Below are 56501 nucleotides of genomic sequence, written 5' to 3'. Positions count from 1 at the left end.
CCTCGTGTGGATCGAGCACGTCGGCGCCCGCGGGTTCGCCTCGCTGGCCAAGAAGGCACCGACTCCGGTGATCCAGGAGATCTACCGCTACTTCCACGCCGAGGAACAGAAGCACGCCAACGCGGAACTGGCGCTGATGAAGCGCTGGGGCATGCTCGACGAGCACGGTTCGATGCCCGAGCCGAACATCAACGTCAAGCTCGCCATCAAGGTCCTCGACGACTTCGGCGACACGCTGCCGCTGACGGCGCTCGCCACGCTCATCCCGCTGCTCGAATGCGCGCTGGACGGCGCGCTGGTGAAGTTCCTGCTGGACGAGGTCTCCGATCCGGTGTGCCACCAGGTGTTCCGGCATATCAACTCCGACGAGGCCCGGCATATCACGGCCGATTTCGAGGTGCTGGAACTGATCGGCGCCGGATCCACGACCAAACTGCTCACCGAATCGATCGGCTCGCTCAAACCGCAGATCGTCCTCGGCCTGATCGTGGTGTTCGTGCCGCTGATCAACAAGATGCGGGACAACATCGTCGCGATGGGCCTGCCGGAGAAGAAGCTGTACAACGCCGTGAAACGGTTCTCCACCATCGGCGGCCGCGGCGAGTTCACGAAACGCATCCCGGCGTACCACGTGCTCAAGGCGCAGGCGGCGATGATCGTCGACCGTTCGCACGTCTATCACCGGCTGCTCGCCGACCCGATGGTGAAGGCGACCCGGCTGATTCCCGCGCGGCTGCTGGGAAAGCCGCAGTCGTGGACCGAGGAGATCACCCACGAACCGGTCGCGTCATGACGCTCGGCGCATTCCGGGGCGAGGTGTTGCGCGGCACCGAGTGGTTCGGGCACGACTTCTCCGGGCAACGGGTGGCCGTGCTCGCGCCCGGCCGCGAGGCAGCGCAGATCGTGCCCGAGGTGGTGGCCACCGCGCGGTCGGTGAAGGTGTTCCAAGAGGAGCCGGACTGGGTGGTGCCGATGCCGGTCCCCGGCCCGACCGTCCTCGGCGTCGCAGTCGCCCGGGTTTTCCTGCGCTGGCAGGTGAAAGATCCCTGGATCCGCAGGCTCCTGACGCCCGATCGACGCTTCGGCTCGCGGCGGACTGCGCCGGGCCTCGGCTACTACGGCGCGCTTCGGCGGCCCGGCTGCAAGCTCATCACCTGGCCGGTTTACGCCTTCGCTCCCGACGGAATCCGCACCGCCGAAGGTATCGAGCACCAGGCCGACGTGGTGGTGCTCGGGCCCAGCTCACTGTTCGCCAAGGAAGGACTTCCCGCATGACGCCGGACCACGAGATCGCGATCATCGGTGGGGGATTCTCCGGTATCGGGGCCGCGATCCTGCTGCACCAGGCCGGTTTCGAAGACTTCCTGATGCTGGAGGAGGGCGACGGCGTCGGCGGCGCGTGGCACTGGAACACCTATCCCGGTGTCGCCGTCGACATCCCGTCGTTCAGCTACCAGTTCTCGTTCGAGCAGATCTCCGGCTGGTCGCGGGTCTACGCGCCCGGCCGCGAGCTGAAGGCGTACGCCGACTACTGCGTCGACAAGTACGACATCCGCCGCCGCACCCGCCTCGGCACCAAGGTCGTCTCGGCGACCTTCGACGACGAGACGCACTTGTGGCGCCTCGAAACCGCCGAAGGGTGGTCGATGACGGCGCGGTTCGTCGTCGGCGCCACCGGCGTGCTCACCCAGCCGAAGCCACCGGACATCGAGGGCATCGACGCTTTCCGCGGCACGGTGATGCACACCGCGCGCTGGGACCACGGCGTCGACCTGCGGGGTAAACGCGTCGCCGTCGTCGGCACCGGGGCTTCGGCCGTACAGGTGATCCCGTCCATCGCGCCGGAGGCCGCGCATCTGACGGTGTTCCAGCGCACGCCGATCTGGTGCCTGCCCAAACCCGACGCCGCGTTGCCCCGGACGGCGCGGCTCGCGCTGCGGCGGCTGCCGGGCGCGAAACTGGTGTCCAGGCTGGCCAGCCAGGCCCTCGTCGAGGTGACCTTCCCGCTGGCCGCGCATTTCCACAACCTGCTGCCGACCGCGGGCGCCGGCGAGCGGATCGGGCGCGCGCATCTGCGCCGCGCGGTCAAGGATCCCGAAACCCGCGAGAAGCTGACCCCGCGCTACGCCTTGGGCTGCAAGCGGCCGAGCTTCTCGAACGAATATCTCCAGACGTTCAACCGGGACGACGTCACGCTGGAGACCACCGGCATCGACGCGGTCACCGAATCCGGCGTGCGCACCGCCGACGGCACCGAGCATCCGGTCGACGTCCTGGTGCTGGCGACCGGGTTCAAGGTGTTCGAGAAGGGCAACATGCCCGCCTTCACCGTGCGCGGTTCGGGCGGCGCGGATCTGGAGAAGTTCTGGGAGGAGAACCGGTTCCAGGCCTACCAGGGCGTCAGCGTCCCCGGTTTCCCGAACCTGTTCACCATTCTCGGGCCCTACGGCTACAACGGTTCCTCGTACTTCAACCTCATCGAGACGCAGACCGCGCACATCATCCGCTGCCTGCGCAACGCGAGGAAGACCGGCGCCACGCGCGTGGAGGTCACGAGCGAGGCCAACGACCGCTACTTCCGGAGCATGCTGGACCGGCGCAAGCACCAGGTCTTCTTCCAGGACAGCTGTTCACTGGCCAACAGCTACTACTTCGACGCGAACGGGGACGTGCCCTTCCGCGCCTCGCCGACGCTGGAAACCATGGTGACGAGCCGGTTCTTCGACCTCGACGACTACGCCTTCGCGGACGGCCGGTGAACACTGGCTGAAGTCCGCCGTCCCCGGCCGTGACGGGCCTTAGGTTCGATTCCCCGAACCTGGAGGCTGGTCTTGGAAGGCTTTCCCTGGGACGTCCTGCTCGCGGTGGCCGGGATCGCCGTCCCGGCCGTCGCTTTCCTGTGGGAGTTCGCGCTCGTCGGCCGCAAACGGCTCGGCTACCGCGTGCAGATGGACACCCCGACGGCGTCCGGGCGCGGGTTCGCGCCGACCGCCGACGCGCTGGCGCAGTTGCAGCACGAGAACGGCGAGCGGCTCGTCGACCCGTCGTTCGTGCTGCTGCGCATCGAGAACAACGGCACCACCGACATCGACACCGACGACTACGCGGTCAACGAGAACGACCGCGTCGGCGTCCGCGTGAAGTTCCCCGGCCGCACCGTGGCGGGCATGGTGGTGACCGAACTCAGCTCGCCGCATCTGCACGAATGCTTCGGCGACGACTCCGGTTTCGGCGCACGTGACGAGAATCCCGAGCGGCCGGCGGGTGTGATCGACCTGCCGAGGGTGCCGCTGAACCGCGGCGCGCACTACAAGATCCTCGCCGTGCTCGACCGGATCCCCAACGGATCGCCCGACGATTTCGACGATCCCCAGGTCGTCGGCGAGATCAAGGGCGGCAGCCTCCGCGAGACCAAAAGCCGCACCGGGCCGACGAGTTCGGTGATCGCGCTCATCCTGTTCCTCGTGGTGATCAGCATCTTCCAGCTGACCCGCTCCCTGTTCTTCGACGAGAAGCCGCCGCCGCTGGACTGCGCGTCCGGGAAGCTCACGATCACCGGATCGACGGCGTTCGCGCCGGTGCTGAAGGAAGCGACGGCTTCGTACGCGAAGACGTGCCCGGGTGCGTCGTTCGTCTTCGACACCCGGGGGAGCGCGGAAGGGCTCGGCAGCCTGAACCAGGCCGGGAGCGAAGGCGTGCTGGCGTTCTCCGACGGCGCCAAGGGCGAGGGCTTCCCGCAACTGCTGCCGCGTCCGGTCGCGTTCTCGCTGTTCACGCTCGTGATCAACAAAGAGGCCGGGGTCCAGGACCTCAAGCTCGCGCAGATCCGCGACGTCTACGACGGCAAGATCGCGAACTGGCGGGAGATCGGCGGCAAGGACCGGCCGGTCCGGCTCGTCGACCGGCATTCGGACTCCGGCACGCGGCGGACGTTCGAGGGGCGGATCCTGGCGGGCAAGCGGGAGCCCGGCGACAACTCCGACGACTGCCTCAAACCGGCGCCGGGTGCCCAGCCGGGAGTGGTGCGGTGCGCGAAGCCGTCCACGAACGACGTCCTCGACGCGGTGTCGCGCGTGCCGGGCGCGCTCGGCTACAGCGAACTGGGCGCCGCCACGAAACGCGAGGACGTGCTGCCGGTGCGGATCGACGGCCACCAGGCGACGCTGGAGGGCGCGATCCACGCGGCGTACCCGTTCTGGGAGACCGAGTACGCGTACACGTTCGGCGAGCCGAAGGCCGACTCGCTCGTCGCGAGCTTCCTGCGGTACCTGACGAATCAGGTCGGCAAGGACATCGTGCGGTCGCACGGGCATCGGCCGTGCGCCGAGCTGGCGAATCCGGTGCTGTGCCGTCCGGGCGCGTGAAAGCCCCCTTCCCTCGGCTCAGCCGAGGGAAGGGGGCCTTCACGCGCGAAACAGGTCAGGCAGGCGGCTTCAGCGTGACGACGGTGGCGCTGGTCTCGCCACGCGGCGTCCGGTACGTGATCTCGTCGCCCTCCTTCGCGCCGACGAGCGCGAGGCCGAGCGGGCTGTCCGAGGTGACCGTGGAGGCGTCCGCGTCCTCGCCGGGGATCGTGACGATGTGGAGCTCGTCCTCGTCGCCGTCGGCGAACCTGAGGGTGACGGTGGTGCCGTCGGGGAGCAGGCCCTTGCTGTTACGACCGCCGTGCTCGAGTTTCGCCGCGACGTCGGCGATGCGCCGGTCGAGATAGGCGGCGGCCTCCGCGCGGTCCAGCACCTCGGCCTGGTCGGCGGCGTCGCCGGTTCGTTCCTGCTCGCCGACGAGCGGCGCCATCGCGTCGCGCTGCGCACGCAGATCGGCGAGTTCCTTCTCCAGCTGCCGTCGTGCGGCCGGGCTGAACCCGTTGTCCCCTGAGGTCACCATGCCGGGCATTGTCCGCTACGGATCGACGGCTAGCCACCTAGATTTTTCACCCGCTGTGATCGGACAGGACACTTGCCCTAAGCTTCAGGGCTCATGTCCTGACTACTTGGTGTAAGGAACTTCGTGACCGCCGTTCCCGGCCGCAGCGCGCGGCTCTCCCCCAATCAGCTGCAGAAACAGGAACAGATCGTCGAAGCGGCGCGTGTCGTGCTCGCCAGGGACGGGCTCGCGGGCTGCACCGTGCGGGCGATCGCGGACGCCGGACCGCTCACGAAGAGTGCGATTCATTACTACTTCGCGGACATCGACGTCTTGATCGACCGGGCGATGGCGGCGCACATCACAACGTTCACCGCCGATTTGCGCAAAATATCGGCGAAACACGATCACCCGGATGAGCGGCTCTTCGCCGCGCTGGAGGCCTTCCTCGCCGAGTTCTCCGGCCGTCCGAACGCGGCCTTCCTCTGGTTCGAGTACTGGATCGCCGCGGGCCGCGCGCAGCACCCTCAGGCCATCGACGTGATGTTGACGTCGATCACCGAACTGCTCGCGGAGCTGCTCGCCCCGCTCGACGTCGAAGACCCACGGGCGCGAGCGCGGGCCTTACTGTCCTATCTGCTCGGTGCGATCGTCCAGCAGCGTGTCCGGCGGCGGCCGTTCGCCGCACTGCGTGGTGACATCGAAGCGCTCTGTTTCGCGAACTACGGCTAGAAATACGCATTAGATCCGTACCGTTACGGATTGTTCCCCCTTCCGGCTCCGGCCATGGTGAGGTTCCCTTCCCTTGCCTGAGAGCTAGGAGACGACGATGCGCATAAGACGGTGCATGGCCGTGGCGATCGCGGCCGTCGCGGCGTTCACCATCCCGGTCGCCGCGAGCCCGGCGACCGCGGACCAGCAGGCCGAGGACGCGCAGGTCCAGATCTACGAGGTCTTCGGCACCGGGACTTCCCAGCAGCGCACCCAGATCTCCCGGCTGGGCGTCGACGTCCTCGGCTCCGCGGGCGGCACGACCACGTTCATCGGCGAGGCGCGCGACGCGGCGAAGATCCGCTCGCTCGGCTACCGCGTCGAGCAGCGCGGCGTGGTCGACCGGTCGGAGAAGGTCGGTACCAACGCGATCAACGACTTCCCGCCGTCGGACTCCGGCTTCCACAACTACGCCGAAGTGACGACGGAACTGCGCAACGCCCAGTCGAACTACGGGTCGATCGCGAGGCTGAGCAGCGTCGGCAACTCGTATCAGGGCCGGGCGCTGAACATGCTGAAGATCAGCGACAACGTCGGCACGGACGAGAACGAGCCGGAGGTGATGTTCACCTGCAACCAGCACGCGCGTGAGCACCTCACCACCGAGATGTGCCTGCGGATCGTGAACCGGTTCACCCAGGGCTACGCCTCGGACCCGGCGATCAAGCGCTTCGTCGACAGCACCGAGATCTACGTGATCCCGAACGTCAACCCCGACGGCTCGGAGTACGACATCTCCGGCGGCAGCTACAAGTACTGGCGCAAGAACCGCCAGGGCAACGGCACCGACCCCAACCGCAACTGGGGTTACAACTGGGGCTGCTGCGGCGGTTCGTCGGGCTCGACCACCAGCGAGACCTACCGCGGCCCGTCGGCGTTCTCCGCCCCGGAGACCCGCGCGGTGTCCAATTTCGTCAACTCGCGCAAGATCGGCGGCGTCCAGCAGATCAAGGCGAGCATCGACTTCCACACCTACTCGGAGCTCGTGCTGTGGCCGTTCGGCTTCACCTACAACGACACCGCACCCGGCATGACGGCGGCCGAGGCGCAGCGGTTCCAGACGCTGGGACGGCAGCTGGCGGCGACCAACGGCTACACGCCGCAGCAGTCGAGCGACCTGTACATCACCGACGGGACGATCGACGACTGGATGTGGGGCACCCACAAGATCCTGAGCTTCACCTTCGAGATGTACCCACGGGGTTCGAACCCCGGCTTCTACCCGCCCGACGAGGTGATCGTCCGGGAGACCACGCGTAACGACAAGGCCGTGGACCTCCTGCTGAACACCGCCATCGGCTGACCCATTTAGCGCGTGAAGGCCCCCTTCCCTCGGCTCAGCCGCGTGAAGGGGGCCTTCACGCGCTTGGGCGCATAGGGTGCGGGGCATGCCGATGTTCGAATTCGAGGGGCTGCGTCCCCAGGTGGATCCCGAAGCGTGGATCGCCCCCACCGCCACCCTGATCGGCGACGTCGTCGTCGAGAAGGGCGCCTCCGTCTGGTACGGCGCCGTGCTGCGCGCCGACTTCGGGAAGATCATCGTCCGCGAGGGCGCCAACGTGCAGGACAACTCGGTCATCCACGTCAACGGTGGCGTGACCGAGGTCGGCAAGAACGCCACCGTCGGGCACCAGTGCCTCGTGCACGACTGCACGGTCGGCGAGCAGGCGCTGATCGGGAACGGCTCGACCGTGCTCGACAAGGCGCAGATCGGCGCGAAAGCACTGGTCGCCGCCGGCGCCACGGTGACACCCGGCATGGTCATCCCGCCGGAGACGGTCGCCATGGGCAGCCCGGCGAAGAAGCACGTCCCGCTCGACGGCACCGCCCGCGGCTGGGTCGAGCACAACGCGGTGATCTACCAGGAGCTGGCGCGCCGTCACGCGGAGACCGTCAAACCGATCGATTGACTCTCCAGTAACTGGAGATCATAGCTTCGGCGCATGGCACCGAAGTCGAAGAAGAAAACACATCAAGCGACCCTTGAGCTGACCGCCGGCAACGCGCCGGTGGTCGACCTCGGGAAGACGCTCGGGCAGACCGGCGTGAACCTCGTCGAGGTCAAAAAGGCCTACGACGCGGCGACGGCGGCGCAGCGGGGCGACATCGTCCCGGTGGTCGTGTCGGTGTTCGAGGACCGGTCCTTCGAGCTTCGGCTGAAGACCCCGCCCGCGTCGTTCCTCATCAAGAAAGCCTTGGGCGGCAAGGGATCCGGCCGTCCAGGACATGAGGTCGCCGGGAAGCTGACCCGGGAGCAGCTGCGCGAGATCGCCGAGCGGAAACTGCCGGACCTCAACACCGGCGACGTCGAAGCGGCCATGCGCACGATCGCGGGCACCGCTCGCTCGATGGGCGTCGCGATCGAAGAACCGTGATGCGCAAGCACGTGATCGTCCCGCCTTTCCGCGACCTCGACCCGGCTCTCGAGGTCGCGGAAAGGCTGCTGGCCCAAGGGAATCCGTGGCTCGCGGGGGTCGTCGCGGCGCTGCCGGACGAACCCGCCGCCGCCGACCGGCTCAACCGGATCCTCGCCGGGAACGGTGCCGCGCCGCGGCTGGTCGAGTCCGGAACGGGGTGGCGGCTGGTGCACGTGACGGCGCGGCCCGGCTGCGGTGACCTGGTCGCGGGAGCCTCCGGGCTGGCGGAACTCGTCGTGTTCGGCGGCTGGCGGCGGATCAAACGCTGTGCCGTCTGCGCACAGGCGTTCTGCGACCGCACGGCCGGATGCAGCCGCCGGTGGTGCGCCGGACATCGTCCGCACGCCGGGCCTCGCGCCGTGCTCTAGGCTTGTCCGCACCAGCGACTGGCGCCATTTGAGGTGGAGCACCACCGGGAAGCGACGACAAGGCCGGTACCGCGCGCCTGGGTCCGGCCGTCTCCGGCAGGAGTACGTCCGATGACACACCAGCCCGAACTTTCCGCGCTCGCCGCCGCCGACCCGCAGATCGCGGGGCTCGTGGAGGACGAGGCGAAACGCCAGCACGACAAGATCCGCCTGATCGCGTCCGAGAACTACGTTTCCCAGGCCGTACTCGAAGCGACCGGCACCGTCCTCACCAACAAGTACTCCGAGGGCTACGCGGGCAAGCGGTACTACGAGGGCCAGCAGCTCATCGACCAGGTCGAGACCCTCGCCATCGAACGCGCGAAGGCCGTCTTCGGCGTCGACCACGCGAACGTCCAGCCGTACTCCGGCTCCCCGGCGAACCTCGCGGTGTACCTCGCTTTCGCGCAGCCGGGCGACACCGTGCTCGGGATGGCGCTGCCGGACGGCGGCCACCTCACCCACGGCTGGAGCGTGTCCGCGACCGGCAAGTGGTTCACCCCGGTCCGCTACGGCGTCCGCAAGGAGACCGGCCGTGTCGACCTCGACCAGGTCCGCGAACTCGCGCTGAAGCACCGGCCGAAGCTGATCTTCGCGGGCGGCACCGCGATCCCGCGCACCATCGACTTCCCGGCGTTCGCGGAGATCGCCCGCGAGGTCGACGCCGTGCTGGTCGCCGACATCGCGCATATCGCCGGGCTGGTCGCCGGCGGCGCGCATCCGTCGCCGGTCGGGCACGCGCAGGTCATCACCACGACCACGCACAAGACGCTGCGCGGCCCGCGCGGCGCGATGATCCTTTCCGACGCCGACCACGCGAAGGCCGTCGACAAGGCGGTGTTCCCCGGCCTGCAGGGCGGCCCGCACAACCACACGACCGCCGCGATCGCCGTCGCGCTCGGCGAGGCGCAGAGGCCGGAGTTCTCCGCGTACGCGCACCGCATCGTCGCCAACGCGCGGGCGCTGGCGGAGGCGCTGGTGGAGCGGGGCTACGACCTCGTGTCCGGCGGCACCGACAACCATCTGCTGCTGATCGACCTGACGAACAAGAACGTGCCGGGTAAACCCGCCGCGCAGGCGCTCGACCGCGCCGGGATCGAACTGAACTACAACACCGTGCCGTTCGACCCGCGCAAGCCGTTCGACCCGTCCGGCATCCGGCTCGGCACCTCCGCGATCACCACCCGCGGGCTCGAGCCGGAGCACCAGGTCAAGGTGGCGGAGTGGATCGATCGCACGATCACCGCGGCGGCGGGCGAGGAACAGTCCGCTTTGGACACCATCGCCGCCGAGATCCGCGAGTTCCTGGCGCCGTTCCCGATCCCGGGCTACTCGGCGTAGACCGGTCTCGTGAGTGGTCTATTGAGGAGCAAGTCAAAGTCCGGTTTCGCGGTAGTCGTGAGTGGTAAAGAGGGTTAGAACGACCATCGCCACTCACGACCCCCGGGCAATACTGCGCGAAGTGCCCAAATCGGACGAGTCGATCTCGAAGAGTCACGCCACCTTGCCTTGCTCTCCGTAATCGCCCTTACCGCTCACGAGGCGCAGCACCGGCGATGTCACGTGACTGGACGGACGACACGCGTGATCCGGCGGACGACACGCGTGACTGGACGGACGAGACGCGAAGGGGCCCTTCACCGCATGCGATGCGGTGAAGGGCCCCTTCGGTGCTTAAGCGACTAGTGAGCCGCCGGACCGTCGATGGCCTCCTTGGCCAGCCGGTCGGTCTCACGGTCGAGCGAACGCTTGATCTCGGCCTCGGCCTCGGAACGCCCGACCCAGGTCGAACCCTCGACGCTCTTGCCCGGCTCCAGGTCCTTGTACACCTCGAAGAAGTGCTGGATCTCGAGCTTGTGGAACTCGTTCAGGTGGTGGATGTCGCGCAGGTGCTCGAGCCGCGGGTCGTTCGTCGGGACCGCGAGGACCTTGTCGTCCGGGCCCTTCTCGTCGGTCATCCGGAACATGCCGATCGCGCGGCAGCGGATCAGGCAACCCGGGAAGGTCGGCTCCTGGACGAGCACCAGCACGTCGAGCGGGTCGCCGTCCTGGCCGAGGGTGTCGTCGATGAACCCGTAGTCGGCGGGGTACTGGGTGGCGGTGAACAGCGTCCGGTCGAGTTTGATCCGACCGGTCTTGTGGTCCACCTCGTACTTGTTGCGCTCCCCCTTGGGGATTTCGATAGTGACGTCGAATTCCACGCCGGCCTCGCTGCTCTCGTCTTTGGTACGCCCCGCCGTCGCGGACGGCTCACCGAAATCATCGTCTTGTCTTCACTAGTGTGGACCACGGGGGCTCGGGCGGTCGCATCGATGTGGTCGTATGTGAGCTTGGCCCCTTCCCCGGACGGTGGATGAAGGAGTGTTGCGTGCCGGAAAACGATGTCCCGATGTGGCCGTCGGACGACAAGGACACCTCATCCACCGAGCCCAAGGGCACCAAGGGGGAGAGTGAGGCCACCGTCTGGCTGCCGATGACGGGTCTGGCGAACGGCAAGACCGAAGAGCTCGCCGTGCCGAAGGTCACACCCGAAAGTGGCTCGTGGTTCCAGCCCGTCGTCGAGGTGGAGGAGGAGCCGGACGTCCCGGAGACCCCGACGCCGCAGTGGTCCGCCTTCGAGCCCGTGACGCCGGTCGAGCCTGAAGAGCCCGAAGCGCCGAAGACGGTCTTCGTCCAGCCCGTCCAACCGCAGCAAACGGACAAACCGGACTGGGAGCAGTTCGACCGGGGCGCCGCGACGCCGACGCGGGATCACGAGCTCGCGAGACCCGAGCCGCGGCAGGAACCCCCGCAGCGGCAGCCGCGCCGTCCCGAGCCGAGCCGGGTCGAGCCGCCGTCGCCCGCGCCGGTCCCGTCCGCGACCATGCACGCGCGCCCGGTCCGCATCGAGCCCGCCGAGGAGCGCTTCGACTCCGAGGCGACCGTCGGGATCCAGCAGCCCGAGCCACCTACTCAGGAGCCCCCGGCCGCCGAGGCCGAATCCGCGCCGAAGCCGAAGCGCAAGGCCCTGCTGATCACGACGCTGGTCGTGGTCCTGCTGCTCGCCGGGATGGGCGGCGCCGCCGCGATGCCGAAGGTGTCGAACCGGCTCGGCCTGCCCTGGGCGCCGAACGCGCCGAAGGGCGAGATCCCCAAGCCCGCCGGTGTCACCCGCGTCCTGCACGGGCCGGACATCAACGGCGCCGGGCCGACGAAGGACGGTCTCGCGGCCGCGCTGGCCGGCCCCGCCGGTGCGCCGGACCTGGGCACGCTCACCGGCACCGTCGTGGACGCGGCGACCGGCGAAGTCCTGTGGGACAAGAATTCCGGCACTCCGCTGACTCCGGCGTCGACCACGAAGATCCTCGTCGTCGCGGCCGCTCTGCTGTCGATGGAGCACGGGACGCAGTTCTCGACGAAGATCGTCCAGGGCGCCGAGCCGGGCACGGTCGTCCTCGTCGCGGGTGGCGACCCGTCGCTGACCGCGTTGCCGCTGGGCACCGATTCGCCGCTGTACCCGGGCGCGGCGCATGTCGACGACCTCGTCGCCCAGGTCAAGAAGGCCGTGGGCGGCAAGATCTCCAAGGTCCAGCTGGACATCAGCCTGTTCAAGGGGCCGACGGCGGCGAAGGGCTGGGACCCGGAGGACACCGCCGCCGGGAACACCTACATGGCGCCGGTCCTCCCCGTGATGGCCGACGGCGGCCGCACCGACCCGAAGAACGACCACTCGCCCCGCGTCGCGAATCCGGCGGCCGCGCTGACCCAGAAGATCGCGGGGAAGCTCGAAGCCCAAGCCGGCGGTACGACGACGGCGCCGAAGGACGCGAAGGTGCTCGGCGAGGTCAAGTCGCAGCCGCTGACCGAGTTCGCCAACTCGCTGCTGCAGCTCTCGGACAACCTGATGGCCGACGTCCTCGCCCGCCAGCTCGCGCTCGCGAAGGGCGTCGAGCCGTCGTTCACCGGCGGCGCGGCCGCGACGATGGACGTGCTCAAGCAGGCCGGATTCGACCTCGCCGGGGTCCAGATCAACGACGGAAGCGGGCTGTCCGGCCAGAACAAGATCCCGGCCAAGGTGCTCAGCGAGATCCTCGCGGTCGCGGCGGCGCCGGACGGCAAGGACCCGAGGACGCCCAAGCTGCGGCCGCTGCTGGCGGGCCTCCCCGTCGCGGGCGGCAGCGGGACGCTGGAGAAGCGCTACGGCGACCCGGCGTCGTCGGCGGGCCGGGGTTGGGTGCGCGGCAAGACCGGGACGCTGTCCGGCGTGAACACCCTGGCGGGCGTGGTGCTGGACACCGACGGCCGGATGCTGGTGTTCGCGCTGATGTCGTCCGGTTCGGACCAGAACAAGGGCAGGGCGGCGCTCGACGTCGTCGCCGCGACCCTGCACAAATGCGGCTGCAGATGATTCCGGTGAACCCGCGACCGCGGAGCCTTCGGCGGGCGGGTTCACGTCGTAGTCGGTCGGCCTTCGCTTGTTCGCACCTGCTCCGCCGGCCAGCCCGGTGAGCGACCGGAATCGGAGCGTGAGGAACTCGGGACGGAAACCGGTCTTCCAGCGGGTAGCGTCATAAGAGTGACTGAGGAAACGCCGACCAAGACACGTTCGATGGTCGACTGGTCCCTGGCCGCCTCGACGGGCGCCCTCCTGGTGCGTGGCGGTCCGGTGGTCGACCGCGAAGAGGCCGAAGAAGCCGTCGCCGAGCTACGTGACCTGACGGGCGAGGCCGAGGGGCACGTCCGCGAGCTGACCGGGCTGGGCCTCGACCTGCCGCTTTTGCCCGCCGAAGTCGTCGACAGGCCCGGCTGGGTCCGTTCCGCCGCGGCCGGGCTCGACGCGCTCACCGGTCGCGCGCTGCCGGAAGCGCAGGGCGGCCCGCTGGCGCCCGTGCTGGCCGGTGGCGCCGGTGTCCAGACCGGACTCGTGCTCGCCTTCCTGGCGTCCCGCGTGCTCGGGCAGTACGACCCGTTCGGCGGGCCGGACCGCGCCGGGCGGCTGGTGCTCGTCGCGCCGAACGTCGTCGCCGCCCAGCGCGCGATGGACGTGCCGGGGCACGACTTCCGGCTGTGGGTCTGCCTGCACGAATGCACCCACCGGCTGCAGTTCACCGCGGTCACCTGGCTGCGCGACTACTTCGCCGACGAGGTCGAGCGCCTGATCGGCGGGCTCGCCGGCCGGGACGCGGACGGGCTGAGCGATCTGGTCGGCCGCCTGCCGGACACCATCAAGCAGATCGGCAAGGGCAAGGCGGGCGGCGCCGGTCTCGCCGAACTCCTGCAGTCGCCGGGCGAACGCGCGGTGTTCGACCGGCTGCTCGCCCTTTCCACCCTGCTGGAGGGGCACGCCGACTTCGTGATGGACGCCGTGGGGCCGCAGGTGGTGCCGAGCGTCGAGCTGATCCGTTCGCGGTTCACCGCCCGGCGCAAGGGCGGCGGCCTGATCGACCGCGTGCTGCGCAGCCTGCTCGGCGTGGACGCGAAGCTGCGCCAGTACGAACAGGGCGCGAAGTTCACCAAGCACGTCGTCGACGCCGTCGGTATGGACGGCTTCAACGCCGTGTGGACGTCGCCGAACACGCTGCCGACCAGGGCCGAGATCGGCGATCCGGCGGCCTGGGTGCGGCGCCTGCACGGGTGAGCGGACCCGATCCGGCGATCGCGGCCGTGCGGACGGCCGTACGGGAGTTCCTCGCGTCGGCAAACCCGCGTGACGAGGTGTACGTCGCGGTCTCCGGCGGCGCGGACTCCCTGGCGCTGACCGAAGCCGCCGCGTTCACCGGCGGGCGCGCGGGGCTGAAGGTGCGCGCGCTCGTCGTCGACCACGGCCTCCAGGACGGTTCCGCCGAAACCGCCGCCCGCGCCGCGGACACGGCACGAGAACTGGGCGCCGACACCGCCGAAGTCCTGAAGGTGCGCGTCGAGGGCGCGGGCGGGCCGGAAGCCGCCGCCCGCCGGGCCCGCTACGGCGCCTTGCGCTCGGCGCTGCCGGACGGGCACGGCCTCGTCCTGCTCGGCCACACCCTCGACGACCAGGCCGAAACCGTCCTGCTCGGCCTCGGCCGGGGTTCCGGCCCGCGCTCGCTCGCCGGGATGCGGCCGCTCGACCCGCCATGGGGACGGCCGCTGCTCGGCGTCACCCGCGCCACCACGCGGCGGGCCTGCGCGGCGCTCGGCGTCGACCCGTGGCAGGACCCGCACAACGCGGACCCGCGGTTTACCCGTGTCCGGTTACGGACGGAAGTACTGCCCCTTCTGGAGGAGGTGCTGTCCGGCGGCGTCGCGGCCTCGCTCGCCCGCACGGCGGCGCAACTACGCGAGGACACCGAGGCGTTGGACACACTCGCCGCCGACGTCCACCTGCGGGCTTTCACCGGCGAAGGACTCGACGTCGCCGTGCTCGCCACCGAACCGCCCGCGCTGCGGCGACGCGTCCTCCGCAGGTGGCTGCTGGACTCCGGGGTCCGCGAGCTCACCGACGCCCATCTGCGTTCGGTCGACGCGCTCGTGGGGAACTGGCGGGGTCAGGGCGGGGTCTGGCTACCCGGCGACTTGGTGGCGAAGCGGGCGCATGGCAGGCTCTTGCTCGAAACACCCCAGTCCACCACCTAGAGGGGAACGTCCTGTGTACGAAGGCGAGATCGCCTCCGTGCTCGTCACCGAGCAGCAGATCAACGACAAGATCGCCGAGCTGGCCGCACAGGTCGCCGCGGACTACCCGGCCGACGGCCCCGGCTCCGGGCAGGGAGACCTCCTGCTCGTCGGCGTGCTCAAGGGCGCGGTGATGTTCATGACCGACTTCGCCAGGGCTCTCCCTCTTCCCTCCCAGCTCGAGTTCATGGCGGTCTCCTCCTACGGCTCGGCGACGTCGTCGTCCGGCGTGGTGCGGATCCTCAAGGACCTCGACCGCGACATCGCCGGCCGCGACGTGCTCATCGTCGAGGACATCGTCGACTCCGGGCTGACCCTGTCCTGGCTGCTGAAGAACCTCGCGAGCCGGAACCCGGCGTCGCTGGAGGTCGTCTCGCTCCTGCGCAAGCCGGAGGCGGTCAAGGTCGATGTACCGGTCAAGTACATCGGGTTCGACATCCCTAACGAATTCGTAGTCGGATACGGCCTGGACTACGCGGAGCGTTACCGGGACCTGCCCTACATCGGCACCCTGGATCCGCACGTTTACACGTCCTGAGAACCGCTTGCCCGTTCGTGGGGAAATGCGGAACCCTGAGCGCGGAGAACGCGTCATAGGCTGCGATCAAGTGCGTTAACCTATGCGAAGACCTTTGCCACGAAGCCGTCGTGGCCTGGCCCGGGGGAAACGGAGAGAGCTCAGATGGGGAACAGCAGCCTGGCGGACGCGAACGCGTTCAAGAACGCCGCGGCTCAGGGGCAGGTCGGGATCGACCCGGACGCGGCCCAGACCGCACTGAACAAGATCCGCACCGGCAAGGACGCCGTCGAAGCGCTGCTCCACAGCGCCGGCGACCTCGGACAGGCGCCGAAGCTGGGCAACAACCCGGTCGGCAACGCGATCGCGGCGAAGGTCGCGAACCGGGCCGACGGCGGCGGCGACTCCTACACCGCCGCCCTCCAGAACCTTTACCAGCAGTACGAGGCGGCCGAGTCCGGCATCGTCACCGCGATGGCCCGTTACCACGAGATCGACCAGGCCGCGGCCGAGCCGTTCCGGAACGTCTGAGGGGGAGTCAGAAAGCCATGCCACCGAAGCACAGCGCCGACTCTTACGGCGAGAGCAGCACCAGCAGCACCCCGGTCCAGCTCGGCGACAACTCGGAAGCCGCGAACATCGTGTCGTCCGCGCGAGGCCGTTCCGACGGCTTCGACATCGGCGCCGACCGCGCCATCACGAACCCGCCGAACTGGGAGAGCGCCCCGAGCAGCCAGGACCTGTGGAACCAGGCCAACCTCGGCAACGACCCCAGCACCGCGACCGCGATCAGCCAGTCCTGGGGCTCGCACGGCAGCAAGCTGAGCCAGGCGTCGAACGACCTCTACAACGCGATCTCCGAACTGGGCTCCGCCTGGATCGGCCAGGGCGCGGCCGCCGCGCAGGGTTCGCTGGTCGCCATCGCGAACTCGGGTTCGCAGGCCTCCGAGGCCGCGCACACGATGTCGGACAGGCTGCAGAAGCAGGCCGACGCCGCCACCAAGGTCAAGCTCATGCCGAAGCCGACCGACTACAGCCCCGAGAAGGCCATGGGCCAGGCGCTGGCAGCGGGCCCGGTCGGCATGATCACCGACCAGAAGCCCCTCGCCGACCAGGACAAGGAAGTGCGGGCGGAGCAGGCCAGGTTCCTCGAGGCCTACACCAAGGAGATGAGCGAGGTCGACAGCTCGACCCCGAGCTTCGGCCCCGAATCCCTCGGCATGAAGCCGACCGCCACGCACAACAGCGCTTCGTTCAGCGGTGTCGGCAACATCGCCGGCGGCGGCCTCAACTCCGGCGCCGTCTCCGGCACCCCCGTCCTCGCCGGCACGCACGGCTACGGCGGCGCGCAGGGCAGCGGCGCGGCTCCGATCCACGCAGGTCCGGACTCGGGTGTGTTCTCGCAGGCCGGCTACAACCCCGCCGCGGGCAACCTGCCGGCCTCCGGTGTCGCGCCGGGTGCCGGCGTCGCCTCCGGCGCTGGTGCCCCGATGACCCCGCACGCCCCGGCGAGCGGCGGCAACGGACTCGGCCAGGCCCTCACCGCGGCCGGTCTCGGCGGCGCTCTCGGCTACGCGGGCGCCAAGACACTCGGACAGGGCAACAAGTCCGGCGCCAAGGACACCGACAGCACCGACGCCGCGGCCACCGAGAAGGGCGGGCCCGCGCAGAGCGCGGCGTCCCAGGCCGTGCCGCAGCAGGGCATCGTGTCCTCCAGCGGCACCATCGGTGGTGGCGCCACCCCGCCGATGCAGGGCATGGGCGGCGGCATGGGCATGGGCGCCCACGGCGCGCAGGCCGAGCAGGAAGAGGAGCACACGCACGCGTCGTTCCTCATCGAGCCGGACCCGGACGACGCCTTCGGCGCCAACGAGGCTACCCCGCCGCCGGTCATCGGCGCCTGGACCGAAGACGACGAACGCTAGAACGGTTTTCACCGGGCGCGCGGCCGATCGGCCGCGCGCCCGCTGACTTGTTTGGGGGCGGATGATGGCGAACGGTGAACTGCTCACCCCGGTCGAGCTGGACTTCCTCTGGGAGAGCGCGAACGCCGGAGAGCTGCCGTACCCGCTACGGCTCCGCTCGCACGGGGCGACCATGGACGAGCGAGGCGCCCTGCGCACGCAGACGCTCCAGTCGCTGAACCAGCGCCGCCTCGCCGACGAGCGCGGACGCCCCGAGCCGCATATCGAGGACTACTTCGGTGTTCTCGCGAGGCCGGACCTGAGCCTGGACTGCGTCCAGCTCAACAATCCCAACACCGAACCGCTGCTCGCGGTCGCGTCCGTGCTCGGCGGCCAAGGCCTGCTGACGGTGCAGGACCCGCGCGGTTTCCACTTCCACCCCATCGCCCCGGACGGCCTCGCGAGCGCGATCGTCTCCCTCCTGCCGCCGGGGACCCGTGGCACGGAGAAGTCGATCACCCTCCCGCTGGACGGGCTCGTCGGCGCTTCGGGGGCGGACTTCCTCCAGCGTCGCCAGCCGCAGATCGACGGCACGGCGACGTCCGACGAAGATCGCAAGGCCCTGTCGCGGCTTCAAGCCCAGCCGCGGCTTCGCGGTGGCCAGTTCGGCGCGAACGCGCGCAGCAAGCACGGCACGCGGAGCCGGTCTTCGGTGCTGAGCTGGTTCGACACGCAGTCCGGCCGGTACTTCACCCAGGCCACCCGCGGTGCCGACGGACGGGACTGGATCACCATCGCGCCCGCGGATCCGGCGACGTTGCGGCACCGGCTCACGGAGATGCTGGGGAAGATCGCTTCCGAAGCGTCTCTCGCGCGCTGACCCGTCCCCTCACGCCCGTGCCATGAAAGGTCCTTTCCTTGCAAAATTTGCAAGGAAAGGACCTTTCATGGCGTTCGCGCCGGGCACTTACCGCATCCGGACGACGACTGTCGTACCCCTTCGCTATCGTGAACCCGCTGGGCGTCCCGAGGCCCAGAAGCCGAGGTGCCGGGAGGGCACGGAGCAATGCACCAGGAACATTTCACGCCGATGGCGTTCGACTTCCTCTGGGAGTCCGCCGAGCTCGGCGACCTGCCGTACCCGCTGCGCGTCCGGTCGCACGGCGCGACCGAGCTCGAGCGGCGGGCCCTGCGCCAACGCGTCGACAACGAACTCCAGGCCCGCGGCATCCGCGACGGCCGGGGTCGGCTGGACCGCAAGATCGAGGACTGGCTGTACCTCCTCGCCCGCGGTTCGCTGACCATCGACGCGCTGCACATCCCCGATTTCCAGGCCCCGACGATCGCCGTGCTCGGCGCCACCGACGGCCGCGACGCGGTGATCGCGATCCAGGACCAGTCCGGGATCTGGCTGCGTGAGGCACCCGCCGACGGGCTCCCGACCGCGGTCGTCGACCTGCTGCCCCCGGGGCAGCGCGGTTCGGAGGCGTCCATCACGCTGCCGATCGACGACGCCCGCCGCACCGAGCCGATCCGCGCCGCCATCAACGCGACGAAGCAGTCCGAAGAGCCCGAAGCGGCGAAGACCCGTCGCAAGGACAAGCCGCGCGTCTCGCTCAGCGAACGCATCACCGCGGACCCGCGCGAGGCGTTCGGCAAGCTCACCGGCCAGCCGAGGCTCCGCGGCGGTCAGCTCGCAGCGAACAGCCGGTCCCACGTCGGCGCCAAACAGCGGTCCCGCGTCCTCGGCTGGTTCGACACCGCCAGCGGCCGCTATCTCAGCACGTCACAGGCCGGTCCGGACGGCCGCGAATGGGTCACCGTCTCACCCGCGGACGTCAAGACACTCCGGATGAGGCTGGGTGAAATGGCCGCCGGTGTGGCGGTCGACACACGCTGAGACCCGGCTCCGGGAACCCTCGCGAGGCGTCCGCCGTTTACGTCCGAGAGGCTCACCACCCTCATCCGTCCAGGCGGGCGGTATCCTGAGGGGCGGGTGTCGGAGCACCATGGGTCGTCAAGATCGTGATGGCGGGTATCACAGGAGCCGCCCAACCAGGAAGGGTCGAGGCCACCAGGGCCGAGTCGTATGAACCGGAAGAGCGTGCTCAGGAACCCAGTGCTCTGGATTCTCGCGGCGGTACTGGCGTTTCTCGCATACAACACGATCTTCGACAGTGATCGTGGCTACACCCAGGTGCCGATCTCGATCGCGAACCAGCAGATCACCGCGAACAACGTCAAGGAAGCCTCGCAAGAGGACAAGGAGCAGCAGATCAAGCTGCTGCTGAACAAGAAGATCGAGGTCGACGGCCAGCAGGTCGACCAGATCATCGCGCAGTACCCGGCGAACGTCGCGGGCACCATCTACGGCCAGCTCATCGGCCTCAAGAGCGGTGACAACCCGGTCAAGTTCACCACCAAGGTCACCCAGCAGAACGTCCTCACCCAGATCCTGATCTTCGCCATCCCCTTGGCGCTGGTGCTGGGCCTGCTGATGTGGATGATGAACAACGCGCAGGGCGGCGGGAACCGCGTCCTCAACTTCGGCAAGTCGAAGGCCAAACAGCTCAACAAGGACATGCCCAAGACGACCTTCGGGGACGTCGCGGGCGCCGACGAGGCCGTCGAAGAGCTGTACGAGATCAAGGACTTCCTGCAGAACCCGGCGCGCTACCAGGCGCTCGGCGCGAAGATCCCCAAGGGCGTGCTGCTCTACGGGCCGCCCGGTACCGGTAAGACGCTGCTCGCGCGAGCCGTCGCCGGCGAGGCGGGCGTGCCGTTCTACACGATCTCCGGTTCCGACTTCGTCGAGATGTTCGTCGGTGTCGGCGCCTCGCGAGTCCGCGACCTGTTCGAGCAGGCCAAGCAGAACGCGCCCTGCATCATCTTCGTCGACGAGATCGACGCGGTCGGCCGCCAGCGCGGTGCCGGCCTCGGCGGCGGCCACGACGAACGCGAGCAGACGCTGAACCAGCTCCTCGTCGAGATGGACGGCTTCGACGCGCGCGGCGGCATCATCCTGATCGCCGCGACCAACCGCCCCGACATCCTCGACCCGGCGCTCCTGCGCCCCGGCCGCTTCGACCGCCAGATCCCGGTGTCCGCGCCGGACATGCGCGGCCGCAAGGCGATCCTCGAGGTGCACGCCAAGGGCAAGCCGATCGCGCAGGGCACCGACCTGAGCAGCCTCGCCAAGCGGACCGTCGGCATGTCCGGCGCGGACCTGGCGAACGTGCTCAACGAGGCCGCGCTGCTCACCGCCCGCCAAAACGGGCACGTGATCACCGACGCCGCGCTGGAGGAGTCCGTCGACCGCGTCGTCGGCGGCCCCGCCCGCAAGAGCCGGATCATCTCCGAGAAGGAGAAGAAGATCACGGCCTACCACGAGGGCGGGCACGCGCTCGCCGCGTGGGCGATGCCGGACATCGAGCCGGTCTACAAGCTGACGATCCTGCCGCGTGGGCGCACCGGCGGGCACGCCCTGCTCGTCCCGGAGGACGACAAGGAGTTGATGACCCGCTCGGAGATGATCGGGCGCCTGGTCTTCGCCATGGGCGGCCGGACCGCGGAGGAGCTCGTCTTCCACGAGCCCACCACTGGTGCCTCCTCCGACATCGAGCAGGCGACGAAGATCGCCCGCGCGATGGTCACCGAGTACGGCATGAGTGCCCGGCTCGGCGCGGTCAAGTACGGCCAGGAACAGGGCGACCCGTTCCTCGGCCGCTCGGCCGGCCGCCAGGCGGACTACTCGCTCGAGGTCGCGCACGAGATCGACGAGGAGGTGCGCAAGCTCATCGAGACCGCGCACACCGAGGCGTGGCACGTGCTGAGCACCTACCGCGACGTGCTGGACGAGCTGGTCATCGAGCTCCTCGAAAAGGAGACGCTGACCCGCAAGGACCTCGAGCGGATCTTCGCGACCGTCGAGAAGCGCCCGCACATCACCATCTTCAACGAGTTCGGCGACCGGAAGCCGTCCGACAAGCCGCCGATCAAGACCCCCGGCGAGCTGGCCATGGAGCGCGGCGAGCCGTGGCCCCCGCCGGAGGAGAAGAAGGAGCAGCCGGTGCTGCAGCCGGCGCCGACCCCGGTCGGCACCGCGCAGGGCGGCGGCGACCTTCCCGGCGGCCCGCCGTACACGCAGCCGGCCCCGCCCCCGGACCCGAACGCCAACCCGTACGCCCCTCCGCCGCCGGGCGCCTACCCCAACGGCGGTCGCCCCAACGGCGGGCCGAACGGCACCGGTCACTGGCCCCAGGCATATGGTGGGCAGCAGCCGGGCGGACCGGCAGGCGGTTACCAGGGTGGGCCCGTAGGCGGCCCGCCGAACTACGGGGCTCCTCCCGGATGGACCCCGGCGACCCAGCCGGGCGGCCAGCCGAACCAGCCCTGGCGTCCCGCCGAAGACCGCCCGCGTGACGGCTGGTTCGCTGACCAGCCCGGCGGTCAGCAGGACGAAGGACAGCAACGGCGTGACGACGGACAGGACGACACCAAGCGATAACGGCGACCGCCCGGTCTTCGACCAGGACCGGGCCGAGAAAGCCGTACGCGAACTCCTGCTCGCCTGTGGTGAGGACCCGGACCGGGACGGTCTCTTGGAGACCCCGGCCCGGGTCGCTCGCGCTTACCGGGAAATGTTCGCCGGTCTCTACACCGAACCGGACCACGTCCTGGACCGCACGTTCGACGAGGCCCACGAAGAACTCGTGCTGGTGACCGACATCCCGATGTTCAGCACCTGTGTGCCGAGCAAGCAGACGGTGAACGCGGTCGGAGGCCGTAAGCAGGCGGCCGAGGTCGAAGTCGGTGACAAGCTGTGGACTCTGTCGGGTGGCAAGGTCGAGGAGACCACGGTCACCGAGATCAGCTCGCACCAGACTCGTGAGCTTGTCGAGGTCACGACCGCAGGCGGAAGTTTCAAGGTCACTCCTGACCATCCTTTGGCGACGCCCAAGGGCTGGGTGGAGGCCAAGGACGTCGAGGGTTCCTTCATCGAGTGGACCCACGCGCGCAAGCTTTGCCGGGATCGCTGGAAGCCGAAGTTCGGCTACGACTTCGGCTATGTCATCGGTGCGACCTGCTCGGACGGAACCGTCGCCGAGCGCTACGTCTCGCTGGTGGTGAACGACCGCGACTTCGCGAAAAAGTACGCCGAGTCGCTCTATCGTGCCTTCGGGATCGAGGCGAAACTCGAACCGGTCACGCGACCGTCGGGCTACCTTGAGCGCGATGTTCCGGGATTTCGGGTGCGAGTCGTCTCGTCGTTCCTCGCGGATCTGATGCGGCAGTACGTCGGTGGCGATGCCCACCATCAACGGCAGCGCTTTCCGATGGTCGTGCTCAACGATTTGAGCACCTTCAACGGTTTCCTCGACGGATATGTGGACGGGGACGGCTTCCGCCACAAGAAGATCGCGGGCCGGACCGTCGTCAGCGCGAATGTACCCTTCCTGGAGGATCTGGCCACGGTCATCGGGGCTCGTTTCACTCCCAAAAGTGGCGGGATCGCCTCGCACCTATATATCGCCGACAGCTGGTTCCGGCGCCACGGCTTCCCTCAAGACGACTACTCAACGGACCTGATCGAGTCGGAGTACGTCGAGGTGGAGTCCGTCCGCCCCGTGAAGGCCACAGGAACCAAGCCCTACACGGTGTACAGCTTCAAATGCGAGCCCCACCCGACGTTCCTGATCGCCGGGCACCTGACGCATAACTGTGAACATCATTTGGTGCCCTTCCACGGTGTTGCCCACGTCGGCTATATCCCGAACGGCCACGGCAAGGTCACCGGCCTGTCCAAACTGGCCCGTCTCGTCGACCTCTACGCCAAGCGCCCGCAGGTCCAGGAGCGGCTCACCTCCCAGGTCGCCGACGCGCTCATGCGCAAACTCGAGCCCCGCGGCGCGATCGTCGTCGTCGAGGCCGAACATCTCTGCATGGCCATGCGCGGTATCCGCAAACCCGGCGCCAGGACGACGACGTCCGCCGTGCGCGGGCTGCTGCAGTCTTCGGCGTCCTCGCGGGCGGAGGCGCTGGACCTGATCAAGGGCCGTCGATGACCGCCCTGCCCCGGCCCGGCCGGTGTGCGGTGATGGGCATCCTGAACGTCACCCCCGATTCCTTTTCGGACGGTGGCCGCTACCTCGGCGTCGAGCAGGCACTGGAGCACGCGCACGAGATGTGGGCGCGCGGCGCGGATCTGATCGACGTCGGCGGGGAGTCGACGCGGCCGGGAGCGTCCCGGGTGGACGCCGAGACCGAGATTTCCCGGATCATGCCGGTGATCCGCACGCTCGCCGCCGACGGCGTCGCGATGTCCGTGGACACCACCCGTGCCGAGGTCGCTCTCGCCGCGGTAGAGGCCGGGGCTTCCGTCATCAACGACGTCTCCGGTGGGCTGGCCGATCCGAACATGGCGAAGGTCGCCGCCGAGACCGGTGTCCCGTATGTGCTGATGCACTGGCGCGGGCACAGCAAGGACATGAACGCGCTGGCGTCCTATGAGGACGTCGTCGCGGACGTGCGTGCCGAGCTGCTGTCCCGAGTGGACGAAGCACTCGCCGCGGGCGTCGACCGCGGCGCGATCGTGCTCGACCCCGGGCTGGGTTTCGCGAAGAACGCCGAGCACGACTGGGCGCTGTTGAACGGCCTGGATTCCTTTCTGTCTCTGGGTTTCCCGGTCCTCGTCGGCGCGTCGCGCAAACGGTTCCTCGGGCGCCTGTTGTCCGGAAAGGACGGAAAGCCCGCCCCGCCGGACGGCCGCGAGAACGCGACCGCGGCCGTGTCCGCGCTCGCCGCGGCGGCCGGAGCCTGGGGTGTGCGGGTGCACGAGGTCGGCGCGAGCATCGACGCCGTGACCGTCGCGGCGGCTTGGCGGAAGGGGAGTCCTGTTGTCTGACCGGATCACGTTGACCGGATTGAGGGTCTTCGGCAGGCACGGGGTCTTCGACCACGAGAAGCGGGACGGGCAGGAGTTCGTCGTCGACATCGTGGTGTGGCTGGACCTCGGCCCGGCCGCCGCGTCCGACGACCTGACCAAGACGCTGCACTACGGCGAACTGGCGGAGCTCGCCGCCGGGATCGTGGCGGGCGAGCCGTACGACCTCATCGAGAGTGTCGCCGGGAAGATCGCCGGCGAGGTGCTGCGCGACGAGCGGCTGACCGCCGTCGAGGTGACGGTGCACAAGCCGTCCGCCCCGATCCCGCTGAATTTCGACGACGTCGCCGTGACGGTGCGGCGGGAGCGATGAGCCGCGCGCTGCTCTCGCTCGGCTCCAACCTGGGTGACCGGCTCGCGTACCTCCGGTCCGCCGTCGACGCGGTCCGGCCCTCGGTCGTCGCGGTGTCGTCGGTTTACGAGACCAAGGCGTGGGGCGTCGAGGACCAGCCGGACTTCCTCAACGCCGTCGTCCTGGTCGACGACCCGGCGCGCGATCACTGGGATTGGCTGCGCACCGGGCAGGCCGCCGAGCAGGCGGCGGAGCGCGTGCGCGAACTCCGGTGGGGTCCGCGCACGCTGGATGTCGACATAGTGACCGTGGACGGGGTGCGCTCCGACGACCCCCAGTTGGTGCTGCCGCATCCCGGCACGCCGGAGCGCGCGAGCGTGCTGATCCCCTGGCTGGAGATCGAGCCCGACGCGGTGCTTCCCGGCCACGGTCCCGTCGCCGGCCTCCTCGCCGCCCGCCCCGCCTCGGACCGCGACTCCGTCCGCCTCACGCATTTCGTCCTCTGAATGCGGTAGTTCGTGATGCGAACCACCGCATCCAGAGGACTAAACGCCCCCCGAGGTTGCGAAAGCCACTTTCGCAACCTTCAACGTTGCGAAAGTGGCTTTCGCAACGCGCCCTCGCGACCCAGTCGACCGCCGCATCCAGAGGACGAAACGCGGGGCGGGTAGCGGGTGGTAGCAAAGGTCCCTTGCTAACCCAGCGCGGAGCGCAGGGCGGCGATGATCCACTCCGCCTGCCGCATCTGCGACGGGAACGACGGCCAGCCGTTCATCTTCCCCATCAGCAGCCAGTACCGCTCGGCCCGCGGGTCGGAGCTGATCGCCATCCCGTCGGCGAGCCGCTTCCGCCAGGCGGGGTCGTGCGGGTCACGGCCGTTGCGCGAAGACTGCGTGAAGATCGTCTCCGCCAGTTCCCGGCCTTCGGGCGAGTCCGGTGCGAGGCCGGCTTCGAGCGCTTCGGTCGCCTTCGCGCTCCACGCCATCCACAGCTCCTGCTGCTTCGCCCCGAAGTCCGCCCCGTCCTGCTTCCGGAGCTGCGAGTGCCACTCGCTCATCCGGCGGACGGACGTGCGGAACTCCTCGTCCTGCACGAGTTCGGCGAACTCGATCCACGCCTCCAGCTGCTCGGGCGTCGGGTCGGCGGGCAGTTCCGGTTTCGCCGAGACCATCCGCTCGTAGAACTCCGGATCCAGCTCGAGCCCTTCGACCATGTCCGCCCAGAACTCGTCGAGCAAACGTTTGCGGTCTTCGTCCGACATCGACGCGAGTTTGTTCATCAGTTCGACCTCCTCCAGTGGTGAGTCCCGTTTGGCCACCGCTCGCAGGACCGCGCGGCGCAGCTCCAGCCGCCGGATCTGCTCGTCCAGGGCGGCGACGTGCTGGACCGCGAGGTCCCCGATGGTCGCTTCCCTGGTCAGTGCCCGCTCCACGTCAGCGAGGCCCAGCCCGAGTTCCCGCAGTGTCCGGACCAGCTCCAGGCGCGCCATCGCGGTGGCGTCGTAGAGGCGGTAGCCCGAATCGGTGCGGTCGGTCGGGGGCAGGAGCCCTTCGTCGGAGTAGAAGCGGATGGTCTTCACCGGCAGGCCGGTCCGTTTGGCCAGCTCCCCGATGGTGAAAACCGCTGCGGTGCCCATATGCTTCATCGTCGACTCTCCAGTTGGTGGAGAGTCAAGCCTGCCAGGTAGCGTTGGACCATGCACTTCACCCGGCCACGCGAGCTGGCGGTGGCCGGCCTCCTGGGATTGGTCCTGGCCTATCTGCTCTTCCAGGTCGCCTACGGATCCATCCCCGCGCTTCCGCTCTTCGCCGGAATCACGTTGCTCGTCCTCGCGCTCTGCGAGGTCGTGCTCGCCTTCATCATCCGTGCGCGGATCAAGAGCAACCGCGTGCTCGCCGCGATCTCCGTCGCCCGATCGGTGGCCCTCGCGAAGGCCTCTTCGCTCGCCGGATCCGTCATGACGGGGGTGTGGCTGGCGGCTTTCGCGTATCTTTTTCCGCGACGTGACGAACTCCTCGCGGCGAGCGGTGATCTCCGCTCGGCGACGGTCGGGATCGTCAGCTCGGTGGCGCTGGTAGCTGCGGCTTTATGGCTCGAACACTGCTGCCGGACCCCCGAGGGCGGCGATCGGGAGCGCGATCCCGAGCCGACCGGTTAACGCTCGAGAGCCACCGCTCGAAGTACCGACTAGGTCTCGTTCGGATTACTAGAAGGTACGGTGTTGGGCATGACCGGGGTGGGTGACGACTCGCGCGGCCGCCTTGCGGGTAGGCCGTGGCTTGTCGTCGGCTTGGTTCTCGCCGTCGGCGCGACTCTCGCATTGGTGCTTTCCGACGACCTCCGCTACTTGCGTTTGGGGATCGTCGCGGCGCTGTGGGCCGCCTTGATCGGTGCGTTCCTCGCGGTCCGCTACCGCAAGCACGTGTCGCAGAGCGAGGACGCCGTCGCCGAGGCACAGGCCGTCTACGAGCTGGAGCTGGAACGCGAGATCGCCGCCCGCCGCGAGTTCGAGCTGGAGATCGAGGCGGAGACCAGGCAGGCCGCCGAGAGCCGCTCTCACGACGAGCTCGAAGCGCTCAGAGCCGAGGTGAGCGCCCTGCGTGAAAGCCTCCAGTCGCTCTTCGGCGGCGAGGTGCTCCTCGAACGCGTCGCGCTCACCGCGCAGGCCACCCGGATGCGGTCCCTCGACAACAAGCAGCTGATGAGCGCGGGGTCCGAGAACGGCAACGGCAAACCCCAGCTCATGGCGGCCAAGAGCACCACGATCGATGTCGACGAGCGTGAACGCGAGCGCGAACGCCCGACCGAGATGATCGACCGCGTCCTCGAACCCGCTTCCGCGCGGGCGGGCACGCCGCCCGCCGCCCGCCGCAAACCGGCGAACGGCCAGGTCAACGGCACCAACGGGTACGGGCAGAGCAATCAGGTCCAGCGGCCGAAGCCGGTCGACGAGTCGACTCGCCGCAGTATGCGCAAGGCGGATGCCCGCGCCTCGAAAGCGGCCGAGGCGCTCGCCGCCGAAGCCGCTCGCCGCGAGCGGATGGAGATGTCGAACCCCGGCATGTCGCCCGCCGAAGTCTCCCGGCCGATGCCGAGGGTCGAGGCCCAGCGCAAGACCCCGCCGCCGGTGACGCCCGCCGAGGTGTCCCGCCCGTCGATGCCCGGGGTGTCGCGTGCCGAGGTCTCGCAGCCGTCGATGCCCACCATCGCCCGGCAGCCCCAGCGGCCGGAGTCCCCGCGCAACGAACCGCCCCGCCGCCCGCAGCAGTCTTCGCTGCAGCAGCGGCTCGACGCCGGCACCGTGCAGCGTCCTCCCGCGACGCGGCCCGAGGAGCAGACCCGGAAGCAGACGCCGCCGGTGAAGCCCCCGGCGCAGGCGAAGCCGGTGAAGAAGGTCGAGCCGGACCGTCCCCGGCCGAACCGCGAGCTCGGCCTGACCCGCCCCGGGATGAAGCCCGTCGAGCGGCCGCGTCCGGCCGGTGGCACGCCGCCGCCCGCGAACAAGCCCGCCACGCCGGAACCGATGGAGGCCACCGGCGAGTGGAAGCCGTCGTGGACGCAGGAGCGCCCGGTCTCCGACCTGAGCGCCGCGTTCCCCCGGAAGGACGACTTCCAGGACCGGCTGCGGCCCACGCCGCCTGCCAAGCCCCAGCCCGCGGCCGCCCAGTCGCGTCCGGAACCGCGCCCCGAGCCGAGGCCGGAGCCGCGTCGCGACCCGGAGCCGCCGACCCCGCCGTCGATCCCGGCCGTGTCCGAGACGCCTCGCCGGGCCGAGCCCGTGCGGCAGCCGGAGCCCGAACCGATGCGCCGTCCGGCGGCCGAGGCGCCGTCGCGGCACGGATCCCCGGCCGCGGAGGAGCCGCCCGCGGTCAACCCGACGTTGCCCGAAGAGATCCGGCTGGCGCAGAACGGTGGCGGCGGACGCCGTCGCCGGGCCGCCGAGGACTCCTCGGTCTCGATCACCCCGGCCCCGAACGTCCCGGAGCCCACCGGCGGCGGCCGTCGCCGTCGTCCGGACGGGGAGCCCCCGGCCTGGCAGAGCACCGAGTCCACCGGCGGCCGTCATGGCGGCAGGCGGGCGAAGCCGGACGACGAGGCGCCGTCCCGGAACGGGTCGTCGCACAGCCGTCCGGAGACCTCCGACGCGGGCTCCCACGCCTCCGGCCGATCGGTGATGGACCTGCTCGCCGCCAACGGCGCGAACGAATCCACTCCGCGGCGCAGGCGGCGCGCGGAGGACTGAGCGCGTACCGACGGTAGGGTGACCCGCTGTGAGCGAGCCTTCCTCCCCGGCGCCCGGTCTCGACCGGCCCCGCCGGTCTCGGTCGATCACCGTGCTGCTGCCGGTGCTCGGGTTGATCGCCGTCGCGCTGTGCGGGTTGTTCGTCTTCGGCACGGTGACCGAAAAGGTGGGTCCGCTCGCGGTGGGGATCGGTGTGCTCGCGGCGCTGGTCCCGGTCGCCGTGGTGGTCACCGCGTTCCTGTGGGTGGACCGCTGGGAGCCGGAACCGCCGAAGCTCTTGCTGCTGGCCTTCGTCTGGGGCGCGTGCGTCGCGACGATCATCGCGTTGCTGCTCAACAGCGGCGCCGAGGCCGTCGGTGACCTGCTGCTCGGTACGGGCGTCGGCGGCAAGATCAGCGGGCTGGTCTCCGCGCCGCTGGTCGAGGAGGCCGCGAAGGCCGTTTTCATCCTGTTGCTGTGGTGGCGTCGCCCGAGCGAGTTCGACGGCGTCGTGGACGGCATCGTCTACGCCGGGTTCACCGCGGCGGGCTTCGCCTTCACCGAGAACATCTATTACTTCGGCCGCGCGTTCGCCGAGCACGGCTTCGGCGACGGCACGAGCGCCGGTGTGCTCGCGGCGTTCTTCCTGCGTGGTGTGCTCTCGCCGTTCACGCATCCGCTGTTCGCCGTGATGACCGGGATCGGCCTCGGGGTCGCCGCGAGCAGCAAGGTCCGCTCGCTGCGGATCCTGGCGCCGATCGGCGGCTACCTCGTCGCCGTCCTGTTGCACGCGCTGTGGAACGGCGCCGCGCTGCTCGGCGGCGCCAAGACCTTCCTGAACGTCTACTTCCTGATCATGGTGCCGCTGTTCATCGGCGTCTTCTCGGTGGTGGTCATGCAGCGGCGCCGCGAGCAGCGGATCGTCGCCGCGGCCCTGCCGATGATGGTCGACGCCCGCTGGATCGCCCCGTCGGAGGTGTCGCTGCTGGCCAGCCTCTCCGGACGGCGGTCGTGGCGGAAACAGGCCCGGAAGCAGTCGGGGCGGGAGGCGGCGAAGGCCGTCGGCCGCTACCAGGCCAGCGTGACCGAGCTCGCGTTCCTGCGGCGCGGCCCGAAGCTCACCGACGAGGCGAAACAGCGGCAGAGTGAACTGTTGCGGGTGCTCAAGACGTCACGGGCCGAGGCCGTCCGGCTCGCCGACGGCGCGCCGCGCGGGTGACCACGGTCAGGTGAAGCTGGTCACGAGCGCCGGGTCAGACCCGGGGCGGAGGGTTACCCTCGCGCCGTCGTCTGGTACCCGCGACCGCAGAGCGGGACTGGAACGAGTTGAGGAGTTTTCGACCATGAGCGTCCCCTGGCGCACGCCATGATGAGGCCCGCTCGCTTGGCCGTGGGCGTCGTTTCCGCAGGTCGCGTCGGCAGTGTCGTAGGCGCGGCGCTCACCAGGGCCGGGCACACGGTCGTCGCCGCTTCGGGCCTTTCCAACGCTTCGGTGCGCCGGGCGGAGCAGCTGCTCCCCGACGTGCCGCTCCTGCCGCCCGACGAGGTCGCTCGCCGGGCCGACCTGGTCCTGCTGGCCCTGCCCGACGACGCGCTCGCCGGGATGGTGCGCGGTTTCGTCGCCACCGGTTCGCTGCGCCCGGGACAGATCGTCGTGCACACCTCCGGGTCGCACGGCATCGACGTCCTCGCGCCCGCCGCCGAGGCGGGCGCGCTGCCGCTGGCGCTGCACCCCGTGATGACCTTCACCGGCCGTCCCGAAGACCTCGACAGGCTCGCCGCCTGCAGTTTCGGCGTCACGGCGGCGGAGGGTGACGAGGCGGCGTGGAACGTCGGCGAGGCGTTGACCGTGGAGATGGGCGCGGAGCCCGTCCGGGTCCCCGACGAAGCGCGAGCGCTCTATCACGCGGCGTTGGCGCACGGTGCGAACCACCTGATGGCGCTGGTCGCCGACTGCGCGGAACTGTTGCGGGAGGCGGGAATCGCCCAGCCCGAACGCCTGGTGGCTCCGTTGTTGTCGGCGGCGTTGGATAATGTTCTGCGACACGGGGACCGCGCACTGACCGGGCCGGTGGCCCGTGGTGATCTCGGCACCGTGCGCAAGCATCTCGCGGTGCTGGCCGAACGTGGCCCCGACATCGCCCCGAGCTATCGCGCGCTGGCCAAGCGCACGCTGGCGCGCGGCGACGCCGCCGGGCTCTTGGACGCCTCGGCCGCCGCCGAGCTCACCGAACTCCTCAGTGACCCCGCCGAAGGGCAGCAAAACCAGTGACCACACCGAAATTCGCCCGAGGCACGCTGCACACCTTCCAGCCGCCGGAGCAGGTCAGCCAGGTGACGCGTGCGCTGCACGGCGTCGGCCGCAAGGTCGCGCTGGTGCCCACGATGGGCGCACTGCACGCCGGTCACCGCGAGCTGATCCGCCGGGCGAAGCGGCTGCCGAACACGGTCGTCGCGACGTCGATCTTCGTGAACCCCCTGCAGTTCGGAGAGGGCGAGGACTTCGAGGCGTACCCGCGTCCGCTGGACAAGGACCTCGAGGTGCTGAAGGAGGACGGAGTCGAGCTGGGCTTCCTGCCCAAGGCGTCGGATCTGTATCCCGAAGGGGCCACCGTCACGGTGCATCCCGGCGCGCTCGGCGACGAGCTGGAAGGCGCGGTGCGGCCGGGGCATTTCGCCGGCGTGCTCACCGTGGTGGCGAAACTGTTCAACATCGTGCGGCCGGACTACGCCTTCTTCGGGGAGAAGGACTACCAGCAGCTGGTGCTGATCAAGAAGATGGTGCGCGATCTGAACTTCGACACCCGCGTCATCGGGGTGCCGACGGTCCGGGAGCGCGACGGGCTGGCGTTGTCCTCGCGGAACGTCTACCTGACTCCGGAACAGCGCGAGGACGCGATCGTGTTGTCGGCGGCGCTCACCGCGGGTGCCTTCGTCGGACGCGACGGCGCGGAAGCCGTGCTGGCGACCGCCAGGCAGACCCTCGCCGCGCGACCCGCGGTCGAGGTCGATTATCTGGAATTGAGGGGAACCGACCTCGGGCCCGCGCCCGTCGACGGTGAGGCGCGTCTGCTGATCGCGGCCAGGGTGGGGAGTACCCGGCTGATCGACAACGTCCCGGTGGTGCTCGGCGCGGCCGTGGACCATCCGGAACACGCGCCGGACGCAGGGGAATAGGGAGAGTCCACGATGTACCGCACGATGCTGAAATCGAAGATCCATAGGGCGACGGTCACCCAGGCCGATCTCCACTACGTCGGATCGGTGACCGTCGACGAGGACCTGATGGACGCGGCGGATCTGCTGCCGGGCGAACAGGTGTCCATTGTGGACGTCACCAATGGCGCGCGGCTCGAGACCTACGTGATCGCGGGCGAACGCGGCAGCGGGGTGCTCGGCATCAACGGCGCCGCGGCGCATCTGGTGCACCCCGGCGATCTGGTGATCCTGATTTCGTACGCGCAGATGGAGAACGCCGAGGCGGCCGCGTTCCGGCCGCGCGTCGTCTTCGTCGACGCGGACAACCGGATCGTCGAGAAGGGCGCCAACCCCGGGCACGCGCCGGAGGGCTCCGGCCTGTTGAGTGGCACCGTGACCCTGGCCGACGACGACACGATGACCTTCCCGGTCGCCGAAACCGCCGACGCCCGCCGTCTCGACGCGCTGCTGCACGCCGAAAGCTGAGTCCTTGCTGCTCACGATCGACGTCGGCAACACCAACATCGTTCTCGGGCTGTACTCGGGAAACGACCTGGCCGGTGACTGGCGGATGCGCACCGACGCGCGGATGACCGCCGACGAACTCGCGCTCACCATGCGCGGGCTCCTCGGCTCGCACGCGGACGCGGTCACCGGGATCAGCGCGCTGTCCACGGTTCCCGCCGTGCTGCGGGAGCTGCGCGTCATGCTTTCGCGGTACTACGCCAGGGTGCCGAAGATCGTCATCGAGCCGGGGGTGCGCACCGGCGTGCCGCTCCTGGTCGACAACCCCAAGGAAGTGGGCGCGGACCGGCTGGTGAACACCCTGGCCGCGCATCACCTGCACCCGTCCACCGCCTGTGTGGTGGTGGATTTCGGGACTTCGACCAATGTGGACGCCATCTCCGCCAAGGGCGAGTTCCTCGGCGGCGCGTTCGCGCCCGGTATCGAGATCTCGGTCGACGCGCTGGCCGCCCGGGCCGCGGCGCTGCGGAAGGTGGAGCTGGTGCCGCCGCGGTCGGTGATCGGGAAGAACACCGTGGAATGCCTGCAATCCGGCATCCTCTACGGTTTCGCGGGCCAGGTCGACGGCCTGGTGAAGCGGATCAAGCGCGAGCTCTCACCGGGCGGGGTGGATCCGGTCGCGGTGATCGCGACCGGCGGCCTCGCGCCCTTGGTGCTCGGCGAGTCCGAGACGATCACCGAGCACGCGCCCGATCTGACGCTCCTGGGCCTCCGGCTGGTCTACGAGCGCAACCACCGCGTTTAGTCCTCTGAATGCGGTCCTTGCGTGGGCAACTACCGCAATTAGAGGACTAAACGCGGCGGGAGGCGATCATCAGCACCCGCCGCGTCATCAGGTCCTGGTTCCGCAGCGTCTGTTCGAGGCTCGCCCGGAGCCTCGAAGGATCGTCGCCCGATTCCGCCGCCAGCTCCTCCAGCCGTTCGAGCGAAAGCTCCATGGTCCGCCGCTGCCGCGTCCGCCAGTCCGGTGTCTCCTCGTAGGCGAGGACGTCCAAGCCGGCTGCCTCCAGCAGCGGCCGGTGGTCGGCGACCTGGGGCGGCCGGTTCACCGGCTGCCCGTCGAAGTCCCAGGTCGTGACGAGCAGCCGCCCGCCCGGCGCGAGGATCCGTGCGAACTCCTCGCAGGCGCACCGCTTGTCGGGCGCGAACAGCAGCGCGTCGACGCTCATCACCGCGTCGAACGAGGCGTCCTCCAGGCCGGTGTCCTGGAAGTCGCCGATCCGGAAATCGGTCGCCTCGACGTCCATCGCCTCCGCCCGACGCCGTGCCGACGCCAGCGCCGTCGCCGCGATGTCGATGCCGGTGAGCGTCGCGTACGTGCGTGCGGCGACCCAAAGCCCGGGACCGCCGCGCCCGCAGCCGATGTCGGCGAGCCGCCCACCGGGCTCCAGATGCGCTTCGGCCGCGATGCGGCGCAGGTCGGTCCGGGTCACGAAGCTGTAGGTGTCCAGCTCGGCGGGGTATTCGTCGCCGTAGACCTCGGTCCAGATCCGCGCGGAGACCGCCGACGCGGGGGCGCCGAACGTCGTCGTGAACGCCGCCTTCCAGTCGGTCATCGCTTACGCGCCCGGAAGACGGTGGTGGTGATCGGGAGATCGAATTCCCCGGACGCGGTTTCCGGATTCCGGTCGAGGAATTCCCGCGCCGTGCGAAGTTTGGCTTCGCGTTCCTCCGCCGGTGCCACCAGCATGTGCGAATGGGTCGCGAGAGTGGCCACCAGGGTTTCCGCCGTCCTGGGTTGTTTGTGACCGAACGTCTTCTTCTCGAACGGCTCGAGGGCCTCGTGTTGCGGCAGCGCTTCGTAATCGCTCAGCCAGCGCCTGCTCATCGAGGTCTTGATCAGCGCGTTCAACTCCGCCAGCCAGCCCGCCGACTCGTCGTCGTGGTTCCACAGCGCCGCAACGACTCCGCCCGGCCTCAGCACCCTGGCCATCTCCGGATAGGCCCGGTCGAGATCGAACCAGTGGACGGCCTGGCCCACCACCACGGCGTCCACGGATCCGTCCGGCAGCGGGATCTCCTCGGCGGTCCCGATGAGCGGGGTCACGGCGGGGAGTGTCCTGGTGAGCTCGGCGAGCATCTTCTCGTCCGGCTCGACGGCGGTGACCTCGACGCCCAGCGCCAGCAGTCCTTCGCTGACCTTGCCGGTCCCGGCCGCCAGGTCCAGGACCCGTTCCGGGGTTCCCGCCGCGCCGGCCAGCCCCCAGGCCAGTGCCTTTTCCGGATAGTCGGGCCGATGCGCGGCATAGTCGGCGGCCTTCGCGCCGAACGAGGCGGCGCGGCGTGCGTGCAGTCCGGGTTCGATGCCGGGAGTGGATGAGTTCACGCGCTCAAGGTTAATGGAGAGAAAACCGGCCGGTCCGGACCCGGAAAAGGTAATCCGGTTGGCGTAGGGAACCGGCGGGTTCGTACGCTGTGCGCCATGACTGAAATCCCCGCATCCGAGGGCGTGAGCCCCGACGAAGACCTGCCGGAACAGATGCGGGTGCGCCGGGACAAGCGCGACCGGATAATCGCGGAGGGTATCGATCCGTATCCGGTCGAGGTGCCCCGGACGCACTCGCTGGCCGAAGTGCGCGCGAAGCATTCCGGTCTTCCTGCCGACACCGCCACCGGCGACATCGTCGGTATCACCGGCCGGGTCATGTACATGCGCAATACCGGCAAACTGTGTTTCGCGAGTCTTCGTGAAGGCGACGGCACCGAGTTGCAGGCGATGCTCAGCCTTGCGAAGGTGGGCGAGGACGCGCTCGCGGCGTGGAAGTCCGATGTCGATCTCGGTGATCACGTATTCGTCTCCGGTGAGGTCATCACCTCCAAGCGCGGTGAGCTTTCCGTGATGGCCGACTCCTGGCGCATCACGTCGAAAGCATTGCGCCCGTTGCCCGTGGCGCACAAAGACCTGGCCGAGGAAACGCGGATCCGGCAGCGTTATGTCGATCTGATCGTGCGTCCCAAGGCGCGGGACGTGGTCCGTACCCGCGCCGGTGTGCTGCGTTCCCTGCGTGACTCGTTTCACGGCCGGGGATTCCTCGAGGTCGAGACCCCGATGCTGCAAACGCTGCACGGCGGTGCCGCGGCGCGGCCATTCGTCACGCATTCGAATGCGTTCGACCTCGATCTGTACCTGAGGATCGCGCCGGAGCTGTACCTCAAGCGTTGCGTGGTCGGCGGTATCGAGAAGGTCTTCGAGATCAACCGCAACTTCCGGAACGAGGGCAGCGACTCCTCGCACTCGCCGGAGTTCGCCATGCTCGAGTACTACGAAGCGTATGCGACCTATGACTCCAACGCGGTGATGACGCGGCAGCTCATCCAGGAGGCGGCACAGAACGTTCTCGGCACTCAGGTGGTCACTCTCGCCGACGGTTCGGAGTACGACCTGTCCGGCGAGTGGACCACGCTCGGAATGTACGAGTCGTTGTCCGAGGCGTTGTCGGAAGAGGTCACTCCCGAGACATCGGCGGACAAGCTCCGTTCCTATGCCGAAGCGCGAGAGCTGGAGCTCGACCCGAAGTTAGGCCACGGCAAACTCGTCGAAGAACTTTGGGAACATCTCGTCGGCGATCATCTCCACGAACCCACTTTTGTCCGTGATTTTCCGGTCGAGACATCCCCGCTGACCAGGCAACATCGCAGCAAGCCGGGGGTCGCCGAGAAGTGGGATCTGTACGTGCGCGGATTCGAACTGGCCACCGGATACTCCGAGCTGGTCGATCCCGTGGTAGAGCGTCAGCGTCTGGTGGAACAGGCTCGGCTGGGTGCGCAGGGTGATAGTGAGGCCATGAACCTGGATGAGGATTTCCTCCGCGCGCTGGAGTACGGAATGCCGCCGAGCGGTGGTGTCGGAATGGGGATCGACCGGTTGCTGATGGCGCTGACCGGCCTTGGTATCCGGGAGACCATCCTGTTCCCGCTCGTCCGACCCGAATAACCCGTCCGCGTGAGAGATACCTCGATCGTTCTCGTAAACAAGATTTGCGTTATGAGTCGGTAGCGGGTATTAATGTCGCTAGACAAAGTCTTCTGTCCGGGGCATGCCCCGTACCAGATCATTCGTGTAAGCCCCCAGCAGGAGGAAACAGATGGCACAGAAGGTGCTCGTCTCGCTCGTCGACGACCTCGACGGCACTGAGGCGGAAGAGACCGTCGAGTTCGGTTTGGACGGTGTGAGCTACCAGATCGACCTTTCCGCGGAAAACGCGGAAGAGCTTCGTGACGCGCTGGCCCAGTATGTGGAGCACGCCCGTCGCGCGGGTGGCCGTAAGCGCACCGCCATTCGTCCGGTCGCCGGCGTGAAGGCCGCCGCCCGTCCCGCGACCGTGGACCGCGAGCAGAACCAGGCCATTCGCGCCTGGGCCCGCAAGAACGGCTTCCAGGTTTCCGACCGTGGACGTATCCCGTCCGAGGTCGTGGAGGCCTACCACAAGAAGAACTGAGGTCTTTCAGACCAGACGGCCGCCGGGAAACCTTTCCCGGCGGCTTTCTTGTTCTTGTACACGGTTCAAGCGGGCGTACTCGGTGGGCGCCCATCCGGTCACGGAGCGGAAATCCCGGGTGAAGTGCGCTTGGTCGCTATAGCCCAGCGTGAACGCCAGTTCCGCGTAGTCCGGCCGTTCCTCGGCAGCGATCCGTGCCGCCGCTTCGTTCAATCGGTATACCTGAATCGCCCATTTGGGGGCGGTGCCGACATGTTCGGCGAACAGGCGTTGCAGGCTTCGTTGAGACAGGCCCGTCCGGCTTGACAGCTCGGCGACCCGGGTAATGAACGGCTCGGCCGCGATTGTTTCCACCGCTTCGATGGCCGTCACGGCCGCGGCGGTGAGCACGGGGCGTTTCGCGAGGAGCAGTTCCTCCGCGGCACGGACCATTTCGAAGTCGTCCGTCGCATTCCGTACCGATTCCGTCACTCCTCCGGCGCCGGGGAAGAGATCGGTGAGCGGAACGGAACCGCCGGAGATCATCGAGACCGGACCGCCGAGGAATGCCCGGAATGCCCCGGGGCGGAATCGCACGCCGATACCGTGGTCCGTGCCCTCGACGAGGTAGCGGAAAGGCCGTTTCCCCGGCCCGAACGCGCCGGCCGCGAGGCGGAAGAACGTGACGTTCACCGCGAGATTGGGCAAAACCGCCTGTTCCTCGCCCGGTCTGCCGCGCAGATCCCATCGCAGCACCCAGTGATGATCGACGTACGGGCGCAGTTCCGGCGAGGGCGGATGCCGGACGAGGCTGAACTTCGCCGCCCGCGCGTTGACGATCCCCGCCGGGATCCGGTGCCCGCTCACCGGATCAACTTAGCCGTGTCGCGTTTCTTCAAGACAGCGCGCGGGTCCCCGTGAACTCATGGCCTCATGTCCGAATACGCCACCCTGATCGCCCCCGCCGCCGCGGAGTTCACCGGAATCCTGCGCGGGATCGGCGAAACCGACCTCTCCGCCCGCACGCCGTGCGCCGAGTACGACGTCCGCGCGTTGCTGAACCACCTTCTCTACTGGGGTCCTTGGCTCGAAGCCGCCGGGAGCAAGACTGCACCGCCCGAGATGTCCGTCGGTGAGGCCGAAGCGGGCCTCGCCGACGGCGAATGGCTCAATGCCATCGAGAAGCAGACCGCGCGGCTCGTGGACGTCTTCGGGACGCCCGAAGCGTGGCAGGGCACGACGGCGCTCGGCACGGCGGAAATGCCGTCCTCGTTCGTCGGCGACATGGTGCTCGGCGAGTTCGTCTTCCACGGCTGGGACCTGGCGAAGGCGACCGGCCGCTCGCTCGACGTCGCACCCGAAGTGGCCGAAGCCGTCTTGGCGTCCGCCGCGGCTATGGGCGAACAGGCCCGGGCGATGAAGATGTACGGGGAAGAAGTGTCCGTCGCGGAAGGTGCGACGACGTTCGAACGCGCTTTGGGCGCGACGGGGCGAAACCCCGGCTGGACCCGTTAGCGGGTTCGCGGACAACCTCCGCATTCCGATTCCGCGGGAAGCAGATAGTTGTAACAGCAGCCTTCGCGGTTTCGCGTCCACTCGCGGCGTCCGTCGGCTCCCGATGTCAGCATCAGCTTCGACGCGGACGTCAGCGGCGGGAACCGCGCTTCGAGGACCAGGGCGGCGTCCGCGACCCCGGCGCCCTCGGCCTCCGGAGTCCCGCCCAGCCGCCCCGCCGACCACAGCGCGTTGTCGAGCGCGTCTGTGGCGGCGGCCCACAACTGACGTCGCCCGAGCCTCGTCAGCGGGCCGTAGACGTCGATGAACCGGCTCGCGTGCGCGACGTACCGGCCCCGCAGGACGGTCGCCAGCGCTCGCTCGTCCGGGACCACGACGGCCCTGGGATGTGCCGAGCCCGGGTCCGTGGGCAGGCAGTGGAAGCCGTCGCCGAGGACGGCGACCGAATCGGGATGGGGCCGGTCGGCGCCGATCCGGAACGCCAGCGCGGACGGCGCCAGCGAGGGGACGCGGCGCTCGTGATGGAGCAGCATCGCGCCGGCCAGGGCCGGGACGTGCAGGTACCAGGAGAGGATCCAGCTCGCCGGGGTCCGTTCGGGGATCGCCGCCGCCTCCGGATACGTCTCGGCGAGCCAGCCGGTGAGCCGCTCCCGCCAGCGCACGAGCCGGGCCGGTTCGCCGAGCAGGTCGCCGCAGCGGACCCAGCCCGGCTCGTCCTCCGGCACGTCCGCGCGGAGCCGGGCGTCTTCGGGCATCCTCGACAGGGAGGCGCGGAGCCCGTCCTCCGGCGACACGAGCGTGCGGGGATACGACACACCGGCCTCCCGTCATTAGGTACGCCTAACCTTACATACCGTCCGTGACTACTCCGGACGGGTGTCCATCCACTGGGCGGAGCCCGTGTTCGCGCTCAGCGGACAACCCTCGTCCGGCGGAATCCGGACGCGTGTTCGCACGTTGGGCTTGACGTAAAGGTGCAGGGCAACCGGAAGATGAAAGAGCGCACGGCCGGAGAACGGCCTGGGCGCGAACGGGCCGCAATCAGCCGTAGTGGTACGCCAGCGCGACCGCATGGCTACTAGAGTGGTCTCACGGTGCTGAATCCATCGCGGTGAAAGCACGATGGAAACGGGCCGCCGTCGCAGCAGTCGAGGGAGTGCACATGTTTGAGAGGTTCACCGACCGCGCGAGGCGGGTGGTCGTCCTGGCCCAAGAAGAGGCCAGGATGCTCAACCACAACTACATCGGCACCGAGCACATCCTCCTGGGTCTGATCCACGAGGGTGAAGGTGTCGCCGCCAAGGCGCTGGAATCGCTGGGCATCGCGCTGGAGGGCGTCCGCCAGCAGGTCGAGGAGATCATCGGCCAGGGGCAGCAGGCCCCGAGCGGGCACATCCCCTTCACCCCGCGGGCCAAGAAGGTGCTTGAGCTGTCGCTGCGCGAAGCGCTGCAGCTCGGCCACAACTACATCGGCACCGAGCACATCCTGCTCGGGCTGATCCGCGAGGGAGAAGGCGTCGCCGCACAGGTGCTCGTCAAGCTCGGCGCGGACCTCAACCGGGTGCGTCAGCAGGTCCTGCAGCTGCTGTCGGGCTACCAGGGTGGCAAGGAGTCGACCGAGACCGGCTCCGGACGCGGTGAAGGCACCCCGTCGTCGTCGCTGGTGCTCGACCAGTTCGGCCGCAACCTGACCGTGCAGGCCCGCGAAGGCAAGCTCGACCCGGTCATCGGCCGGGGCAAAGAGATCGAGCGGGTCATGCAGGTGCTGTCGCGGCGCACCAAGAACAACCCGGTCCTCATCGGCGAGCCCGGCGTCGGCAAGACCGCCGTCGTCGAAGGGCTCGCGCAGAACATCGTCAAGGGCGAGGTCCCGGAGACGCTGAAGGACAAGCAGCTCTACACCCTCGACCTCGGCTCCCTGGTCGCCGGTTCCCGGTACCGCGGTGACTTCGAAGAGCGCCTGAAGAAGGTGCTCAAGGAGATCAAGACCCGCGGCGACATCATCCTGTTCATCGACGAGCTGCACACGCTCGTCGGCGCGGGTGCCGCCGAGGGCGCGATCGACGCCGCGTCGATCCTGAAGCCGATGCTGGCCCGTGGCGAGCTGCAGACGATCGGCGCGACCACGCTCGAGGAGTACCGCAAGTACATCGAGAAGGACGCCGCGCTGGAGCGCCGCTTCCAGCCGATCCAGGTCGGCGAGCCGTCGCTCGAGCACACGATCGAGATCCTGAAGGGTCTGCGTGACCGGTACGAGGCGCACCACCGCGTCTCGATCACCGACGGCGCGCTGGTGCAGGCGGCGACCCTCGCGGACCGCTACATCAACGACCGCTTCCTGCCGGACAAGGCGATCGACCTGATCGACGAGGCCGGCGCCCGGATGCGCATCCGCCGCATGACCGCGCCGCCGGACCTGCGCGAGTTCGACGAGAAGATCGCCGACGTGCGCAGGGACAAGGAGTCCGCGATAGACGCGCAGGACTTCGAGCGCGCCGCCCGCCTCCGCGACGAGGAGAAGACCCTCCTCGGCCAGAAGGGCGAGCGGGAGAAGCAGTGGAAGGACGGCGACCTCGACGTCGTCGCCGAGGTCGACGAGGAGCAGATCGCCGAGGTCCTCGCCAACTGGACCGGTATCCCGGTGTTCAAGCTCACCGAGGAGGAGACCACGCGTCTGCTCCGCATGGAGGAGGAGCTGCACAAGCGGATCATCGGCCAGGAGGACGCGGTCAAGGCCGTCTCCCAGGCGATCCGCCGCACCCGTGCCGGCCTGAAGGACCCGAAGCGCCCCTCCGGCTCGTTCATCTTCGCCGGCCCGTCCGGTGTCGGTAAGACCGAGCTGTCCAAGGCGCTCGCGGCGTTCCTGTTCGGCGAGGACGACGCGCTCATCCAGATCGACATGGGCGAGTTCCACGACCGCTACACCGCTTCGCGGCTCTTCGGTGCCCCTCCGGGCTACGTCGGCTACGAAGAGGGCGGCCAGCTGACCGAGAAGGTGCGGCGCAAGCCGTTCTCGGTGGTGCTGTTCGACGAGATCGAGAAGGCCCACCAGGAGATCTACAACACGCTCCTGCAGGTCCTCGAAGACGGCCGTCTCACCGACGGTCAGGGTCGTACGGTCGACTTCAAGAACACCGTGCTCATCTTCACCTCGAACCTGGGTACCTCGGACATCTCCAAGTCCGTTTCGCTCGGGTTCTCGTCCGGCGGTGACAGCACCAACCGGTACGAGAAGATGAAGCAAAAGGTCAACGAGGAGATGAAGAAGCATTTCCGGCCGGAGTTCCTGAACCGGATCGACGACATCATCGTCTTCCACCAGCTGACCAAGGAACAGATCATCGAGATGGTCGATCTCATGATCGCCCGGGTCGAGACGCAGCTCAAGGCCAAGGACATGGAGCTGGAGCTCACGCCCAAGGCCAAGTCGCTGCTCGCCAAGCGCGGCTTCGACCCGGTGCTGGGCGCGCGGCCGCTGCGTCGCACGATCCAGCGCGAGATCGAGGACCAGCTGTCGGAGAAGATCCTGTTCGGCGAGGTCCAGGCCGGGCAGATCATCCTGGTCGACGTCGAAGGCTGGAACGACGAAGAGGGCGAGAAGGACGACAAGGCGCACTTCGTCTTCCGTGGCGAAGCCCGCCCCTCGTCGGTCCCGGACGCCCCGCCGGTGAGCATCGGTGCCGGCTCGACTGAAGAGAACGGTGAAGCCGAGGGCGAGTAACGCCTCTCTGCTCCGGAAGTGCCCGTCGCGGTTCGCCGCGACGGGCACTTCCGCGTTTCGGTTCGGTGTGTCGTCCGCCCAATCACGTGAGTTCCGCCCCCAACCACGCGAGTTCGCCGTTCAAGCACGCGAGTTCCGCCTCCGATCACGCGCGTTCCGTGTTCCGTCACGCGAGTTCCGTCTTTCCGTACGGACGCCATTCGTGTGCGGATGGACGACACGCGTGATTGGGCGGACGACACGCGTGATTGGGCGCGGGACTCGCGTGATTGGAGGCGGAACTCGCGTGATCGGGGGGCGTGAGACGATGCCTTCGGGTCCGGGAGGGGGTCAGGTGGACGTTCTGGCGATCGATTTCGGTACCTCCAGCACGGTGGGGGTGCTTTCGATCCACGGCAGGGGGACGCAGGTCGTCGAGATCGACGGGTCGGTGACGATGTCGTCCGCGATCTACGCGGACAAGGACGGCACGGTCTTCGTCGGCCGCGACGCCGAACGCCGGGCCCGGCTGGATCCGAGCCGGTTCGAGGCGAATCCGAAGCGGCGCATCGACGAGGGCGCTCTCCAGCTCGGTGACGTCTCGCTTCCCATCGCCGACGCCTTCGCCGCGGTCCTGCGCCGCGTCGGCGAAGAGGCCGAGCTGCTCCTTCAGCGGATGCCCGCGCAGGTGCGCATTTCGCATCCTGCCGGCTGGGGCCCGGATCGCAAGCAGATCCTCCGCGACGCCGCGCTCAAGGCCGGATTCCCCACCACGGTGCTCATTCCCGAGCCGGTCGCGGCCGCCGCGCATTACGCCTCGCTCAACAACGGCAGGCGCCCGCCCGGTCCGATCGCGGTGTACGACCTCGGGGCCGGCACCTTCGACTGCGCCGTCGTCGGCGTGAGCGCGCAGGGGTTCGCCGTGCTCGCCGAGGACGGGCTGCCCGATCTCGGCAGTCTCGACATCGACCAGGCGCTGCTGGTGCACATCGGCCGCGAGGTGTCGCATTCCGATCCCGCGCACTGGCAACGGATCCTGCGCCCGCAGACGGTCAGCGACCGCCGGACGCGCCGGTCGTTGCTGCAGGATGTCCGTGACGCCAAGGAAAGCCTCTCCCGCCACCAGCAGACCGAGATCCCGATGCCGGAGCCGTTCGGCGACGTGCGGGTGACACGGATGGAGCTCGAAGCGCTCGTCCGGCCGAGTTTCCTGCGCAGCGGCGAACTCCTGGCCACCACGATCCATCGCGCCGGGCTGACCCCGGACCGGCTCGGCGGCGTCTACCTCGTCGGCGGGCCGAGCCGGATGCCGTTGCTGGCGAGCCTGCTGGCGAACCAGCTCCGGATCGCGCCGACCACGCAGGACCAGCCGGAGACGGCGGTCGCGTTCGGGCTGCATCACGTGCCCACCGGTGGCGAGGATTCCCAGCTGACCGTGCCCGCTTTCGCGCCGGTGCGGCCACAGCCCGTCCAGCAGCCGGTTCAGCAACAGCCTCCGCCTGCGCGGCGTCCGCAGCCGCCGCGCTGGACGCCGCCCACGCCACCGCCCGGCCGGAACTGGCAGAAGCCCGCGACCTACGGTGTCGTCGCGCTAGCCCTCGCGGCGATCGTGACGACGATCGTCCTGCTCACCGGCGGCGAGGACGAGCCGGTCGCGGCACCGGCCCCGGAGAAACCGGTGAGCTGCGATCAGTCCGGGGCGAAGGACGCGCAGGGGTTCACGGACTGTCTCCGCCGGATCGCCGCCGTCATCCCGCAGCGGGACGAGTGCCGGGACGCACCGGACGCGGCCGCCACGGTGGGTGCGTCGTCGGCGGTCACCTGCGTGTTCAAGGACGCCAAAGGATCGAACGCGATCAACTACTACCAGGGCGTCGCGATGACCGGCCTGGAGGACGGCGTCCGGCAGCGGATGACCAAGGGCAAGCCCGCGGAGGGCACCTGGGCGGCCGACGGCCTCCGAGGGCGCTACGTGGCGGGCGTAGGCGCGCGAAGCGGCATCGTGCTCTTCGGGACCGAAGACGCGCCCTTGAGCGCGATGCTCGTCTCGACCCGCAGCGACGGCACCGCGCGGACGACCGCGGAGATGGTCGAGTTCTTCACCGCACAGCTCAAACCTTGATCAGTGCAGGGTGCCCGCCGGTGTCGAAAGGTCTTCGGTCACCGAAAGCGCGGTGTCCACGATGATCTCCAGCGCCTCGGCGGCACGGTGCACGGCCAGGCTCGGCGCGGTGGTCCGCGCGGCCTGCTCCGGGGTGTACGGCACGTGCACGAAACCACCGCGTACCCCGGGGAAATCGTTGTCCAGCAAGTGCATCAGGCCGTAGAAGACCTGGTTGCACACGTACGTCCCGGCGGTGTGCGAGACCGACGCCGGCAGCCCCGCGTCCTTGATCCCCGTGACACAGGCCTTCACCGGCAAGGTGGTGAAGTACGCGTTGGGCCCGCCGGGGATCACCGGGACGTCGACGGGCTGCGAGCCCGCGTTGTCCGGGATGCGCGCGTCGATCAGGTTGATCGCGACCCGCTCCGGGGTGACGTCGGGGCGGCCGCCCGCCTGGCCGACGCAGATCACCAGATCCGGGCGGTACTCGTCGATCGCGTCGCGCAAGGTGACCAGCGAACGCGAGAAGACGCACGGCAGTTCGACGGCCACGGTGTCGTTCCGACGGCCGGTGAGCAGGGAAACCGCCTGCCACGACGGATTCACCCGCTCACCGCCGAACGGTTCGAAACCGGTGAGGAGCACAGACGTCATGCCCTCACCCTAACGTGTGACGCAGCTCAGGTGGCGGGCTTGAGGTCCCCCGGGTAGAGGTACTCGGGCGCCGGCTTGGTGTTGCCGTAGAACCACGCGTCGAAGAAGCCCTGAAGGTTCTTGTGCGCGACGCGCTCGGCGAACTTCTGGAACTCCGGCAGGCTCGCGTTGCCGTCGCGGTGGATGGCGGGCCACGTCTTGAGGATGCGGTCGAACGGCGCCGCGCCGATGTAGTTCTTCAACGCGTGCAACGCCGCCGGGCCCTTCGAGTACACGTACGTGAACTCGTTACCGGGCCCCATGTCGTACAGCTTCCCCGCCCAGAAACGGTCCGTCGCCTTCTGCACGGCGTTCAGGTAACGCGCCTTGAGGTCCTGGCCCGACTTCGCCTCGGACCACAGCCATTCCGCGTACGACGCGAAGCATTCGTTGAGGCAGACGTCCTTCCACTTGTCGACGGCGACCGAGTCGCCCCACCACTGGTGGGCGTTCTCGTGCACGATCGTCGGGATGTTGCCCGCCGCGCCCGAGTAGATCGGCCTGCTCAGCGTCTCCAGCGAGAACCCGATCGGCTCTGCGAGGAAGATGCCGCCCGCCGCGTCCACCGGGTAGCGCCCGAACTTCGACGCCAGGAAGTCGATGATCTCCGGCAGCCGCGCCTCGGCCTGTTTGGTCGACGCGGGGGTGCCGGGGGCGTAGGCGTTGACGACCGGGGTGCCGTCGGACAGCTTCGTCCGCTCGAACTCCCATTTGTCGATCGCGACCGTCGTCATGTACGGCACGGCCGGGGTCTCTTCGGCCCAGACGTAGGTGGTCTTCGGCCCGTCGGCGAAGTGCCCGCGCTCGCGGCCGTTCGAGATGACGCCCCATTCCGAGGGCACGGTGACGGCGAGGTGGAAGGTCGCCTTGTCGCGCGGGGTGTCGTTGACCGGGTACCAGGTGGTCGCGGATTTCGGCTCGCCCGCGACGAACGCGCCGCCGGATTTCGCGTACTGCCAGCCGTTCTCGCCCAGCGCCGGATCCTCGATCGGCTGCGGGACACCGTGATACGCGATTTCGGCGGTGAACCGCTCGTGGTTCCGCAGCGGACGCGCCGGGGTGATCACGAGTTCGTGGTCGCCGGTGCGGGTGAAGGACGCCTTCCGCCCGTTGACCTTGACCGAATCGACGGTCAGCCCGTGCAGGTCGAGGTTGAACGAGCTCAGCGCCTGCGTGGTCCGTCCGGTGATCGTCTGCAGGCCGGTGAGCTGCTTGGTGGCGGGCTCGTAGCCGATTTTCAGGTTGTAGTCGCCGACGTCGTAGCCGCCGTTGCCGTCCTGCGGGTAGTAGCTGTCGCCCGCGCCGTCGGCGCCGGGTTTCCCGGTGTCGGCGAGGGCGGTCCCGCCGCCGAGGACACTCGCGGCCAGAACGGCGGCGATGACGGCCGCACTCCGGTACCTCATTCACGCTCCCAGTCGATCGGCTGTGACTTGGCCTCGAACGTAGCGCCGTGACCTCGGCCGTCCGCCCGGAAAGCTCCCTCGTGCCCGGATAATCCCCACTTCCGTCGCCTGTCTGGGGTATGCGTTTGCGGCTTCTGGAAAGCTGGGGTCCGTGCGTGTGACGCTGCTGGGCCCGGTCGGAGCGGAGGCCGGTGACGGCACCCCGGTCGACATCGGCGGTGCCCGCCTCCGCATGCTCTTGGCCAGGCTCGCGCTGGAGCCCGGCCGCGCCGTCCCGGCGACGTCCCTCGTCGACGGTCTTTGGGGCGCGGAGCCGCCCGCCGACGCGGCGAACGCACTGCAATCCCTCGTCTCGCGGCTGCGCAAGGTCCTGCGCGCCGAAGGCGTCGCCCTCGACTCGGGCCCGGGCGGTTATCGGCTGGACGTCGCCCGCGAGGACGTCGACGTGTGCCGCTTCGAGCGGCTGGCGGCGGAGGGACGCGCGGAACTCGCGGCGGGCCGGGACGCCGGTGCGGCCGCGATCCTCGCCGAGGCGCTCGGTCTTTGGCGTGGTCAAGCGCTGTTCGACGTCCTCGACGCTCCTTTCGCGCAGGCACCGGCGACCCGCCTGGAGGATCTGCGCCTCGAAGCCGCTGAAGACCGTTTCGAAGCGGAGATCCGGCAAGGCGGGCATGACCGGGTGCTGGCGGATCTCAAGGAGGCCGCCGCGCGGTATCCGCTGCGCGAACGGCTCGCCGGGCTGTGGATCCGGGCGCTGTGCGCGGCCGATCGCCAGTCCGACGCGCTCGCGGTCTACGAGGAGGTCCGGGCGGCGCTGGCCGATCAGCTCGGCGTCGACCCCTCGGCCGAACTCCAGGAGATCCATCTCGCGGCGCTGCGCGGTGAACTCGGCCCGCCACCCGCGCCCGCCGATCATCTGCCGGTGCGGCTGACCAGTTTCGTCGGCCGTGACGACGAGTTGAAGCTGATCGCCGAACTCCTCGCCGGTGCGCGGCTGGTGACGCTCGTCGGGCCCGGCGGCGCCGGGAAGACGCGGCTGGCCACGGAGGTCGCGACGCGACATCCGGCGCACGCGCGCGGACGTGTCTGGTTCGTGCCGCTCGCCGGCGTCCGCGACCCCGGCGACCTGCCCGGCGCGGTCTTCGCGGCGCTGGAGCTGTGGGATCTCGGGCTTTCGCACGCCGGCGATCCGATGCGCCGCCCGGCGGACGCGCTGGCCAGGGTCGTGGAGACGCTCGGTGCCGGTGAAGCGGTGCTGGTGCTGGACAACTGCGAGCATCTGGTCGACGCGGCGGCGGAGCTGACGAACACCCTGCTGCGGCGGGTGCCGACCTTGCGTGTCCTCGCGACGAGCCGGGAGGCGCTGGCCATCGACGGCGAGACGCTGTGCCCGCTCGGTCCGCTGTCCGTCCCGGAGGGCACGCCGACGGTTTCCCAGGCGGCCGAGGCGGGCGCGATCCGGTTGTTCGTCGACCGGGCGGCGGCCGTGCGCCCGGACTTCCGGCTCGACGAGTCCACAGTGGACGACGTCGCGCAGATCTGCCGCAGGCTGGACGGGATGCCGCTGGCGCTGGAGCTGGCCGCGGCGCGGCTGCGGTCGATGACCGTCGCGCAGATCTCGCAGCGTCTCGACGACCGGTTCCGCCTGCTGACCTCCGGCAGCCGGACGGCGCTGCCGAGGCAGCGCACCCTGCGTGCCGTCGTCGAGTGGAGCTGGGACCTGCTCGACGACGCCGAACGCGTGCTCGCCAGACGGCTTTCGGTGTTCGGGGGCGGTGCCGAGGTCGAAGCGGTCGAAAGCGTCTGCGCCGACGAAGACCTGCCCGCCGAGGACATCCTGTACGTCCTCGGCTCGCTCGTCGAGAAGTCCATTGTGGACGCGATCGCGGGTGAGCACGGCGAGCCGCGCTACCGCATGCTGGAGACCATCCGGGCGTACGCGGCGGAACGTCTCGACGAGGCCGAAGAGCGGGAACGGCTGAGGAAGGCCTATCACCGCTACTACGCCCAGCTCGCCGAGCGGCTGGAGCCGATGCTGCGGACGGCGGATCAGCTCGTCGCCATCTCCCGGTACGACGAGGAGCACGGCAACATCGTGACCGCGCTCCGCCAGGCCATCGACGCAGACGACGTCGAGATGGCGATGCATCTGTTCGGCAGCACGTTCTGGTACTGGCTGATCAAGGGCGACAGCGACCGGGTGGAGTCCTTCGTCGCCGAAGTGCTCACGTTCGGCGACCGCCTGGAGGACGACTTCGCGGCCGCGTTCCGGGCGATGCGCGAGATCACCACGATGGTGCCCGGCGTCGGCGACCCGGAGGCCGTCCGCTCGCTCATCGACGAATGCGTGCGGACCGACGCGTACAACCGGTTCGCCGGGCTGGCCATCGGCCTGCCCATGCTGGCCTTCTTCTCACAGGACAAGAAGCTCGCGCACCGCGAGGTGGAACGGGCCCTGGCGAGCGAGGATCCGTGGTCGAGGGCGGCGGGATCGTGGGCGCACAGCTTCGTCCTCACCGACGACGGTGATCCCGACGGCGCCGAACAGGCCAGGGACCGGGCCTACGAAGGGTTCCTGGCGCTGGGCGACCGGTGGGGCACGGCGATGGCGCTGGGCATGAAGGCGAGCGACATCTCGATGTCCGGCGATCACGAAGCCGCGCTCGCGCTGTACCGCCGAGGGCTCGCCCTCGCGCTCGAACTGGGTTCGCAGGACGACGTGATCCAGCAGCGCTGGCGGCTCGCGACGGAGTACGCGCGGGCGGGCGATCTGGACACGGCGACACGCGAGATGATCGAGGCCGAGCGCTACGCGAACGAAACGGGCAACGCCCAGCTCGCGGTGATGGTGCTGGTGGGCAAGGCCGATCTGCTCTGCCGCGCCGGACGAGTGGACGAGGCGCGCGAGGCCGCCGTCCGATTCCGGGAGAAAATGGCCTTGGTCGCGGCGCCGGGCATGTTCGGCGAGGAGTTCGGCGGGTACATCGACACCGAGATCGGTCTGGCCGCCGGGGATCTGGCCGCGGCCGAACGCGGAGCCGCGGTCGTCGTGAAGTCCACCGCGGAGCGCGGCGACATCGCCGACCTCGGGCGGATCGTCGAGGTCTGCGGCCTGATCCGGTTCCGGCAGGGCGACCCCGAGACCGCCGTCCGGCTGCTCGGCGCGGCGAAACTGCTGCGCGGCAGGCTGGATCTCGGCGAGCCGGCCATCCGGGACCTGATCGGCGAACTTCGCGAGCGATTCGGCGAAGAGCGCTACGAAGCCTTGCTCACGCAGGATGCCGGGCTTTCCCGCCCCGCCCTGATGTCCTGGGCCCTCCAGGAAGTGGGCGCGTGAAGAAGGGCCCCTCGCCCGGCAGTGGCGAGGAGCCCTTCACGCGCGTTCCCCCTGACCCGGAGTCAGACGCGCTTCCGGTAAGCCCACGTGGCGAGCGGGAAGAAGACCGCGAGCGCGGCCGCCATCCAGATCAATGCCCCGGTCAGCGGCCCGGCGATCGGCCCGCCGTTCATCAGCCCGCGCAGGACGTCGGACATCTGGGTCACCGGGCTGATGTCGGCCCACGCCTTCAGCCAGCCGGGCATCGTGCTCGTCCCCACGAACACGTTGCTGCCGAAGGTCAGCGGCATCAGCACCACGAACATCAGGCCCTGCACCGCGCCGGGGCTCTTCACCAGCATCCCGACGAACACCGAAGCCCAGCAGAACGACAGCGCGAACGCGATGACGAGCAGGATCGCCAGCGCGAACTCGGCGGGCCCGGTCTGGATCCGGTAGCCCATGATCGTCGCCACCACCATCAGCACGACCAGGCACACCAGGTACCGCACGATGTCGGCCAGCACGGCGCCGATCAGCGGCGCGGACCGCGCGATCGGCATCGCGCGGAACCGGTCGAACACACCCTTGGTGACGTCGGTGTTCAGCTGGACGCCGACGGTCATGCTGGCCTGCAGGATGTTGAACACCATGATGCCGGGCACGATCATCTGGAGGTAGCTCTCGGTGCTGCCCATGATCGCGCCACCGAACAGGTAGACGAACATGACCAGGAAGATGATCGGCGCGAGCGTGACGTCGGCCAGCTGCTCCGGGTTCTTGCGGATCTTCAGTACTCCGCGCCAGGCGAGGGAAAGCCCGTGCCGCGTGCTGCTCGACAGTGATACGCGCCGTGGTGGTGCGGGCGCGGCGATGGTCGTCATACCAGGCTCCCTTCCGGAGTAGCGTCCTTTGTGGACTCGTCGGTCTTCTTGCCGGTCAGTGCGAGGAACACTTCGTCGAGGCTGGGCAGCCGCAGCGCCAGCTCGTCCGCGGTGATCCCGGCTTCGTCCAGCTTGCGGACCAAAGTGGACAGCAGGACGGGATCGGCGACGGGTGCGGTGAGCAGCCCGGTGTCGTCGTCCCGGTTCGGCCGGACCCCGGTGAGCCCGGCCAGGATGCGTTCGACGGCGTCGAGGTCGGCGAGCGCGGACGGCCGCACCTGCAGCGTCTGGCCGCCGGTCCGCCGCTTGAGCTCGTCGGCTCGCCCGTTCGCCACGACGTGCCCGTGGTCGAACACGGTGATCGTGTCGGCCAGCTGGTCGGCCTCCTCCAGGTACTGCGTGGTGAGCAGCACCGTCGTGCCGTCGGCGACCAGCGTCCGGACCACGGCCCAGACCTCGTTGCGGGCGTGCGGGTCGAGCCCGGTGGTCGGCTCGTCCAGGTACAGCACCTTGGGACGGCCGACCAGGCTCGCGGCGAGGTCGAGCCGCCGCCGCATCCCGCCCGAGTAGGTCTTGATCGCGCGGCCGGCGGCGTCGGTCAGCTCGAACCGCTCCAGCAGATCGGCCGCGCGCTTCTTCGCGTCCGCCCTCGAGAACTCCAGCAGCCTGCCGATCAGGACGAGGTTCTCCGTACCGGAAAGGTCCTCGTCGACCGACGCGTACTGCCCGGTCAGCCCGATCATGCTCCGGACCGCCATCGGGTTCTTGACGACGTCGTACCCGAAGACGCTCGCGTGGCCGCGGTCCGGCCGGATCAAGGTGGCCAGGATCCGGACGGCGGTCGTCTTCCCCGCGCCGTTCGGCCCCAGCACCCCGACCACCTTGCCCGCCGGGACCTCCAGATCGACCCCGTCGAGCGCCTTCGTCTCCCCATAGTGCTTGACCAGGCCCTCGGCCCTGATCGCGTGAGTCATCGCTTGCCTCCTGTGGATCTCGCCCCGCGGACAAAGGTGCCCGCCGGGCCTGGCAGACCGCGCACAGCGCGCTGGCAGCGGCTGACAGGGACTGATAAGCGCTGGTAGACGCCGTGTGAGGAGGTTGTGAAGGTGTTGTGGAGACCGCCGCCCCGGCGTGCTTGATCGGCATACTCGACGGCATGGTGATCGAAGAACGTCCGGTTCGTCCGGCGGCGCGTCCCGGCGCCGGACGGAAGCTGGTCAGCGGGCTCCTCATCGCGGCGGTCGTGCCGTTCGCGGTGCTGACCGGGCTGCGGCTGGTCGGCTACGACGGCAACACGTACACGATCGCCGCGCTCGCGCTCACCCCGTACGCCGGGATCGCGACGCTCGTGCTCGGCGTTCTCGCGCTGGTGCTGCGCCGCTGGTGGACCGCGGTCGTCGCGCTGGTGCTGACCTGCACGCTCGCGTCCATGGCCCTGCCGCGCGCCTTCGCGAACGAGCAGAAGGCGCTCGACGGCAAGCATGTCCGCGTGCTGGCGTCGAACATGCTCGGCGGCCAGGCGGATCCCGCCAGGATCGTCGGCTACGTGAAGGAACACCAGGTCGACGTCCTGAGCCTGACCGAGCTGACCCCCGAGGCGATCACCGCGCTCGACCGGGCCGGGTTGTTCCAGGTCCTGCCGTACCACGTGCTGCATCCGGCCGAGTGGGCGTCCGGCTCCGGGCTGGTGTCGAAGTACCCGCTCACGCCGTTGAAACTGAGCGGCGACTCGGATTACAAACAGCCCAGTGCGAGCGTGGACCTCGGGGACGGCGTCCGCGTCGAGGTCGTCGCGGTCCATCCGTCGGCGCCGATGTGGGACCGGCACGAGTGGGTCGCCGAGGCCAAGGACCTGCCGTACGCCGACGCCGAGCACGACATCCGGATCCTGGCGGGCGACTTCAACGCGAGCCTGGACCACGCGCTCTTCCGTGAGTTGCTGACCAGGGGATACGTGGACGCGGCCGACGAGCTGGGGAAGGCGTTGCAGGGGACCTGGACGAACGGGATCGCGCCGCCGGTCGCGATCGACCACGTGCTGGCGGACAAACGGACGGCCATCGCGGACTTCAAGGTCCTGGAGACGCCCGGCAGCGATCACGACGCCGTCTACGCGGAAATCGTGCTGCCCGGAAAGTGACCTTCCGCTGGCAGGCTTCCCGCCCATGAGGAAGCTCTGGGGAGTGCTCGCGCTGTCGCTGCTCGCGGCCTGTGTCCCGGGGCAGTTGCCGCCGAGTGAGGCGAAGAGCGCGCTGGGCTTCGCCGCCCGGCCCGGCGAGGCGAACGCCTTCGGTGTCCAGGATCCGGTCGCCGAGATCCAGCGGCTGTTCCGGCCAGGACCCGGCCGGACCGGGGTGGCGCTGACCCGCGCGGGCCGGACCGCGATCGGCGTCGGCTTCCGGGAGTTCCCCGGGGAAAGCCGGTCGGACCCGATCGCGTGGGTATCTGGGGACGGAGGCACCCGAGAGATCGTGTTGCCGCAGGACAGGCCGGGTCACTGGGCGCCGACGGCGATCGCCGCCGACGGCGACCGGGTGCTCGTGACCGCGGCCCTCGGCGGAGACGTCCGGGTGTGGGCATCTGGTGACGCGGGCGCCACCTGGACGGTCTCGCAGGTGCTGGTGCGGGCGAGCGACGTCTGGTTCTCCACCGCGCTCCGGGTGGGCGGGAAATGGCTGCTGGCCGGAGGTTCCGCGGCCGGTGCGCTGGTCGTGACCGGCGAGCCCGGTGCCTGGGAAATCGCTCCGCTCGGCGATGGCCGGATCCTCGGCGGGACCGTCGGCAAGGCGGGTGAGCCCGTGCTGTTCGGGGACCGCGTCGAGTGGAACCGGGGCAAGACGTCGAATCGGTCGTGCTCGGTGGTGTGGGTCGGGCAGGGAGGCTGGCAGCGCGGTGAGCTCGGCTGCCCGGCCGGACGGCTCACCGCCGCGATGACCCTCGACGACGGGCGTGTGGTGCTGAAGGGCGACCGCGACCTGTGGGTGCGGCCTAGCTGAGCAGGGCGTCCAGCACTGCGAGGGTTTCCAGGCCGTTGGTCGCGAGGGAGACACCGCGACCGTGCCGGATCCCGGGTTCACGCGGGTTGATCCGCACCAGGGCGCCGGTCGCGGCGCTGGCCAGCTCCGAGTACCGCCGCACCGTCGGCACGGCCTGTCCGGCGCCGAGTTCCACCACCACGAGGTCGCGATGCGCGCGGCGCCACGCGTTCAGCTCGTCGAGCTGGGCCTGGCTGCGCTGCCCGAGCCAGTCGTAGTCGCCGAACATCAGGATGTTGGGCCGGGCGAGCCCGCCGCAGCGTGGGCAGGACGGCAGCGGGGCCTGCGCGCGCATGGTGTCTTCGTCGATCGGGACCTCGACGTCGTCCGCGGGCCAGATCTCCTTGGTGCACCTTTCGAGGCACTGCAGGTGATGGATGGAGCCGTGCGCCTCGGCGACGTGCGGATAACCCGCCTTCTGGAACTGTCCGTCCACATTGGACGTGAATGCGCGGGTGCCGCCCGGTTTGCGTGCTCCCCAGGACGACAGGAGACGGAACCCGTCGTGCGGGACGGTGGCGCGGTACAGCGCGAGCCGGTGCCCGTAGAAACCCCAGGCCAGCTTGGGATCCTCGGCGAAATGACGCGGGTCGGCGAGCTCGACGAAGCTGATGCCCAGCCGCTCGTACGGCGGGTACGCCTTCCAGAAACCTTCATCGCCCCGGAAATCGGGCAGGCCGGAGTCGACGCCCATCCCGGCACCGGCGCAGACGAGCAGCGCGCCGGCGCCGTCGATCAGTTCCGCGGCTCGTTCGAGTTCACTCACCCGGCTTCGAAGCCTGGACGACCTCGAATTCCAGCAGGTTCGCACCCGTGGAGACCGGCTTCGCGCGCTCGCCCGCGTGCGCCTCACGCGCCGGGCCGGACGCCCACGCCTGGTACGCCTCTTCGGACTCCCACTTGGTGTAGACGAAGTAGCGCGACTCGCCGGAGACCGGGCGGAGCAGCTCGAAGCCGAGGAAACCGGGCTGATCGTCGACGGCGTGCAGCCGCGCGGCGAACCGCTTCTCCAGCTCGGGGCCTGCGCCTTCGGGTACCTCGATCGCGTTGATCTTCACGACAGCCATGCCGCCAGCCTACGACGAAATCGTTTTGCGCCGCGATGTGATGCGTGGGACCTTCCAGGCGATGGCTGACACCAAGATCCTCATCTCCGGAGCGAGCGTCGCCGGACCGGCCTTGGCCTTCTGGCTGACCCGGTACGGCTTCCAGGTGACCGTCGTGGAGCGCGCGCCGTCGTTGCGCCCCGGCGGCCAGGCCGTCGACCTGCGCGGAACGGCCAAGGAGGTCGCCCGCCGGATGGGGCTGGACGAACGCATCCGCGCGGCCTGCACGGACACCAAGGGCGAGACGCTCGTCGACCGGAAGAACCGCACGAAGGCCACCATCCGCGCCGACGACTTCGACGGCGACGGCGTCGTCGCGGAGATCGAGATCCTCCGCGGCGACCTGACCGAAGTGCTCTACGAAGCGACCAGGCAGCGGACGGAGTACGTCTTCGGCGACCGGATCACCGCGCTGGACGAGCGGGCCGACGGCGTCGGCGTCACCTTCGCGAGTGGTTCGAGGGCGACGTACGACCTGGTCATCGGGGCGGACGGGCTGCATTCGGGCGTGCGGGCGCTGGCCTTCGGCGAGGAGTCCCGGTTCGTCCGGCATCTGGGCTCGTACCTGGCGTTCTTCACCGTGCCGAACCGGCTCGGCCTGCGGAACTGGGCCGTCGGCTACGACGGCGTCGGCCGGGCCGCCGGGATCCGCGGCGTCCGCGACGGCGACGAGGCGATGGCGTACTTCGGGTTCGCGTCGCCGAAAATCGACTACGACCATCGCGACGTCGAGGCGCAGAAGACACTGGTCCGCCGGTTCGCCGCCGGGATGGAGTGGGAGGCGCCCTGGCTGCTGGACCGGATGGACGAGGCGCCCGACTTCTACTTCGACTCGTGCGCCCAGGTGATCATGGAGTCCTGGTCGCGCGGTCGTGTCGGGCTGCTGGGCGACGCCGCTTTTTGCCCTTCGCCGCTGTCCGGGCAGGGCACGAGCCTGGCGTTCGTCGGCGCGTACGTGCTCGCCGGGGAACTCGCCGCCGGTCTCGACACCGGGCTGAAGCGCTACGAAGCCGTCATGCGCGAGTTCGTCGAGAAGACCCAGGAGCTGGGGTGGGAGAACGCGGAGTCGATCTTCGCGAAGTCGCGGACGGGTTTGCGGATGCGGTACCTGGCGATGCGGGTCATGCGGCTGAAGCCGTTCGCCGCCCTGGCCGCGCGGAAGCTGCGGGACGTCGTGAACGGCATCGACCTGCCGGACTACCCGGCCCCGCATTCAGAGGACTAAACGCGTGAGTTGGGGTGCCGCGGCGGCTGGGTCGCGTGGGCTCCGCCGGTGTCGCGAAAGCCACTTTCGGGACATCAGACGTCGCGAAAGTGGCTTTCGCGACGCGCCAATGCGGGGGTGAGGTGCCCGCACGGCCGGCATTCAGAGGACTAAACGCGTGAGTTGGGGTGCCCCGCACGACACGCATTCAGAGGACTGAATGCGGAAGGGGAGCCACGGCGACTGATCGCGTGGCTCCGAGTCGGCCATGTGATCGGAACGTGCCGTCCGCCGGTGTTGCGAAAGCCACTTTCGCAACGTTGAAGGTTGCGAAAGATGCTCCTATTGATGTCAAGGGGTGTGGGTGAGGTTGGCGAGGTCTGCGATGAGGGCTTGGTGGATTTCGCGGGCTATGTAGCGTTTGAGGCAGCGGATGA

General features: G+C 69.2%; 51 protein-coding genes and 2 pseudogenes (1 of these 53 running past the window's edge). 40 read left to right on the top strand and 13 right to left on the bottom strand.

Annotation, left to right across the window (positions count from 1 at the left end):
- The 4 genes from ACSMFO_RS31215 to ACSMFO_RS31200 form a co-directional block, all read left to right on the top strand.
- Window positions 1-793, top strand: partial view of a hypothetical protein gene (locus ACSMFO_RS31215; protein ID WP_037335167.1) — the 3' portion only. It extends 137 nt beyond the left edge of the window; 793 of the gene's 930 nt are visible here — the last part of the coding sequence; its start codon lies off the left edge, out of view; its stop codon occupies window positions 791-793.
- On the top strand, window positions 790-1275 hold the full coding sequence (locus tag ACSMFO_RS31210; RefSeq protein WP_436461473.1) for an FAD-dependent oxidoreductase: 486 nt from the start codon (window positions 790-792) through the stop codon (window positions 1273-1275). Before ACSMFO_RS31215 ends, ACSMFO_RS31210 begins: the two co-directional genes overlap by 4 nt.
- A complete protein-coding gene (locus ACSMFO_RS31205) occupies window positions 1272-2759 on the top strand; it encodes a flavin-containing monooxygenase (RefSeq protein WP_436461472.1) in 1488 nt (495 codons plus the stop codon). Before ACSMFO_RS31210 ends, ACSMFO_RS31205 begins: the two co-directional genes overlap by 4 nt.
- Window positions 2760-2831: 72 nt before the next feature.
- Complete coding sequence (locus ACSMFO_RS31200; protein WP_436461471.1) at window positions 2832-4364, top strand: PstS family phosphate ABC transporter substrate-binding protein; 1533 nt, start codon at window positions 2832-2834, stop codon at window positions 4362-4364.
- A 55-nt stretch (window positions 4365-4419) separates the two neighbouring features.
- On the opposite strand, the gene ACSMFO_RS31195 is transcribed toward ACSMFO_RS31200, so the two are convergent.
- The gene (locus tag ACSMFO_RS31195) at window positions 4420-4884 is read right to left on the bottom strand and encodes a GreA/GreB family elongation factor (RefSeq protein WP_034310019.1); all 465 of its coding nucleotides are present in this window, start codon (window positions 4882-4884) and stop codon (window positions 4420-4422) included.
- A gap of 123 nt (window positions 4885-5007) precedes the next feature.
- Here ACSMFO_RS31195 and ACSMFO_RS31190 point away from each other — a divergent pair, with 123 nt between their 5' ends.
- From ACSMFO_RS31190 to glyA, 6 genes are all read left to right on the top strand, one after another.
- Window positions 5008-5595: a TetR/AcrR family transcriptional regulator gene (locus tag ACSMFO_RS31190; RefSeq protein WP_037335180.1), complete on the top strand. Its 588-nt coding sequence runs from the start codon at window positions 5008-5010 to the stop codon at window positions 5593-5595.
- 115 nt (window positions 5596-5710) lie between these two features.
- Window positions 5711-6937 carry a M14 family metallopeptidase gene (locus tag ACSMFO_RS31185; RefSeq protein WP_395867003.1) on the top strand — a complete coding sequence of 409 codons (1227 nt, stop codon included), beginning with the start codon at window positions 5711-5713 and terminating at the stop codon, window positions 6935-6937.
- A gap of 85 nt (window positions 6938-7022) precedes the next feature.
- Complete coding sequence (locus ACSMFO_RS31180) at window positions 7023-7544, top strand: gamma carbonic anhydrase family protein (RefSeq protein WP_037335186.1); 522 nt, start codon at window positions 7023-7025, stop codon at window positions 7542-7544.
- A 33-nt stretch (window positions 7545-7577) separates the two neighbouring features.
- A complete protein-coding gene (gene rplK / locus ACSMFO_RS31175; protein ID WP_037335188.1) occupies window positions 7578-8009 on the top strand; it encodes a 50S ribosomal protein L11 in 432 nt (143 codons plus the stop codon).
- Window positions 8009-8419 (top strand): hypothetical protein, encoded by a 411-nt coding sequence (locus ACSMFO_RS31170; RefSeq protein ID WP_436461470.1) that lies wholly within the window; start codon window positions 8009-8011, stop codon window positions 8417-8419. The genes rplK and ACSMFO_RS31170 overlap by 1 nt, the downstream gene beginning before the upstream one ends.
- A gap of 111 nt (window positions 8420-8530) precedes the next feature.
- Window positions 8531-9799 (top strand): serine hydroxymethyltransferase, encoded by a 1269-nt coding sequence (glyA, locus tag ACSMFO_RS31165; RefSeq protein WP_436461469.1) that lies wholly within the window; start codon window positions 8531-8533, stop codon window positions 9797-9799.
- Between the two features lie 341 nt (window positions 9800-10140).
- Here the strand turns inward: glyA and ACSMFO_RS31160 are convergent, their stop codons facing one another.
- Window positions 10141-10659 carry an inorganic diphosphatase gene (locus ACSMFO_RS31160; protein ID WP_016337787.1) on the bottom strand — a complete coding sequence of 173 codons (519 nt, stop codon included), beginning with the start codon at window positions 10657-10659 and terminating at the stop codon, window positions 10141-10143.
- Window positions 10660-10811: 152 nt separating this feature from the next.
- On the opposite strand from ACSMFO_RS31160, the gene dacB reads away from it, so the two are divergent.
- The 14 genes and pseudogenes from dacB to folK all read left to right on the top strand — a co-directional run bounded on the left by dacB (window position 10812) and on the right by folK (window position 25247).
- On the top strand, window positions 10812-12845 hold the full coding sequence (dacB, locus tag ACSMFO_RS31155) for a D-alanyl-D-alanine carboxypeptidase/D-alanyl-D-alanine endopeptidase (RefSeq protein WP_436461468.1): 2034 nt from the start codon (window positions 10812-10814) through the stop codon (window positions 12843-12845).
- Window positions 12846-13046: 201 nt separating this feature from the next.
- Window positions 13047-14075 (top strand): zinc-dependent metalloprotease, encoded by a 1029-nt coding sequence (locus tag ACSMFO_RS31150; protein WP_436461529.1) that lies wholly within the window; start codon window positions 13047-13049, stop codon window positions 14073-14075.
- Window positions 14072-15046: a tRNA lysidine(34) synthetase TilS gene (tilS, locus tag ACSMFO_RS31145; RefSeq protein ID WP_436461467.1), complete on the top strand. Its 975-nt coding sequence runs from the start codon at window positions 14072-14074 to the stop codon at window positions 15044-15046. Before ACSMFO_RS31150 ends, tilS begins: the two co-directional genes overlap by 4 nt.
- Before the next feature lie 13 nt (window positions 15047-15059).
- Window positions 15060-15623 carry a hypoxanthine phosphoribosyltransferase gene (hpt, locus tag ACSMFO_RS31140; RefSeq protein ID WP_016337783.1) on the top strand — a complete coding sequence of 188 codons (564 nt, stop codon included), beginning with the start codon at window positions 15060-15062 and terminating at the stop codon, window positions 15621-15623.
- Between the two features lie 144 nt (window positions 15624-15767).
- On the top strand, window positions 15768-16133 hold the full coding sequence (locus tag ACSMFO_RS31135) for a hypothetical protein (protein ID WP_038520899.1): 366 nt from the start codon (window positions 15768-15770) through the stop codon (window positions 16131-16133).
- A 17-nt stretch (window positions 16134-16150) separates the two neighbouring features.
- Window positions 16151-17527 carry a WXG100 family type VII secretion target gene (locus ACSMFO_RS31130; protein WP_360090222.1) on the top strand — a complete coding sequence of 459 codons (1377 nt, stop codon included), beginning with the start codon at window positions 16151-16153 and terminating at the stop codon, window positions 17525-17527.
- A 64-nt stretch (window positions 17528-17591) separates the two neighbouring features.
- On the top strand, window positions 17592-18386 hold the full coding sequence (locus tag ACSMFO_RS31125; RefSeq protein WP_038524720.1) for an ESX secretion-associated protein EspG: 795 nt from the start codon (window positions 17592-17594) through the stop codon (window positions 18384-18386).
- 186 nt (window positions 18387-18572) lie between these two features.
- Window positions 18573-19406, top strand: a complete 834-nt coding sequence (locus ACSMFO_RS31120; RefSeq protein WP_073845610.1) for an ESX secretion-associated protein EspG — start codon at window positions 18573-18575, stop codon at window positions 19404-19406.
- A 189-nt stretch (window positions 19407-19595) separates the two neighbouring features.
- Window positions 19596-22013, top strand: a complete 2418-nt coding sequence (gene ftsH, locus ACSMFO_RS31115; RefSeq protein WP_016337778.1) for an ATP-dependent zinc metalloprotease FtsH — start codon at window positions 19596-19598, stop codon at window positions 22011-22013.
- Window positions 21982-22254: pseudogene (locus ACSMFO_RS31110) on the top strand (GTP cyclohydrolase I); the annotation flags it as partial. The gene ftsH and the pseudogene ACSMFO_RS31110, both read left to right, overlap by 32 nt.
- A 972-nt stretch (window positions 22255-23226) precedes the next feature.
- Window positions 23227-23571, top strand: a pseudogene (folE, locus tag ACSMFO_RS31105) (GTP cyclohydrolase I); the annotation flags it as partial.
- Window positions 23568-24410: a dihydropteroate synthase gene (folP, locus tag ACSMFO_RS31100; protein ID WP_037335215.1), complete on the top strand. Its 843-nt coding sequence runs from the start codon at window positions 23568-23570 to the stop codon at window positions 24408-24410. The pseudogene folE and the gene folP, both read left to right, overlap by 4 nt.
- Window positions 24403-24762, top strand: coding sequence for a dihydroneopterin aldolase (folB, locus tag ACSMFO_RS31095; protein ID WP_436461466.1), 360 nt, complete (start codon window positions 24403-24405; stop codon window positions 24760-24762). Before folP ends, folB begins: the two co-directional genes overlap by 8 nt.
- Window positions 24759-25247 carry a 2-amino-4-hydroxy-6-hydroxymethyldihydropteridine diphosphokinase gene (folK, locus tag ACSMFO_RS31090; protein ID WP_436461465.1) on the top strand — a complete coding sequence of 163 codons (489 nt, stop codon included), beginning with the start codon at window positions 24759-24761 and terminating at the stop codon, window positions 25245-25247. Before folB ends, folK begins: the two co-directional genes overlap by 4 nt.
- Before the next feature lie 188 nt (window positions 25248-25435).
- Here folK and ACSMFO_RS31085 read toward each other — a convergent pair whose 3' ends face one another.
- Complete coding sequence (locus ACSMFO_RS31085; RefSeq protein ID WP_436461464.1) at window positions 25436-26377, bottom strand: MerR family transcriptional regulator; 942 nt, start codon at window positions 26375-26377, stop codon at window positions 25436-25438.
- A gap of 60 nt (window positions 26378-26437) precedes the next feature.
- Here ACSMFO_RS31085 and ACSMFO_RS31080 point away from each other — a divergent pair, with 60 nt between their 5' ends.
- The 7 genes from ACSMFO_RS31080 (at window position 26438) to ACSMFO_RS31050 (ending at window position 33431) form a co-directional block, all read left to right on the top strand.
- Window positions 26438-26899, top strand: a complete 462-nt coding sequence (locus ACSMFO_RS31080) for a DUF3180 domain-containing protein (RefSeq protein ID WP_038520876.1) — start codon at window positions 26438-26440, stop codon at window positions 26897-26899.
- Window positions 26900-26968: 69 nt separating this feature from the next.
- Window positions 26969-28984: a DUF6779 domain-containing protein gene (locus tag ACSMFO_RS31075; RefSeq protein ID WP_436461463.1), complete on the top strand. Its 2016-nt coding sequence runs from the start codon at window positions 26969-26971 to the stop codon at window positions 28982-28984.
- A 28-nt stretch (window positions 28985-29012) separates the two neighbouring features.
- Window positions 29013-30182 (top strand): PrsW family intramembrane metalloprotease, encoded by a 1170-nt coding sequence (locus ACSMFO_RS31070; protein WP_084098492.1) that lies wholly within the window; start codon window positions 29013-29015, stop codon window positions 30180-30182.
- A gap of 135 nt (window positions 30183-30317) precedes the next feature.
- Window positions 30318-31235 (top strand): Rossmann-like and DUF2520 domain-containing protein, encoded by a 918-nt coding sequence (locus ACSMFO_RS31065; RefSeq protein WP_378415295.1) that lies wholly within the window; start codon window positions 30318-30320, stop codon window positions 31233-31235.
- Window positions 31232-32140, top strand: coding sequence for a pantoate--beta-alanine ligase (gene panC / locus ACSMFO_RS31060; protein ID WP_016337768.1), 909 nt, complete (start codon window positions 31232-31234; stop codon window positions 32138-32140). Before ACSMFO_RS31065 ends, panC begins: the two co-directional genes overlap by 4 nt.
- A gap of 12 nt (window positions 32141-32152) precedes the next feature.
- Window positions 32153-32647, top strand: a complete 495-nt coding sequence (panD, locus tag ACSMFO_RS31055; protein ID WP_016337767.1) for an aspartate 1-decarboxylase — start codon at window positions 32153-32155, stop codon at window positions 32645-32647.
- 4 nt (window positions 32648-32651) lie between these two features.
- The gene (locus ACSMFO_RS31050) at window positions 32652-33431 is read left to right on the top strand and encodes a type III pantothenate kinase (protein ID WP_038520863.1); all 780 of its coding nucleotides are present in this window, start codon (window positions 32652-32654) and stop codon (window positions 33429-33431) included.
- A gap of 46 nt (window positions 33432-33477) precedes the next feature.
- Here the strand turns inward: ACSMFO_RS31050 and ACSMFO_RS31045 are convergent, their stop codons facing one another.
- Window positions 33478-34242 carry a class I SAM-dependent methyltransferase gene (locus tag ACSMFO_RS31045; protein WP_436461462.1) on the bottom strand — a complete coding sequence of 255 codons (765 nt, stop codon included), beginning with the start codon at window positions 34240-34242 and terminating at the stop codon, window positions 33478-33480.
- Window positions 34239-35012 carry a class I SAM-dependent methyltransferase gene (locus tag ACSMFO_RS31040; RefSeq protein ID WP_436461461.1) on the bottom strand — a complete coding sequence of 258 codons (774 nt, stop codon included), beginning with the start codon at window positions 35010-35012 and terminating at the stop codon, window positions 34239-34241. The genes ACSMFO_RS31045 and ACSMFO_RS31040 overlap by 4 nt, the downstream gene beginning before the upstream one ends.
- 96 nt (window positions 35013-35108) lie before the next feature.
- Here ACSMFO_RS31040 and lysS point away from each other — a divergent pair, with 96 nt between their 5' ends.
- A complete protein-coding gene (gene lysS, locus ACSMFO_RS31035; RefSeq protein WP_043848432.1) occupies window positions 35109-36620 on the top strand; it encodes a lysine--tRNA ligase in 1512 nt (503 codons plus the stop codon).
- Between the two features lie 151 nt (window positions 36621-36771).
- Window positions 36772-37125, top strand: coding sequence for a histone-like nucleoid-structuring protein Lsr2 (locus ACSMFO_RS31030; protein WP_005165380.1), 354 nt, complete (start codon window positions 36772-36774; stop codon window positions 37123-37125).
- 6 nt (window positions 37126-37131) lie between these two features.
- Here the strand turns inward: ACSMFO_RS31030 and ACSMFO_RS31025 are convergent, their stop codons facing one another.
- Window positions 37132-37971, bottom strand: coding sequence for an AraC family transcriptional regulator (locus ACSMFO_RS31025; protein ID WP_436461460.1), 840 nt, complete (start codon window positions 37969-37971; stop codon window positions 37132-37134).
- A gap of 66 nt (window positions 37972-38037) precedes the next feature.
- On the opposite strand from ACSMFO_RS31025, the gene ACSMFO_RS31020 reads away from it, so the two are divergent.
- Complete coding sequence (locus ACSMFO_RS31020) at window positions 38038-38619, top strand: TIGR03086 family metal-binding protein (RefSeq protein WP_436461459.1); 582 nt, start codon at window positions 38038-38040, stop codon at window positions 38617-38619.
- Here the strand turns inward: ACSMFO_RS31020 and ACSMFO_RS31015 are convergent.
- Window positions 38616-39374, bottom strand: coding sequence for a (2Fe-2S)-binding protein (locus ACSMFO_RS31015; protein ID WP_436461528.1), 759 nt, complete (start codon window positions 39372-39374; stop codon window positions 38616-38618). The genes ACSMFO_RS31020 and ACSMFO_RS31015 overlap by 4 nt on opposite strands.
- Before the next feature lie 407 nt (window positions 39375-39781).
- Here ACSMFO_RS31015 and ACSMFO_RS31010 point away from each other — a divergent pair, with 407 nt between their 5' ends.
- A complete protein-coding gene (locus tag ACSMFO_RS31010; protein WP_038520844.1) occupies window positions 39782-42340 on the top strand; it encodes an ATP-dependent Clp protease ATP-binding subunit in 2559 nt (852 codons plus the stop codon).
- Window positions 42341-42674: 334 nt separating this feature from the next.
- Entirely contained in the window at window positions 42675-44441 is a 1767-nt protein-coding gene (locus ACSMFO_RS31005; protein WP_436461458.1) for an Hsp70 family protein, read from the top strand.
- Here ACSMFO_RS31005 and pcp read toward each other — a convergent pair whose 3' ends face one another.
- On the bottom strand, window positions 44442-45077 hold the full coding sequence (gene pcp / locus ACSMFO_RS31000; protein ID WP_073845581.1) for a pyroglutamyl-peptidase I: 636 nt from the start codon (window positions 45075-45077) through the stop codon (window positions 44442-44444). It abuts the gene before it with no gap.
- A 26-nt stretch (window positions 45078-45103) separates the two neighbouring features.
- Entirely contained in the window at window positions 45104-46519 is a 1416-nt protein-coding gene (locus ACSMFO_RS30995; RefSeq protein WP_436461457.1) for a M1 family metallopeptidase, read from the bottom strand.
- 151 nt (window positions 46520-46670) lie between these two features.
- Between ACSMFO_RS30995 and ACSMFO_RS30990 the strand changes: the two genes are divergently transcribed.
- On the top strand, window positions 46671-49856 hold the full coding sequence (locus ACSMFO_RS30990) for a BTAD domain-containing putative transcriptional regulator (RefSeq protein WP_436461456.1): 3186 nt from the start codon (window positions 46671-46673) through the stop codon (window positions 49854-49856).
- Window positions 49857-49918: 62 nt separating this feature from the next.
- On the opposite strand, the gene ACSMFO_RS30985 is transcribed toward ACSMFO_RS30990, so the two are convergent.
- Both ACSMFO_RS30985 and ACSMFO_RS30980 read right to left on the bottom strand, forming a co-directional pair.
- The gene (locus ACSMFO_RS30985; RefSeq protein WP_038520832.1) at window positions 49919-50719 is read right to left on the bottom strand and encodes an ABC transporter permease; all 801 of its coding nucleotides are present in this window, start codon (window positions 50717-50719) and stop codon (window positions 49919-49921) included.
- Window positions 50716-51693, bottom strand: a complete 978-nt coding sequence (locus ACSMFO_RS30980) for a daunorubicin resistance protein DrrA family ABC transporter ATP-binding protein (protein ID WP_038520829.1) — start codon at window positions 51691-51693, stop codon at window positions 50716-50718. Before ACSMFO_RS30980 ends, ACSMFO_RS30985 begins: the two co-directional genes overlap by 4 nt.
- Before the next feature lie 137 nt (window positions 51694-51830).
- Here ACSMFO_RS30980 and ACSMFO_RS30975 point away from each other — a divergent pair, with 137 nt between their 5' ends.
- Together ACSMFO_RS30975 and ACSMFO_RS30970 are read left to right on the top strand one after the other, a co-directional pair.
- On the top strand, window positions 51831-52859 hold the full coding sequence (locus ACSMFO_RS30975) for an endonuclease/exonuclease/phosphatase family protein (RefSeq protein ID WP_436461455.1): 1029 nt from the start codon (window positions 51831-51833) through the stop codon (window positions 52857-52859).
- Between the two features lie 25 nt (window positions 52860-52884).
- Window positions 52885-53715 (top strand): hypothetical protein, encoded by an 831-nt coding sequence (locus ACSMFO_RS30970; RefSeq protein ID WP_436461454.1) that lies wholly within the window; start codon window positions 52885-52887, stop codon window positions 53713-53715.
- On the opposite strand, the gene ACSMFO_RS30965 is transcribed toward ACSMFO_RS30970, so the two are convergent.
- A complete protein-coding gene (locus ACSMFO_RS30965; RefSeq protein ID WP_436461453.1) occupies window positions 53708-54520 on the bottom strand; it encodes an SIR2 family NAD-dependent protein deacylase in 813 nt (270 codons plus the stop codon). The genes ACSMFO_RS30970 and ACSMFO_RS30965 overlap by 8 nt on opposite strands.
- Window positions 54513-54821: an antibiotic biosynthesis monooxygenase family protein gene (locus ACSMFO_RS30960; protein WP_038520818.1), complete on the bottom strand. Its 309-nt coding sequence runs from the start codon at window positions 54819-54821 to the stop codon at window positions 54513-54515. Before ACSMFO_RS30960 ends, ACSMFO_RS30965 begins: the two co-directional genes overlap by 8 nt.
- A gap of 61 nt (window positions 54822-54882) precedes the next feature.
- Between ACSMFO_RS30960 and ACSMFO_RS30955 the strand changes: the two genes are divergently transcribed.
- Window positions 54883-56085 (top strand): FAD-dependent monooxygenase, encoded by a 1203-nt coding sequence (locus ACSMFO_RS30955; RefSeq protein WP_436461452.1) that lies wholly within the window; start codon window positions 54883-54885, stop codon window positions 56083-56085.
- Window positions 56086-56501 lie beyond the last annotated feature (416 nt).

The organism is Amycolatopsis sp. w19, assembly GCF_051373225.1.
Classification (GTDB): Bacteria; Actinomycetota; Actinomycetes; order Mycobacteriales; family Pseudonocardiaceae; genus Amycolatopsis; species Amycolatopsis japonica.
The sequence above is the reverse complement of the archived record's forward strand: the minus strand, read 5'-3'. Positions and strand labels throughout refer to the sequence as shown.

Bases quoted from the DNA above. Each gene is read 5' to 3' on its own strand.
- ftsH (WP_016337778.1), top strand. From the start codon at position 19,596: ATGAACCGGAAGAGCGTGCTCAGGAACCCAGTGCTCTGGATTCTCGCG.
- ACSMFO_RS30985 (WP_038520832.1), bottom strand. From the start codon at position 50,719: ATGACGACCATCGCCGCGCCCGCACCACCACGGCGCGTATCACTGTCG.
- lysS (WP_043848432.1), top strand. From the start codon at position 35,109: ATGACTGAAATCCCCGCATCCGAGGGCGTGAGCCCCGACGAAGACCTG.
- ACSMFO_RS31075 (WP_436461463.1), top strand. From the start codon at position 26,969: ATGACCGGGGTGGGTGACGACTCGCGCGGCCGCCTTGCGGGTAGGCCG.
- rplK (WP_037335188.1), top strand. From the start codon at position 7,578: ATGGCACCGAAGTCGAAGAAGAAAACACATCAAGCGACCCTTGAGCTG.
- folK (WP_436461465.1), top strand. From the start codon at position 24,759: ATGAGCCGCGCGCTGCTCTCGCTCGGCTCCAACCTGGGTGACCGGCTC.
- ACSMFO_RS31185 (WP_395867003.1), top strand. From the start codon at position 5,711: ATGGCCGTGGCGATCGCGGCCGTCGCGGCGTTCACCATCCCGGTCGCC.
- ACSMFO_RS30970 (WP_436461454.1), top strand. From the start codon at position 52,885: ATGAGGAAGCTCTGGGGAGTGCTCGCGCTGTCGCTGCTCGCGGCCTGT.
- ACSMFO_RS31180 (WP_037335186.1), top strand. From the start codon at position 7,023: ATGCCGATGTTCGAATTCGAGGGGCTGCGTCCCCAGGTGGATCCCGAA.
- pcp (WP_073845581.1), bottom strand. From the start codon at position 45,077: ATGACGTCTGTGCTCCTCACCGGTTTCGAACCGTTCGGCGGTGAGCGG.
- panD (WP_016337767.1), top strand. From the start codon at position 32,153: ATGTACCGCACGATGCTGAAATCGAAGATCCATAGGGCGACGGTCACC.
- ACSMFO_RS31205 (WP_436461472.1), top strand. From the start codon at position 1,272: ATGACGCCGGACCACGAGATCGCGATCATCGGTGGGGGATTCTCCGGT.
- ACSMFO_RS31085 (WP_436461464.1), bottom strand. From the start codon at position 26,377: ATGGGCACCGCAGCGGTTTTCACCATCGGGGAGCTGGCCAAACGGACC.
- ACSMFO_RS31080 (WP_038520876.1), top strand. From the start codon at position 26,438: ATGCACTTCACCCGGCCACGCGAGCTGGCGGTGGCCGGCCTCCTGGGA.
- ACSMFO_RS31130 (WP_360090222.1), top strand. From the start codon at position 16,151: ATGCCACCGAAGCACAGCGCCGACTCTTACGGCGAGAGCAGCACCAGC.
- folP (WP_037335215.1), top strand. From the start codon at position 23,568: ATGACCGCCCTGCCCCGGCCCGGCCGGTGTGCGGTGATGGGCATCCTG.
- dacB (WP_436461468.1), top strand. From the start codon at position 10,812: ATGAAGGAGTGTTGCGTGCCGGAAAACGATGTCCCGATGTGGCCGTCG.
- ACSMFO_RS31125 (WP_038524720.1), top strand. From the start codon at position 17,592: ATGGCGAACGGTGAACTGCTCACCCCGGTCGAGCTGGACTTCCTCTGG.
- ACSMFO_RS31030 (WP_005165380.1), top strand. From the start codon at position 36,772: ATGGCACAGAAGGTGCTCGTCTCGCTCGTCGACGACCTCGACGGCACT.
- ACSMFO_RS31135 (WP_038520899.1), top strand. From the start codon at position 15,768: ATGGGGAACAGCAGCCTGGCGGACGCGAACGCGTTCAAGAACGCCGCG.
- ACSMFO_RS31210 (WP_436461473.1), top strand. From the start codon at position 790: ATGACGCTCGGCGCATTCCGGGGCGAGGTGTTGCGCGGCACCGAGTGG.
- ACSMFO_RS31170 (WP_436461470.1), top strand. From the start codon at position 8,009: ATGCGCAAGCACGTGATCGTCCCGCCTTTCCGCGACCTCGACCCGGCT.
- ACSMFO_RS31020 (WP_436461459.1), top strand. From the start codon at position 38,038: ATGTCCGAATACGCCACCCTGATCGCCCCCGCCGCCGCGGAGTTCACC.
- ACSMFO_RS31010 (WP_038520844.1), top strand. From the start codon at position 39,782: ATGTTTGAGAGGTTCACCGACCGCGCGAGGCGGGTGGTCGTCCTGGCC.
- ACSMFO_RS30980 (WP_038520829.1), bottom strand. From the start codon at position 51,693: ATGACTCACGCGATCAGGGCCGAGGGCCTGGTCAAGCACTATGGGGAG.
- ACSMFO_RS31150 (WP_436461529.1), top strand. From the start codon at position 13,047: ATGGTCGACTGGTCCCTGGCCGCCTCGACGGGCGCCCTCCTGGTGCGT.
- ACSMFO_RS30955 (WP_436461452.1), top strand. From the start codon at position 54,883: ATGGCTGACACCAAGATCCTCATCTCCGGAGCGAGCGTCGCCGGACCG.
- ACSMFO_RS31195 (WP_034310019.1), bottom strand. From the start codon at position 4,884: ATGGTGACCTCAGGGGACAACGGGTTCAGCCCGGCCGCACGACGGCAG.
- ACSMFO_RS31015 (WP_436461528.1), bottom strand. From the start codon at position 39,374: ATGCCCGAAGACGCCCGGCTCCGCGCGGACGTGCCGGAGGACGAGCCG.
- ACSMFO_RS30960 (WP_038520818.1), bottom strand. From the start codon at position 54,821: ATGGCTGTCGTGAAGATCAACGCGATCGAGGTACCCGAAGGCGCAGGC.
- ACSMFO_RS31045 (WP_436461462.1), bottom strand. From the start codon at position 34,242: ATGACCGACTGGAAGGCGGCGTTCACGACGACGTTCGGCGCCCCCGCG.
- ACSMFO_RS31120 (WP_073845610.1), top strand. From the start codon at position 18,573: ATGCACCAGGAACATTTCACGCCGATGGCGTTCGACTTCCTCTGGGAG.
- ACSMFO_RS30995 (WP_436461457.1), bottom strand. From the start codon at position 46,519: ATGAGGTACCGGAGTGCGGCCGTCATCGCCGCCGTTCTGGCCGCGAGT.
- glyA (WP_436461469.1), top strand. From the start codon at position 8,531: ATGACACACCAGCCCGAACTTTCCGCGCTCGCCGCCGCCGACCCGCAG.